The 55,063-nt window shown below is 43.6% G+C and carries 52 protein-coding genes, 1 tRNA gene, 1 pseudogene and 1 riboswitch; of the genes and pseudogenes, 13 read left to right on the top strand and 41 right to left on the bottom strand.

All coding sequences use genetic code 11. The annotated features are described in order from the left end of the window. The first annotated feature begins 523 nt into the window (after positions 1 to 523). From abc-f to ACYVLS_RS05085, 3 genes are all read left to right on the top strand, one after another. Positions 524 to 2,098, top strand: a complete 1,575-nt coding sequence (gene abc-f / locus ACYVLS_RS05095) for a ribosomal protection-like ABC-F family protein (protein WP_460321980.1) — start codon at positions 524 to 526, stop codon at positions 2,096 to 2,098. A gap of 311 nt (positions 2,099 to 2,409) precedes the next feature. Further along, positions 2,410 to 2,730: a type II toxin-antitoxin system Phd/YefM family antitoxin gene (locus ACYVLS_RS05090; RefSeq protein WP_460321978.1), complete on the top strand. Its 321-nt coding sequence runs from the start codon at positions 2,410 to 2,412 to the stop codon at positions 2,728 to 2,730. 3 nt (positions 2,731 to 2,733) lie between these two features. Next, positions 2,734 to 3,024 (top strand): type II toxin-antitoxin system RelE family toxin, encoded by a 291-nt coding sequence (locus ACYVLS_RS05085; RefSeq protein ID WP_460321975.1) that lies wholly within the window; start codon positions 2,734 to 2,736, stop codon positions 3,022 to 3,024. A 144-nt stretch (positions 3,025 to 3,168) separates the two neighbouring features. Here the strand turns inward: ACYVLS_RS05085 and ACYVLS_RS05080 are convergent, their stop codons facing one another. From ACYVLS_RS05080 to ACYVLS_RS05065, 4 genes are all read right to left on the bottom strand, one after another. Beyond that, on the bottom strand, positions 3,169 to 4,347 hold the full coding sequence (locus ACYVLS_RS05080; protein ID WP_460321972.1) for a M20 family metallopeptidase: 1,179 nt from the start codon (positions 4,345 to 4,347) through the stop codon (positions 3,169 to 3,171). Between the two features lie 93 nt (positions 4,348 to 4,440). Then, positions 4,441 to 7,506: an SbcC/MukB-like Walker B domain-containing protein gene (locus ACYVLS_RS05075; RefSeq protein WP_460321970.1), complete on the bottom strand. Its 3,066-nt coding sequence runs from the start codon at positions 7,504 to 7,506 to the stop codon at positions 4,441 to 4,443. After that, positions 7,507 to 8,640: an exonuclease SbcCD subunit D gene (locus ACYVLS_RS05070; RefSeq protein WP_460321968.1), complete on the bottom strand. Its 1,134-nt coding sequence runs from the start codon at positions 8,638 to 8,640 to the stop codon at positions 7,507 to 7,509. Positions 8,641 to 9,378: 738 nt separating this feature from the next. Next, a tRNA-Leu gene (locus ACYVLS_RS05065) sits at positions 9,379 to 9,462 on the bottom strand. A 155-nt stretch (positions 9,463 to 9,617) separates the two neighbouring features. On the opposite strand from ACYVLS_RS05065, the gene ACYVLS_RS05060 reads away from it, so the two are divergent. Continuing rightward, the gene (locus ACYVLS_RS05060) at positions 9,618 to 10,124 is read left to right on the top strand and encodes an SOUL family heme-binding protein (RefSeq protein ID WP_460321966.1); all 507 of its coding nucleotides are present in this window, start codon (positions 9,618 to 9,620) and stop codon (positions 10,122 to 10,124) included. Positions 10,125 to 10,165: 41 nt separating this feature from the next. After that, on the top strand, positions 10,166 to 10,522 hold the full coding sequence (locus tag ACYVLS_RS05055; RefSeq protein ID WP_460321964.1) for an HIT family protein: 357 nt from the start codon (positions 10,166 to 10,168) through the stop codon (positions 10,520 to 10,522). 429 nt (positions 10,523 to 10,951) lie between these two features. On the opposite strand, the gene ACYVLS_RS05050 is transcribed toward ACYVLS_RS05055, so the two are convergent. From ACYVLS_RS05050 to ACYVLS_RS04990, 13 genes are all read right to left on the bottom strand, one after another. Next, positions 10,952 to 11,233: a hypothetical protein gene (locus ACYVLS_RS05050; RefSeq protein WP_460321962.1), complete on the bottom strand. Its 282-nt coding sequence runs from the start codon at positions 11,231 to 11,233 to the stop codon at positions 10,952 to 10,954. 39 nt (positions 11,234 to 11,272) lie between these two features. Continuing rightward, positions 11,273 to 12,298 (bottom strand): Gfo/Idh/MocA family oxidoreductase, encoded by a 1,026-nt coding sequence (locus tag ACYVLS_RS05045; protein ID WP_460321960.1) that lies wholly within the window; start codon positions 12,296 to 12,298, stop codon positions 11,273 to 11,275. 76 nt (positions 12,299 to 12,374) lie between these two features. Then, complete coding sequence (locus ACYVLS_RS05040) at positions 12,375 to 14,249, bottom strand: heavy metal translocating P-type ATPase (protein WP_460321958.1); 1,875 nt, start codon at positions 14,247 to 14,249, stop codon at positions 12,375 to 12,377. A 117-nt stretch (positions 14,250 to 14,366) separates the two neighbouring features. Beyond that, a riboswitch (NiCo riboswitch) is annotated at positions 14,367 to 14,472 on the bottom strand. Positions 14,473 to 14,623: 151 nt separating this feature from the next. Next, positions 14,624 to 15,331, bottom strand: a complete 708-nt coding sequence (locus tag ACYVLS_RS05035) for an LrgB family protein (RefSeq protein WP_460321955.1) — start codon at positions 15,329 to 15,331, stop codon at positions 14,624 to 14,626. A gap of 1 nt (position 15,332) precedes the next feature. Continuing rightward, positions 15,333 to 15,719: a CidA/LrgA family protein gene (locus tag ACYVLS_RS05030; protein WP_460321952.1), complete on the bottom strand. Its 387-nt coding sequence runs from the start codon at positions 15,717 to 15,719 to the stop codon at positions 15,333 to 15,335. A gap of 207 nt (positions 15,720 to 15,926) precedes the next feature. Then, positions 15,927 to 16,706, bottom strand: a complete 780-nt coding sequence (locus tag ACYVLS_RS05025) for an acetoin reductase (RefSeq protein WP_460321950.1) — start codon at positions 16,704 to 16,706, stop codon at positions 15,927 to 15,929. 619 nt (positions 16,707 to 17,325) lie between these two features. Beyond that, on the bottom strand, positions 17,326 to 17,976 hold the full coding sequence (locus ACYVLS_RS05020) for a TlpA family protein disulfide reductase (RefSeq protein WP_460321947.1): 651 nt from the start codon (positions 17,974 to 17,976) through the stop codon (positions 17,326 to 17,328). Between the two features lie 20 nt (positions 17,977 to 17,996). After that, positions 17,997 to 18,710 (bottom strand): cytochrome c biogenesis CcdA family protein, encoded by a 714-nt coding sequence (locus tag ACYVLS_RS05015; protein ID WP_460321984.1) that lies wholly within the window; start codon positions 18,708 to 18,710, stop codon positions 17,997 to 17,999. Between the two features lie 8 nt (positions 18,711 to 18,718). Next, positions 18,719 to 19,357, bottom strand: a complete 639-nt coding sequence (locus ACYVLS_RS05010; protein WP_460321944.1) for a hypothetical protein — start codon at positions 19,355 to 19,357, stop codon at positions 18,719 to 18,721. A gap of 541 nt (positions 19,358 to 19,898) precedes the next feature. Beyond that, complete coding sequence (locus tag ACYVLS_RS05005; protein WP_460321942.1) at positions 19,899 to 21,791, bottom strand: heavy metal translocating P-type ATPase; 1,893 nt, start codon at positions 21,789 to 21,791, stop codon at positions 19,899 to 19,901. 349 nt (positions 21,792 to 22,140) lie between these two features. Continuing rightward, entirely contained in the window at positions 22,141 to 22,443 is a 303-nt protein-coding gene (locus tag ACYVLS_RS05000) for an iron-sulfur cluster repair di-iron protein, ric (RefSeq protein ID WP_460321940.1), read from the bottom strand. Positions 22,444 to 22,466: 23 nt separating this feature from the next. After that, complete coding sequence (locus tag ACYVLS_RS04995; RefSeq protein WP_460321938.1) at positions 22,467 to 22,700, bottom strand: heavy-metal-associated domain-containing protein; 234 nt, start codon at positions 22,698 to 22,700, stop codon at positions 22,467 to 22,469. A 155-nt stretch (positions 22,701 to 22,855) separates the two neighbouring features. Further along, positions 22,856 to 23,563 carry a Crp/Fnr family transcriptional regulator gene (locus ACYVLS_RS04990; RefSeq protein WP_460321936.1) on the bottom strand — a complete coding sequence of 236 codons (708 nt, stop codon included), beginning with the start codon at positions 23,561 to 23,563 and terminating at the stop codon, positions 22,856 to 22,858. Positions 23,564 to 23,699: 136 nt separating this feature from the next. Between ACYVLS_RS04990 and ACYVLS_RS04985 the strand changes: the two genes are divergently transcribed. After that, positions 23,700 to 24,452 (top strand): sulfite exporter TauE/SafE family protein, encoded by a 753-nt coding sequence (locus ACYVLS_RS04985; RefSeq protein ID WP_460321934.1) that lies wholly within the window; start codon positions 23,700 to 23,702, stop codon positions 24,450 to 24,452. A gap of 48 nt (positions 24,453 to 24,500) precedes the next feature. On the opposite strand, the gene ACYVLS_RS04980 is transcribed toward ACYVLS_RS04985, so the two are convergent. Then, positions 24,501 to 24,923: a cupin domain-containing protein gene (locus ACYVLS_RS04980; protein ID WP_460321932.1), complete on the bottom strand. Its 423-nt coding sequence runs from the start codon at positions 24,921 to 24,923 to the stop codon at positions 24,501 to 24,503. A gap of 385 nt (positions 24,924 to 25,308) precedes the next feature. Here ACYVLS_RS04980 and ACYVLS_RS04975 point away from each other — a divergent pair, with 385 nt between their 5' ends. Then, positions 25,309 to 25,950 (top strand): deoxynucleoside kinase, encoded by a 642-nt coding sequence (locus tag ACYVLS_RS04975; protein WP_460321930.1) that lies wholly within the window; start codon positions 25,309 to 25,311, stop codon positions 25,948 to 25,950. 137 nt (positions 25,951 to 26,087) lie between these two features. Continuing rightward, positions 26,088 to 26,603, top strand: coding sequence for a methylated-DNA--[protein]-cysteine S-methyltransferase (locus ACYVLS_RS04970; RefSeq protein WP_460321928.1), 516 nt, complete (start codon positions 26,088 to 26,090; stop codon positions 26,601 to 26,603). Between the two features lie 49 nt (positions 26,604 to 26,652). Here the strand turns inward: ACYVLS_RS04970 and ACYVLS_RS04965 are convergent, their stop codons facing one another. The 14 genes from ACYVLS_RS04965 to ACYVLS_RS04900 form a co-directional block, all read right to left on the bottom strand. Then, positions 26,653 to 27,387, bottom strand: coding sequence for an NAD-dependent epimerase/dehydratase family protein (locus tag ACYVLS_RS04965; protein WP_460321925.1), 735 nt, complete (start codon positions 27,385 to 27,387; stop codon positions 26,653 to 26,655). A gap of 15 nt (positions 27,388 to 27,402) precedes the next feature. Continuing rightward, positions 27,403 to 28,782 (bottom strand): Glu/Leu/Phe/Val family dehydrogenase, encoded by a 1,380-nt coding sequence (locus tag ACYVLS_RS04960; protein ID WP_460321923.1) that lies wholly within the window; start codon positions 28,780 to 28,782, stop codon positions 27,403 to 27,405. Between the two features lie 639 nt (positions 28,783 to 29,421). Beyond that, complete coding sequence (locus tag ACYVLS_RS04955; RefSeq protein WP_460321920.1) at positions 29,422 to 30,126, bottom strand: DUF1129 domain-containing protein; 705 nt, start codon at positions 30,124 to 30,126, stop codon at positions 29,422 to 29,424. Positions 30,127 to 30,147: 21 nt separating this feature from the next. After that, on the bottom strand, positions 30,148 to 31,248 hold the full coding sequence (gene ychF, locus ACYVLS_RS04950) for a redox-regulated ATPase YchF (RefSeq protein WP_460321917.1): 1,101 nt from the start codon (positions 31,246 to 31,248) through the stop codon (positions 30,148 to 30,150). 51 nt (positions 31,249 to 31,299) lie between these two features. Next, on the bottom strand, positions 31,300 to 31,485 hold the full coding sequence (locus ACYVLS_RS04945; protein ID WP_228587167.1) for a DUF951 domain-containing protein: 186 nt from the start codon (positions 31,483 to 31,485) through the stop codon (positions 31,300 to 31,302). A 33-nt stretch (positions 31,486 to 31,518) separates the two neighbouring features. Further along, positions 31,519 to 32,400 (bottom strand): ParB/RepB/Spo0J family partition protein, encoded by an 882-nt coding sequence (locus tag ACYVLS_RS04940; protein ID WP_460321909.1) that lies wholly within the window; start codon positions 32,398 to 32,400, stop codon positions 31,519 to 31,521. Next, the gene (locus ACYVLS_RS04935) at positions 32,393 to 33,154 is read right to left on the bottom strand and encodes a ParA family protein (RefSeq protein ID WP_460321907.1); all 762 of its coding nucleotides are present in this window, start codon (positions 33,152 to 33,154) and stop codon (positions 32,393 to 32,395) included. The genes ACYVLS_RS04940 and ACYVLS_RS04935 overlap by 8 nt, the downstream gene beginning before the upstream one ends. A gap of 29 nt (positions 33,155 to 33,183) precedes the next feature. Continuing rightward, complete coding sequence (gene rsmG, locus ACYVLS_RS04930) at positions 33,184 to 33,903, bottom strand: 16S rRNA (guanine(527)-N(7))-methyltransferase RsmG (RefSeq protein ID WP_460321905.1); 720 nt, start codon at positions 33,901 to 33,903, stop codon at positions 33,184 to 33,186. Positions 33,904 to 34,330: 427 nt separating this feature from the next. Beyond that, positions 34,331 to 35,356 carry an ABC transporter permease gene (locus ACYVLS_RS04925; protein WP_460321903.1) on the bottom strand — a complete coding sequence of 342 codons (1,026 nt, stop codon included), beginning with the start codon at positions 35,354 to 35,356 and terminating at the stop codon, positions 34,331 to 34,333. After that, positions 35,346 to 36,083, bottom strand: a complete 738-nt coding sequence (locus ACYVLS_RS04920) for an ABC transporter ATP-binding protein (RefSeq protein ID WP_460321901.1) — start codon at positions 36,081 to 36,083, stop codon at positions 35,346 to 35,348. Before ACYVLS_RS04920 ends, ACYVLS_RS04925 begins: the two co-directional genes overlap by 11 nt. A 198-nt stretch (positions 36,084 to 36,281) precedes the next feature. Further along, positions 36,282 to 37,472 (bottom strand): cation:proton antiporter, encoded by a 1,191-nt coding sequence (locus tag ACYVLS_RS04915; protein ID WP_460321899.1) that lies wholly within the window; start codon positions 37,470 to 37,472, stop codon positions 36,282 to 36,284. A gap of 61 nt (positions 37,473 to 37,533) precedes the next feature. After that, positions 37,534 to 37,902, bottom strand: a complete 369-nt coding sequence (locus tag ACYVLS_RS04910; RefSeq protein WP_460321897.1) for a hypothetical protein — start codon at positions 37,900 to 37,902, stop codon at positions 37,534 to 37,536. A 207-nt stretch (positions 37,903 to 38,109) separates the two neighbouring features. Continuing rightward, positions 38,110 to 39,273, bottom strand: a complete 1,164-nt coding sequence (locus ACYVLS_RS04905; RefSeq protein WP_460321895.1) for a cation:proton antiporter — start codon at positions 39,271 to 39,273, stop codon at positions 38,110 to 38,112. Between the two features lie 59 nt (positions 39,274 to 39,332). Next, positions 39,333 to 39,677, bottom strand: a complete 345-nt coding sequence (locus tag ACYVLS_RS04900; protein ID WP_460321892.1) for a hypothetical protein — start codon at positions 39,675 to 39,677, stop codon at positions 39,333 to 39,335. Between the two features lie 227 nt (positions 39,678 to 39,904). On the opposite strand from ACYVLS_RS04900, the gene ACYVLS_RS04895 reads away from it, so the two are divergent. Beyond that, positions 39,905 to 40,357, top strand: coding sequence for a GNAT family N-acetyltransferase (locus tag ACYVLS_RS04895; RefSeq protein WP_460321890.1), 453 nt, complete (start codon positions 39,905 to 39,907; stop codon positions 40,355 to 40,357). A 361-nt stretch (positions 40,358 to 40,718) separates the two neighbouring features. Here the strand turns inward: ACYVLS_RS04895 and ACYVLS_RS04890 are convergent, their stop codons facing one another. From ACYVLS_RS04890 to ACYVLS_RS04875, 4 genes and pseudogenes are all read right to left on the bottom strand, one after another. After that, the gene (locus tag ACYVLS_RS04890; protein WP_460321888.1) at positions 40,719 to 41,729 is read right to left on the bottom strand and encodes a sodium:calcium antiporter; all 1,011 of its coding nucleotides are present in this window, start codon (positions 41,727 to 41,729) and stop codon (positions 40,719 to 40,721) included. Between the two features lie 162 nt (positions 41,730 to 41,891). Beyond that, positions 41,892 to 42,619: pseudogene (locus ACYVLS_RS04885) on the bottom strand (MIP/aquaporin family protein). Between the two features lie 18 nt (positions 42,620 to 42,637). Beyond that, positions 42,638 to 44,299 carry an FAD-dependent oxidoreductase gene (locus ACYVLS_RS04880; RefSeq protein WP_460321885.1) on the bottom strand — a complete coding sequence of 554 codons (1,662 nt, stop codon included), beginning with the start codon at positions 44,297 to 44,299 and terminating at the stop codon, positions 42,638 to 42,640. Positions 44,300 to 44,433: 134 nt separating this feature from the next. Then, on the bottom strand, positions 44,434 to 45,030 hold the full coding sequence (locus ACYVLS_RS04875; RefSeq protein ID WP_460321882.1) for a cadmium resistance transporter: 597 nt from the start codon (positions 45,028 to 45,030) through the stop codon (positions 44,434 to 44,436). Between the two features lie 297 nt (positions 45,031 to 45,327). On the opposite strand from ACYVLS_RS04875, the gene ACYVLS_RS04870 reads away from it, so the two are divergent. The 3 genes from ACYVLS_RS04870 to ACYVLS_RS04860 all read left to right on the top strand — a co-directional run bounded on the left by ACYVLS_RS04870 (position 45,328) and on the right by ACYVLS_RS04860 (position 49,386). Beyond that, complete coding sequence (locus ACYVLS_RS04870) at positions 45,328 to 46,956, top strand: ABC-F family ATP-binding cassette domain-containing protein (RefSeq protein WP_460321880.1); 1,629 nt, start codon at positions 45,328 to 45,330, stop codon at positions 46,954 to 46,956. Between the two features lie 630 nt (positions 46,957 to 47,586). Further along, positions 47,587 to 48,660, top strand: coding sequence for a hypothetical protein (locus ACYVLS_RS04865; protein WP_460321878.1), 1,074 nt, complete (start codon positions 47,587 to 47,589; stop codon positions 48,658 to 48,660). 27 nt (positions 48,661 to 48,687) lie between these two features. Continuing rightward, the gene (locus ACYVLS_RS04860) at positions 48,688 to 49,386 is read left to right on the top strand and encodes a PspA/IM30 family protein (protein ID WP_460321875.1); all 699 of its coding nucleotides are present in this window, start codon (positions 48,688 to 48,690) and stop codon (positions 49,384 to 49,386) included. A gap of 620 nt (positions 49,387 to 50,006) precedes the next feature. Here the strand turns inward: ACYVLS_RS04860 and cysK are convergent. The 4 genes from cysK to ACYVLS_RS04840 form a co-directional block, all read right to left on the bottom strand. Next, positions 50,007 to 50,936 (bottom strand): cysteine synthase A, encoded by a 930-nt coding sequence (gene cysK, locus ACYVLS_RS04855; RefSeq protein ID WP_460321873.1) that lies wholly within the window; start codon positions 50,934 to 50,936, stop codon positions 50,007 to 50,009. Positions 50,937 to 51,081: 145 nt separating this feature from the next. Further along, positions 51,082 to 51,492, bottom strand: a complete 411-nt coding sequence (locus ACYVLS_RS04850; protein WP_460321982.1) for an Hsp20/alpha crystallin family protein — start codon at positions 51,490 to 51,492, stop codon at positions 51,082 to 51,084. 125 nt (positions 51,493 to 51,617) lie between these two features. Next, on the bottom strand, positions 51,618 to 52,364 hold the full coding sequence (locus ACYVLS_RS04845; protein ID WP_460321870.1) for a sugar phosphate isomerase/epimerase family protein: 747 nt from the start codon (positions 52,362 to 52,364) through the stop codon (positions 51,618 to 51,620). A 94-nt stretch (positions 52,365 to 52,458) separates the two neighbouring features. After that, a complete protein-coding gene (locus tag ACYVLS_RS04840; RefSeq protein ID WP_460321868.1) occupies positions 52,459 to 53,367 on the bottom strand; it encodes a ribose-phosphate diphosphokinase in 909 nt (302 codons plus the stop codon). A gap of 176 nt (positions 53,368 to 53,543) precedes the next feature. On the opposite strand from ACYVLS_RS04840, the gene ACYVLS_RS04835 reads away from it, so the two are divergent. Beyond that, positions 53,544 to 53,948 (top strand): VOC family protein, encoded by a 405-nt coding sequence (locus ACYVLS_RS04835; protein WP_460321866.1) that lies wholly within the window; start codon positions 53,544 to 53,546, stop codon positions 53,946 to 53,948. A 133-nt stretch (positions 53,949 to 54,081) separates the two neighbouring features. Here the strand turns inward: ACYVLS_RS04835 and ACYVLS_RS04830 are convergent, their stop codons facing one another. Continuing rightward, a complete protein-coding gene (locus ACYVLS_RS04830; protein ID WP_460321864.1) occupies positions 54,082 to 54,678 on the bottom strand; it encodes an SOS response-associated peptidase in 597 nt (198 codons plus the stop codon). Positions 54,679 to 55,063: the final 385 nt, after the last annotated feature.

The raw sequence follows: 55,063 nt of genomic DNA, 5'->3' as shown, positions 1-55,063 counted from the left end.
TTCTTCCATGGTAAGATGGGTGTAGGCCATTTGTGGTCACTCTCCTAATTTTCGTGGTTGTTAATTTTGGAATGAGTGTACCACAAATGGTTTTTTTAATCGTCTAGCTTAATTTTACAATTCAAGTTTTAAAAACTCCTACCTAATATCTGATAGGTATAATAGGAATAGATAGCAGCCAATTAACCTCATTAACTTTCTTGACAATAGTTTTTCATTAAGTTATTCTACCCTTAACCAAACAGGACAGGAGTGTTATTTGAGCCGATGCGTAACTAATCTCATTTTTTAAGTCGAAAAGAAGTAGAATAAGACTAAAAGGACGGTCTTATTTATCATGCCTTTTCAGACTCAAATGGGATTAATCGACGATTGGGTTAAATAATAGAGACTCCTGTATATTTTTGTCTTTAATTTAATCTATTTATCTTCCTCCCTTTTTGTCTGAAAACAATGGGGAGGTTTTTTTGATGGAAAAATGAGCATTCAATCCAGAAATTAAATTGGAAAAGGAATGATTGCTATGCCATTGGTATTACTAAAAAAATTAAAAAAGAGTTACGGAGACCGGCTTCTCTTTGATATCGAGAAGCTGCAGATTGAAGACAGCGACCGGATTGGACTGGTCGGCACCAACGGGAGCGGAAAAACGACGCTGTTTCGCCTGATTAAAGGACTGGAAGAGCCGGATGAAGGTATTATTGAGCGCCAGACGACAGTTGAACTGCTTCCTCAGCTGAAAGACGCCATCGGTACGAAAAGTGGCGGTGAAGTGACGGCTGACTACATTGTGCAGGCACTAAATAAACGGCCCAAACTACTTCTGGCAGACGAACCGACAACGCACTTGGATATCAGTCACATCGATTGGGTAGAAAAGTCATTTAAACAATTTAACGGTGCTTTTTTACTTGTTTCTCACGACCGGACCTTTCTCGATCAGGTCTGCACGACGATCTGGGAGCTGGACGGTGAGACCGTTACTGTCTATCCGGGCAACTACACGGCTTATAAACGTGAAAAAGAAAAGGAACGCCAGCACCAGCAGACAGAATATGAAAAATACACCAACAAACTCAATCAGTTGACTCAGGCCAAAGAAAGAAAAGCGCGTCAGGCAGTCAATGCCACTAAGCGCAAGGCAAAAGTAGGCGATTCGGAGTACAACTTGAAAGGGTCCGCTCCTTACTTTCAGAAAAAATCGAAGAAACTTCAGCAAGTACAAAAAGCCATGGACAGCCGCATTGAGAAGCTTGAAAAAGTCGACAAGCCTAAGGAGCAGGAAGGCATTACTATTGAACTGCCCGACATGGAAAAATTGACGCAGAGGTTTGTGATTCGAGCAAAAGACAGCTCCGGCGGCTTTCCTGAGAAAGCATTATGGTCAAAGAGTACGTTTTCTCTTAAAGGTGGAGAAAAAGTAGCTTTAATGGGACCAAACGGCAGCGGCAAGACGACGCTGATCCATAAGCTTTTAAATGGTGACGACGCCATCCAGCTGTCCCCTGCCCTGAAAATTGGTTATTTTTCTCAGGACTTGAGTACATTGGAAGCATCCGAGTCGATTCTGGACAACGTCAAGCTGGATGCCGTTCAGTCCGAAACACTCATCCGCATTATTCTCGCTCAACTCCACTTCAGAGGAGATGATGTCTACAAGCCGGTCTCTGTCTTGAGTGGAGGCGAACGGGTAAAGGTCGCCCTGGCCAAGTTAATAGCCGGTGACTACAATACATTGATTCTGGATGAACCCACCAATTTTCTTGATATTCAAGCCGTTGAAGCTCTTGAAGACTTACTCGCAGGCTATCCGGGAAGCATCCTCTTTGTCTCTCATGACCGGTCATTTGTAAACCGGACCGCCACAAAACTTTGGGTGATTGAGGACCAGAAAATACAGGAGTTTGACGGCAATTTGGATAAATGGGAAAAAGCCAGACAAAAGCAACCCTCTGTAAGTTCCACCGAAGAAGAGCTCATGCGGCTAGAGAACAGAATCGCAGAAGTTTTGGGTTCGCTGTCCCTTGAATTTTCTGAAGAAAAAGATAGGGAGTTCAAGGAGCTGCTTCAAAAGAAAAAAGAACTTAAAGAAAACTAAACGATTTAAAAAACCAGGATAAGCAGGTCAGTCTACAGTGTGTTGGCTGCAGAGCCTGGTTTTTATATCGTTTTAGATTTTTAAAGTAAAGGCTGTCAGTACAGTCATAGGGAAAAATCAATAATTTGATTTTCATTATCCTACCACTTTCTTCAAAGAAGTAATTACCAATTTTTTATGTATTTACTTAAAATAGCATATCAGAAAAGTGCAATTATTTTTTTATATGCTATTTTAAAAAAGGGAGTAAAAAGACTTTAAAAAGACTTTAAGAAGTTTTATAATGGACTTAAGTAAAGGAGTGAGATTAAATGTCCATGAGAATATTAGATATTCCAACATCTTCTATTTCAGAAGTAAAAAGGTCTCCTATGGAAATCTTTCAAAAAGCTGATAAAGAAGCTGCTGGTGTTTATGTCTTTAATAGAGAAAAAGTAGCTGGAGTTATGCTAACTCAAGAACAATATGAAACGTTAAACAAAGAAGTCGACAGTTTACATGATCAAATTATTGATCTAATCGCTGAGAAAAGATTATTGAATGAAAAAATAGCCACTTATTCTGATAGTGAAGTCCGTGGATCAATAGCAAACGAAGTCCCTACTATCGATGAAGAAGATGGGTGGGAGTAAACTTTGCACCAGATTGAATGGACAGAATATTCAAAAAAGGATTATGATAATCTTGATGGTAGCCAAAAAGTTTTTGTAGACAAAGCTCTTAATCGTATTAAATTGCATGGAATGGATGCTGGACAGCCTCTACATGGCGCTTTATCTCAATGTAATAAACTGAAAAATAGAAAAATGGGACTTCGTATTATTTTTAGAGAGGTTCAAGGTAAGCTTGAAGTAATCCAGATTGTTGTTATTGGAAAAAGGGATAAAAATGCCGTCTATAAAATTGCTGAAAATCGTCTAAACTAATTAATATAAGAGCTTTAACACTATAAGTAAAAGTGTTGAAGCTCTTATTTTCTGTACTGAATTAAGTTGAATTTAATTTATTTCAATTTTTTTCAATAGCTTCTGAATCAAACTATACATTTTTCTTATTAGACATAACATTTATCACTTAACAATTTTAGAAAATTCTTTCTTCACTCGATTTAGTTTTTCAGGATTCTTGATTAAGTCCAGTGCGGTATGGGTCAAAGCGGCAATGGTGTTTTCCATCGCCTGATAGGCATCATCTGTCAGCGTGCACTCTCTGAATTCAGTTGTATGGGCGGATACGGCTTTGCCGCTGGTGATTTCAAAGTACGGATTGATTGCCGCAACGACCTGGCTGACGTTCCCCATATCCATCGATCCCATCGAGTCGCGCTCTTCGGTAATCATTTCAATCCCCAGTGCCTTCATGTTTTCGTTATAAAGCGAAGACAGGGTTTCATTTGTGATCAGATTTTTGTAGGCTGCTTCATAGTGTCCCCACTCCATACGGCAGTCGGCTGCCAGTGCTCCAGCTTCTGCACAACGAATGACTTTTTCACGCAGTTCATTCAAGTAAGGCATGTCCATGGCTCTCACGTAAAACTCAGCACGCGTGTAGTCCGGGATAACATTGGCTGCCTCGCCGCCTTCTTTAATCACCCCATGTACGCGGGCACTCGGACGAAGCTGTTGTCTCAGGGAACTGACATTATTGAAAAAGTTGATACAGGCATCCAAGGCATTTTTCCCCTCGAAAGGTGAAGCCGCTGCATGCGCAGTCTGACCGTAAAAACGGAACTCGATGGCTTCCATTGCCATGGAGGTGCCGCTGGCATAATAGCCGTCGGACGGATGCGTACAGAAAGCAACATCAACGTCGTCAAAGGTTCCGGCATCTGCCATCGTTACCTTGTCGCCATTTGTTTCCTCGGCCGGTGTGCCTAAAACAACGACCGTGCCGCCCACTTCATCTACTAACTTAGACAAGGCAATCCCTGCACCAGTATCCGTGGCTCCAAGCAGATTGTGACCACAGCCATGACCGATTCCAGGCAAAGCATCGTATTCAGACAAATAGGCAAAAGTTGGTCCTTCTTTTTCTCCTTTGTATACTGCTCTGAATGCTGTCTCAATGCCTAGATAAGGATACTCAACCTCGAAGCCATGCTTTTCGAGCAGTTCCACATGTGCTTTTGACGATAAAAACTCTTCATGACCCAGCTCTGGGTTCGCGTAAATGTATTCACTCAGCCCCTGGAGTTCGGGTCTGAGACCTTTGATAATCTCTTTTACTTTCTCTTTATACTGTTCCGCCATAGATTTTCCTTCTTTCATCTATCATTCTATTTTTAAAGGTACCAAGGTTCACTTGATGTCAACTAAATCGTAGGGATAATACTATTCAATTACTTAAACTGTCTGCACGCTGACTTGGCTGCCTTCAGCGGTTTTTTCAACGACAATATGTGATGGAATACGTGTTTTCAGCTCGTCGACGTGTGAAATGATGCCGACCAGTCGGCCGCGTTCCTGCAGATCCAGTAAAGTCTGAATCGCTTTGTCCAATGAGTCCGAGTCCAAGGTGCCAAAACCTTCATCGATAAAGAGAGTATCCACGCTGACACCGCCGCTTTGGCTTTGAATCACGTCACTCAATCCCAAAGCCAGTGCCAGCGAAGCTTTAAATGATTCGCCGCCGGACAGTGTATTTACGCCACGCTCTTTACCAGTTTCAAGGTCAAACACTTCCATATCGAGACCTTTTGCTTTATTTCCTTTTGCCTCGTCCAGTTTACGCTGTAATTCGTAACGGTTATTGGTCATATCTCCGAACCGCTCATTGGCGGCTTCAAGTATTTCGTCGAAATAAATTCCCAGTACATAACGCTCAAAGGAGACCCGGTCGGTCATGCTGTTGGTTCCACTCGCCATCACAGCCAGTTCATTGTAAATCTGATAATCCTTTTCAAGCGCCTCGCTTTTGCCTTGATGGGTCTGAATTGAAGACAAAGCAGATGTGTTTCGGCTTCTGGACTCAATCAGCCTGTCTCGATTATTTTCCAGCTCAGGAAGGTTCTGTTCGATTTCATCGACTTTCTCTTTATACTCCTCAATCGGCAGAATCGTCTCTTCTTTGTCCAAATAGTCCCTTACTTCTTTCAGCTGAACAGTCAGGCTGTGTCGGGCTTTTTCATAATCTGAAATGGCTGTTTGCATCTTCTGCGCAGTATCAGCTTCCAAAACAAGTGAGTCAAATGTCTCGCCGATATCACTGTCTTCTTTGAGTGTTTCAAAGGCTCTTTCCGCTTCTTCTCTTTTCGTTTTAAGCGTTTTAAGCTGGTCTTCGGTGAACTCAATGCCGTTTTTGTTTGCAGACAATTTATTAGTTAGTTCCTGGAGCCGTTTCTGGTCAGCCACAGCTTTAGTCTCAACCGTTTTAATCCTGCTTTCTTTTCCTGAAATCGCTGATTGAATAGCTTCTTTAGATTCAGACGACAGATTTTTCTTTAAGCTGTCCCGTTCTTCTTCAAGTTCTTTTATGCGCTTCGTGTTGTGCGCATTGGATGAATTCAGCTCCACTATAGCATTGGAAATGTCGCGCTCTTTTGCTTGAATGGTTTCCAGTTTTTCAGATAAGGCATTTTCTTCTTTCACCTTGTTCTGATTGCTTTGTAACTGTTCTTCAATCCTTTTCAGTTCTTCCGTCAGCTGTTTGACTTCTGAAGTGGTGGCCTCAAGGGCTTCATCTACATCAGAATGATTGATATCGATCTGCTTGCAGCGCTTGCCTACTTCTTCAGATAATTGCTGCAGGCGTGCGGCTGTCCCGTTGTAGGCTGCCTCCGCTTCTGTTTTCACTTTTTCCAGCTTGTCGACTGCTACTTTTGAGACTGCTTCACTGGAACTCTCGGCAAGGTGAGGATGATCTTTACTTCCGCAAACCGGACAGGGTTCGCTGTCTTTCAAGTCACCTGCCAGGACAACGGCCAGATCTTTAAAGTAGCCTTCTCGTGCGTCTCGCCAGTCTTTTTCTGCTTTCTTCAGAGCTTTAGCCTGATCTGAAAAAATGGCTTTGACTTTGGCGCCTTGCTTTCTTAACTCACTGAGTTCGCTCAGCTTTTCTTTTCGCTGCTGAAGCTGGCTGAGTTTATCTTTCTGTTCGCTTCTTTCTTCGAACTGCTTGGAAATAGTGTCCTTGACTAGCTGTAATGCCTTGTGCTGTTCCTTCAAGTCATTCACAGTTTTTGAATAAGCCTCACTGTCTTTTATGAGCTGCTCTTTTTTCTCCACATTTTTCGCATAAGCTTTGGTTAAACTATCGATAGCCTCTTCTTTTTTCTCGACTTCAACCAATCGGTCCAGTTCGTTTTTCAATTGCTGGATAGCTTCACAGATAGTGCTTAGTTCAGCGAGTTCTTTTTGACTTTTCTCATAGTCTTCTCGAGCCGCTGTTTCTGTTTTAACCAGTTCAGCTTGGTCATCTTTAAGCTTTTGAAGTTTCTCTTTAGCTGTCTGACTGTCTTTTGCCACTGTCTCAGCTGCTTTTTTAGCATCCATCAGCTTCTTGGCTTCTTCATTGTCAGCTAGCTGTTTTTTATAGGTTTCAACTGTTTTTTCTTTTTCATCCAGCTCGATTTTTTCTTTGTCCAGCCGCTCTTTCTTCTCCAACTGTTCAATCAGTCGGCTGTAAGCTGTTTTCTGTTCTTGAAGATTTGTGATCGTTTTTCTGACAGCCTCGAGTTTTTCCTTATCCTGCTCAACCAGTTTTTCGATTTCAGCACTGGCCACGTTGACGTCAAACTGTTCAATGGCTTTTTGGAGGGTGTCATTCTCCTTATAATCTACTGATTCAAAAGCGAGTTTCACTGCCTGTTCATACTGCTCCCGCTCTTTTCTCATTGCCTTGGCTTTTTCGTTCAGCTTTTCCTGAAAAGCCTGGAACTGACTGGTCTGGAAAATATTGCGGAAAATTTCTTCTTTCTTGCCACTGTCAGAATCCAGCATCCGCTTAAAGTCACCTTGCGGTAGCATCACAATTTGTCTGAACTGCTCATGATTCATCCCCAAAAGGTCTTCAATTTCTTTATTGGCTTCATTAATCTTTGTCGTTACCTGGTCCCCATTATGAAACTCCACGCTGGCTTTCACATTGATGGGCTTTTTGCCTTTTCCCGGTCCCATTTGAGTGGGGTGGCGCTGCACTGAATAGCGTTTTTGACCCAGTTCAAATTCAAAATAGACAAAACACAAGTCGTGATCCGTCGCATGGTCAGATTTATAGGAATCCTTGTCGCGTCCATCTTTGGAAGGCCTGTCAAACAAGGCATAGGCAATGGCATCAAAAATGGTCGTTTTGCCCGCTCCTGTTGGCCCACTGACGAGAAAAAGGGAGGATTGGTTGAAGGCGGTAAAGTCAATTTCCACTTCGCCTTTATACGGTCCGAAGGCATTCATTTTTAACAGTAATGGTCGCATCTACTCTTCCCCTCTTTCGACAGTTTCCCAGATGGCATTGACGACTGCTTTGCGGTCCTCATCCAATGGCTGGTCTTTGAAGTGTTCATAAAAATCATCAAACAGGTCCAGTACATTTTTTTGTTCTGCCAGTTCGTGAGTACGCGTCGTCTCTCTGGACTGCCGCTCTTTTCTCGTCGTGTACTCCAGCCCCATGGCAAATGGATAGCGCCGTCTCAACTGGTGCATGGCGTCCGTGACGTAATGATCATCGGTCAGCTCAAAGAAAATATAATCTTCTGACTCGCCTTGCATCAGTTCGTCAAAGCTTCCTTTTAAGACTTTCAAATCCCGCTTCGGTTCCGTCGGCAGGCCTTCTATTTCGATGGTGTCTTTAGTGACGTCAACTAAAAGGTGCTGCTTTTTATGTTTGGCTTCAGACTTAGAGTATTTTAAAGGTGAGCCGCTGTAGCGAACCCGGTCGGTTTTTACCTTTTGCGCCTTATGCAAATGGCCCAAAGCCACATAGTCAAAGGATTCAAATAGTTCAACATTCACGTATTCGGCTGTTCCGATACTCAGTGGCCGTTCGGAATCAGAGTCTTCAACCGACTCCTTGCCGCCGTTCACCACATAACCATGTGCAATGAGTATGTTTAGTTCATCAAAATTCATTTCTTCTTTGATTGATTCAATCTGTTTCTGAGTCGCGTCTTCCAGATTTTTTATGTCGTCATCTTCCAGTAACTTGCGGATGGTGACGTGATCCGCAAAAGGCAGTAGGTAGAAATTAGCCTCTTTGATGGTGACTTTTCTGACGGTTTTTTTAAGCGTGCCTTCGATATACAGGTCGCTTGAAGCCAGCAGTTCCGCCCCGTATTCCAATCGCTCGTTGCTGTCGTGGTTACCGGCAATCGCTAAAACCGGAATGCCTGCTTCCCGAACGAGTCGTGTAAAGATTGTTGTGGCCAAAACGACGGCTTCTTTTGGCGGAATAGCTCGGTCGTATAAATCCCCCGCCATAATCACAACGTCAATAGCCATTTCTTTCACGTCATCCACCAGTTTGTGGAGTACTTCTTCCTGATCTTCAAGCATGGAAAATTCATTGACGATTTTGCCGATATGCCAGTCAGCTGTATGTAAAATTTTCATGGAACCCCTCCGATTCTTTTTCCTTGACACACACTCTAGTTCTCTTATTTTATCAGAAAAGCGCGGGAGACTAAATAGAGGGCGGTGATACAAAAATCACTTAAAAACAAAGCTGTCTGCTTTCGGCTGATCCGAAAGCATTCCTTTTAAACGCTTCGCTTACGTGAATGGAGAGACTGATGAGTTATTAAGTGGTTACATGTCTTGGGCTCGGCAGACTCATGCACCCAGGTGACTCGAGTTGACCGAAGAGGGCAGTCGTTCGGTAGACTCGGTGGCTTTGTTGCTTCGACTTAACCGAAATCGTGCAATCTTCGGTAGACTCAAATAGTTTGATGCTTTGGGTTTACCTAAATACGCCTATTTCGGCACAGTCGAAATAGCTTCCGCCTTGAGTTTACCGAAGTCTGCTTGTTTTCGACCATTTTTAGCTCTTTAAATTTTTGAGTTTACCGAACTGGTAGTAACTTTGGCAGACTCAGCTACTAGTTCCAGCTGAGTTTACCTAATAATGAGTAACTTCGGCATACTCACTAGATTTTCTTCCCCGACTTTACCAAACATCCCCACACATCGGCACACTCAACCATAAGAGTTGTCTCACCTTACCGAACTCTGTAATTATTACCTGTCTTCATGAAAAAAAACGCATACCCACTCAACAATATTGAGCAAGTACGCGTCTTTGATGCAGCACTGCCGGCTAATTTTAACCGGTCAGTTCCACGACTATTTTAATGGCCAGGAAGGGAGTTGAACCCTCACGAGCGTTGCGCTCACCAGATTCTGAGTCTGGCGTGTCTACCATTCCACCACCTAGCCGGAACACTCATAAGTATAGCACATTGCTTGAAATCTGAATAGCTTATTTTATTATTTTCAGTTCTTTTTATCGTCCTCTAGTGTGCTCTGTTAAGCTAAAAGTGGCAATCATGATACAATATAAGTGACAGAATAATTCTGAACGGAGTGATACAATGGGCAAATATGAATCACCGGATTATACAGTCATTATAGGCGAACGATCTTTTGAGCTGAGAAAATACAAAAACTTTTCAGTCGTTGAATTTGAAAGCAGCCCCGAAACCGAAAGAAACACAGCATTCCGCACACTTTTTCGCTACATTGCCAGTGACAACGAAGCAAACGAGAAGATACCGATGACAATTCCTGTTATAGTGGAAAAAGATACTCAAGCGAGAAAAATGGCTTTTGTTGTTCCGCAAAAATACAAAAATGATATTCCTCGTCCGAAAGACTCAAGCTTAACTATACAGAAATTTCAGGAAGGCTTATTTGCGACTATCACCTATTCCGGTAAAAATACGCCATCAAAAGAAAAGAAGGCAATGAGCTTACTGAAAGACTGGGTCGACAAAAAGGGTTACCGTGAACAGTCCAACTATATGGTCGCCGTTTACAACGGGCCTTTCTCTCTTCCTTTTATGAGACGAAACGAAGTATGGGTACGAGTCGTTAAATAACCAGTAAGACCAATAATCTAAATAAAAAAGGAGACTGACAAATGACTGACTGTTACTACTGCAATATGCCTACTGAAGATTACGTTATTGAAAATGACTTTGCGGCTGGCTACTATGATGCCAAGCCCTCCTCAAAAGGACATTTCCTCGTGTTTACAAAACGACATTTCCCAGACTTCTTTGGGATGACTCCAGAAGAACAGCAAGGCGTGAATGACCTTCTAATGACGGCTAAGAAATTGGTTGATAAAGAATATAAACCGGATGCTTATAATCTGGGTGCCAACTGCGGTTCGGCTGCCGGCCAGTCTGTCAAACACGCTCACTTCCATCTCATTCCGCGTTATGAAGGTGATGTAGAAAATCCTAAAGGCGGCGTGAGAAATCTCATGACCTAGAAATACTAATCGAATAGTTTATAAACTGCTAGGAGGTCTAAACTTGGAAGTTGACAAAGTAAACAAACTGTAGACAACATTGATTATACCCAAGCTGCTGATTTTCAGCTTTTTGATAATCAACATATACGTTTTTGCGACTACACAATCCCCTCTCGCAATGTGGTTATCAAGTCTATCCTTTATTGGATTTTCTACTCTACTGTTTGCCCTATTGTTTGTGAAACCGAAAAAACCTTCGGATTAACTGCTTAAGTCGAACTTAAAGGTAAGATTCATCTCTTTATAGTTTTAAACATCACCTCAATCAAATAAAAAAGCGCTCTGCCTGTATACTTATTTCTCACAGGCAGAGCGCTTTTTGAATGCCAATCATTTATGGAAGGTACCCCAGTCGACAGTTTAAAACTGTCAAATGATTTATAACTATCACTGTTCTTTTTTCACCCACACATAAATAAATGGCGAAAAGATGAAGCTGTACTTTAAAGCTCCTTTATACGGAAAGGATAGAACCGTTTCAAGCTGGGCAATTATGCTGTGAATCGTTGCGTAGCTCCAGATGCACATGGAAAGATAGATAAACAGAAGTGTGCCGCCTGTGGTTTCAAAAAAGGTCCCTTGAACCATCCAGTAAATTAAAATGTGAATGGCATAGAAAAAGATGCCCCAGAAAAACCCCGCTCGGCTGAATGTCATCTGTTCTTTCAAGTTTTGCTTATCCGGTTCGATACATTTTCTCTCCTCATATTAATCATGCTTCATCTGCTTGATGCCTTCTTCAAGAATCTCCAGCTGGTTAATGGTTTCTTCATCCTTAACCAGTTTTTCTTTTCCGTTAACTAAAGAGTCAACGAGTGCTTCGTAGAAATAACTGTAACTGCCTTTTTCAGAAACCACTTTTTCTTCATGGTACTGACCGTCCTCATCCATGTAAGTCAGTGTGCCGTAATGCTCCGGCTGATCCACTCCAAAATCGCTATTTCCCGGCATGTAAAACAGTTTCAAATGCTCTTCCTGTCGGTCTTTTGTTTCTTTGACAAAAGTACCTTTCGTTCCATACACTACAAAACTTGGTCGACTTTTGAGTCTGAAATAGCTGGATTTCACGGACACTTTTAAATTGTTGTCATAGAAAAAGTCCAGATCAAAGTAGTCGTTCATCCGGTTTTCGCCTAAAAGCTGACGGACATCATAAGTCAGGTCTTTCGGACTCCCAAAATAAGACAGCACCTGGTCAACGGTATGGCAGGCGTGTGTGTACATGAAGCTGTTCAGTTTCTCAAACGACTCTGCGCTCTTAGGAACTTCGGGTCGGAAATAATCAAAGTGCATCTCCACTTCAATAATGTCTCCCAGCTTCCCGCTCTCGATGACTTTTTGAACCGTCAGAAAATCCGAATCAAAGCGGCGGTTCTGGTAGCACTGAATGAAGAGGTTCTTGTCTTTGGCAAGGGCAAACAGTTCTTTCGCTTCCTCTGACGTTTCGGCAAAAGGTTTTTCAACCAGAACATGCTTGCCGTTTTCCAGCGCTTCTTTTGCCAGCGGGTAATGGAATTGCGGCGGGGTTGAAATGACGACCAATTCAATATCATCATCTTCCCATATGTCACTTTTTTCCTTAACGTATTCGGCTCCCGGTACCTTTTCCCAGGATTCATTGTGTCCGGATCGGGCTTGAATTGTTTTTATTTTAATGCCTTCGACCTGACTGGAAAACGGAATGTGGTAGCGATTCGTACTTTTCCCGTCTCCTATATAAGCTATTGTCAGCATGCTTTACCCTCCATTAAAATACTTATTTATCTGTTTATATTGTAGCTTTTATTGTACTTAATAGTAACCCTCCTGATCAGGCTTTAACGGTTTCAGTCGGTTTAACTTCCTCATTCCGAGGTGGTTTTGAACCGATGAGACGCAGGCCATTTAAAATAACCAGTATCGTCGAGCCTTCATGAAACAAAACGGCCAAAGGCAAGCCTAAAACACCAAAAAGGTTCAGAATGATAAGCGAGACAATTACTGTGATTGAAAAGACAACATTTTGAAAAATAATCTTGTTCAGGCGTTTGCTCAGTTTGTAACTGTAGAACAGTTTAGACAAATCATTTTGAACGACAACCACATCGGATGACTCCATCGCAACGGACGAGCCACTACCCATGGCAATCCCGATATCCGCATTGGCCAGGGCCGGCGCGTCATTAATGCCGTCACCAATCATGCCCACAACTTCTCCTTTTTCCTGACTGTCTTTTACAAAAGTGATTTTATCTTCCGGCAGCATCGCCGCAAAATACTGATCGACCCCGACGGCCTGCGCCACTTTTTTAGCGACCTCTTCATTGTCCCCTGTCAGAAGCGTTACTTTGATGCCTTCTTTTTGAAACTCATCCACTACTTCAGCTGCCTGCATGCGCACCTGATCACTCAGGGAAAAGTAGCCGACTACTCTGTCTTCTTCTGCTACAAGAATAGTGGTGTTTCCTTTTTCAAAATACTGTGTAAACTGATCGTACTTCTGATACTTTTTAAAGGCTTTGGGCTTGCCTACGCGAATGTTTCCTTTTTGAATACCCGATCCGGCAATTTCATCGACTGATTCATTCTGATTGACCGAACTTAAATCCACTGTTTTAAAAGCGTTGACTATCGCCTGAGCAATCGGATGACTCGACTGCTGTTCCATATAAATGACTTCCTTAAGAACAGCTTCCGGCAGGCTGTAATCATCCACTCTAAACTCACCGTATGTGAGTGTCCCGGTTTTGTCTGTGTAGAGTGTTTCCATTGTACTGAGTGCTTCCATGGCTGCGCCGCCTTTAAAAAGAATCCCATTTTTTGCACCATTACTGATGGCACTTAACGTAGCGGGTGTTGCTGAAGCTACGAGCGCGCAGGGGCTGGCAACCGTCAAGAAGACCATGCCACGGTAAAAAGCTTCCTGAAATGGCAGTGAAAGAACCGCGTACATGAATACGATGAATATTGGCACCAGTAAAAGGACTGAAATGACATACTTGCTTTCAATCCGGTCAATGAATTTTGAAATGCGTGACGGCCTGCCCTGGGCTTCTTCCACCATTCTAATAATGTTTGAAAAGACCGTCTCATCACTGGCTTTAGTAACTTCCAGGTAAAAAACGTTGCCTTCATTGAGCGTCCCGGCAAAGGCTTCCTCACTGGCTTTTTTCTCGACCGGAATGGACTCCCCAGTAAGTGTCGCTTCATTGATGATAGATGTGCGGTCAATCACTCCGTCAATCGGAATCTGTTCACCTTTGGATACAACAACGGTATCTCCAATCTGCAGTTTTTCAGTGGCAACAGTAACGACCTCACCATTTTCTTTCAAAACCTGTGCAGTATCCGGCACTTGCGCCATCAGTTCAGATATCGCACTGGTGGATTTACTTGTCGCGTAATCTTCGAGAACTTCTGCTGTGGCAAAAATCAGCAGCAAGGCCGCCCCTTCTGATTCAAAATTGATGATGACTGCTCCCACTGCAGCCAGAATCATCAGTAAGTCGACGTTGGGTGATTTATTTTTGACTGTTTCCACCACTGCCTTTTTTGATGCATAAAAGCCCAGGAAAAATATGGCCACGTAGTATAGCCACCTGCTGATTTCCTGTCCCAAAATAGCGGCTAGAAAGCCGGCTACCGTAAACAGAATACCGAAAACCAGAAACTGTCCTCGTCTGCTTTTTATTAAGTAGTTTTTCATATCGATACCTTCTTTCATTTGTTAGGATACTGTCTGTTTAAATTATTATATGAGAAAGTTCTATCTCCTCCTGTTACCTTTATTATACTAAAAAGGGCATACCCGTAGAACAGAATTAACTGTCCCACAGATATGCCCTTAACTGACATAGTCTGCTGCCGCAATAAGCAGCCCGGCTGCATGAACCTTTACGTGCGTTCACCGCCTGTTCAGATCACAATGATTAAACACTCTCTTAATCAAAGCTTTCGTATTTAATTATCGACAGCCTGTACTCTTTTCCAGACCAATTATCTTGTGAACTTATTATCATATTACCATTTTATATAGAATTCTTCAACACTTGAACGCTTTTTTTATAGTAAATGCCTACATTATAACAGCAGACTGACCAGCGGCATGACAAGAGGTGCCAGGATAACAACCGCTATACCGGTAAGAATAATGGACAAGCCTGACATCGCCGCTTGAACATCACCCAGCTCAATGGCTTTGGCGGTTCCCATCGCATGCGAGCCTGATCCTAAAGCCACTCCCTGAGCGACCGGGTCAGTGATTTTAAATAATGCAAAAATTGGCGGGCCGACGACCGTTCCCAGCACACCTGTGAATACGACGATGGCCACCGTCAGTGAAACGATGCCGCCGAGCGATTCCGAGACCCCTAGAGCAATCGCTGTTGTGATGGATTTCGGGAAAAGCGTTGCGACGAGTTCCTGATTAAACTGAAACAGAACGCTGACTGATACAAGAATCACCGTATGGAACAAGACGCCAAGCGCGATGCCAGCCAGAATAGCTGTGTAGTATTTTTTTAAGTAGACAAAGTTTTTCTCTAGTTTAATGGCCAGAGCGACCGTCGCCGGGGTAATCCAGAAATTAATGAACCGTCCGCCTTCATTGTAGTTGTTGTAGGATAAATCTGTCACTATCAATAAAATAATGATACTGGTAATGGAAAAGACCAGCGGGTTGAACATCGGATTTGACGGCCATCTTCTGTGAAAAAGTGTCCCTACCAGAAAGAAGAAGAACGTCAGAAACAAGCCAAAATACGGGTTGGCTGAAAAATTTTCGAGCATACTAAATCGTCTCCTTCGAAGTTGCGATCTGCTGATCTTTTTTATCCGTTCGCCTTTTAAGCCATTGAACGATTAGTGCCACAAAAGCAATCATCAAGGTGGTTGTTATGAGTATCGTCACCAAGAGCTGCCACCAGATATCTCCTAGAATATCGAAATTCGTCATCAGTCCAACACCAGCGGGTACGAAGAAAATGGCCATATTATCTGTCAGCCAGGTACCGACTTCTTCGACCTGAACCATCTTGACCCATTTAAAATGCAGAGCGACAAACAACAGTACCATGCCAATCACACTTCCCGGAATGGCCACAGGGCTAATCATCGATAAAAATTCGCCTATAAATGAAAATAAAAGAATCCAAAATAACTGCTTTAACTGTTTCACGAGGTGCGCCTCCTTCTTGCTATTCGGCTTTATTTTATAGGAAAAACAGTTATTTTTAAAGAGAGTTTGTGCACTGGATAACATGAATGCGTTTTACTTTTTGACTAAAGTTTGCCAAGTGTCTACAACCTCTTTTGAATAATTCATAAATATGTAAAAAAACAGCAGGAAGAATATATCTTCCTGCTGCAGTAAATCTTATTTGTTTTATCTGTATACCATTCCGCCGTCTGAGATGATAGATTGTCCAGTGATATAGTCGGAATCTTTTGATGCAAGGAAAGCGACCAGGTTTGCCACATCTTCCGGTTCTTGGGTTCGGCCTAGTGCGATTTCCTGAGAATACTGTTCAAAGGCTTCTCCCTTTTCAGTTCCCATGTGCTCCATCATTTTTTCATCCAGTCTGTCCCACATGGACGTGCCGGCAATTCCCGGGCAGTAGGCATTGACGGTAATTTTGTCCGGAGCCAGCTCTTTTGCGGCTGCCTGAGTCAGACCTTTCACCGCAAATTTTGAAGCGGTATAGGGCGAAAGCATTTCGAACCCTTCCTGTCCAGCAATACTGCAGGCGTTAATAATTTTTCCGCCATTGCCTTGTTTTTTCATCTGATTGGCAGCTGCTTGAATGCCGTAGATAACGCCTTTTACGTTGACATCGAGTACAGAATCGACACTATCCGGCTTGACCTCTGTAATGGGAGCCACTTCTCCTTCGATTCCAGCGTTATTGATAAAGACATCTACTTGCCCGAATTTATCGACGGCATGCTTGACGAGAGCTTCTTGATCGTCTAGTTTGGAAACATTGCCTTCAAAAGTTTCGATTGATACATCGTTTCCTGAGAATTCTTCTTTTGCCTTTTCCAACGCATCCTTATCCATATCACTTATCACGATTGAAAAGCCGTCTGCTGCGAGTCGTTGTGCTATTCCTTTACCTAATCCTTGAGCTCCACCTGTAATGACTGCTACTTTGTTAGTTGACATTAAATAGTTCCCTCCTATATAGTCGGTCTGCATCTACTTAATACATAAAGAATAACTCCAAGACCACCTCCGATAATATCTTTATATTCAATCTATCATTATCCTGTGTTTTTCTCTAACAAAACGGACTATGCAAAAAAATTCTCCTATCAGCATCAACTTTTTTGTCTTTTCAAGCGTTCAAGGTCTTATTCGGTTAACTCAGCGTTGGCTGAGTTTCCACTTTGCTCAAGTTCCTTTTATTTCGGTCAGCTCAACTGGTGCTTCGGTTCCACTTTACCGAACTGACCACCTCTTCGGTAAGCTCCAAGAGACCTCATTCCCCACCTTACCGAAGTTCTCTTATCTTCGGTAATCTCATACTGGTATAGCTCATGAGTTTACCGTATATTGATTTTTTCGGTTAACTCAGCTCAGGGTGAGTTTCCACTTTGCTCAAGTGACCCCTACTTCGGTATTCTCACCAGGTTAGCCAGTCCCACTTTGCTGAACCAACCCTCTCTTCGGCTTACTCAAGAACTCTGTATCCACCAGTCTACCGAACACACCTCGTTTCCTTATAAAGACGACAAAAAACCTTCTTTCCGTGAAGAAAGAAGGTTGAATACTCTTCGTTTTGTTAATCAATCAGTGAGAAACGTGCTTCCAGAATGTCTTTAGTCACCGGTCCTACGACACGTTCGTAGACTGTGCCATCACTGCCAATGAAATAAGAAGTCGGGAGTGATTCGACTAGAAACAGATCAACCACTTCGTCCACGCCGTAGACGTTTGGGAAAGTCAGTCCCAGCTCATCCACAAAATTACCGGCATTTTCCGAGTTGCTTTCGGAAGACATGACGTTCACACCTAAAACGACTACATCGTCATTTTCTTCATGAAACTCCTGCAGATGCGGCATTTCCACTCGGCAAGGCGGACACCAGCTGGCCCAGAAATTCAGGAAAACTTTCTGACCTCTAAAGTCCGACAGGTTGACCGTGTTGCCATCCATATCTTCCAGCTGGAAATCGTAGGCAGTATTTCCGGCACGCAAGCCGTATTCGACACCGGCTTCTGATGTTGTATTGATTACATCACTCTCCAGCTCGTCAAGCCGTGCTTCCAGTTCTTCATCCGTCAGATCAACCGATTCGTCTTCAAACTCTTCCTGAACCTGGATGCCTGCCTGTTCACGAACTTGCTGTTCGCGGTTTAATCCCGAGACAAAATCATAGACGACAAAAGCCAGCACTAAGGCTATCAGTGCCCACATTCCTTTTTTTACCATAATTAAAACTCCTCATGTAGTTATCCTAATAATTCAAACGGTGTTCCCTGCAGCCATTGAGCCAGTGTTTCCGATAAGGATTCAAGAGCACCTGTAAACAGCAGAATGCCCATGACAATCATCAATATGCCCCCAACCTTCATCAATTTACGGCTGTGCTTCATAATGGCATCCATTTTCCCGATGAAAAATGAGACCAGCAGAAACGGCAGCGCAAAACCGATAATGTAAAGCGTCAAGTAAATGGCCGGTGGTGAGCCGGTAGATATGCCTATCAGTAAGATTGATGAGAAAATTGGACCGATACACGGGGTCCATCCAGCTGCGAAGCCCAGCCCAATGAAAAAACTGGACAGTAAACTGGTTGATTTTTTCTCGTTCATCTTTCGGGTATCTTTCAAAAGAGCCGGAATATGCAGCCACTCAGCTGTAGCCAGTCCCATTACGACAATGAGCAGTCCCGCTATTCTTTGCAGAAATACGCTAGTTGAACCGGTCATCAATGAGGTGAAAAATTCACCTAGATAAGTAATACTCAAACCTAAACTGACATATACGGTCGACACCCCAATCAGGAAAAAGATGGAATGAATCATCACACTCTTTTTAAATGCTTTCGAATTATTTTCTTTGACCTCTTTTACACTTTTACCGGTAATATACGATAAGTACAGGGGCAAAAGCGGCAGTGTGCACGGTGAGAGAAATGACAAAGCTCCAGCAGCCAGTGCCATCAAGGCAGTTATTTCGGTTGTGATAAGCTCGTCCTCCTCTGATAAAATAGTCCTCCGCTAAGTATGATGAATAAAGCGATCAACGGTAAGGCATTGAATGTAAAGTTAAAGTAGATAATGGCCCGGCTTCCCATCAGTAGCGCATGCAGCAGTCCAAATGCCAGAAAAGTCAGCAACGGGTTCACTTTTGTATGAATGCGCGTGAAACTGATTAATATCAGCGTGACAGCGAACAAGCCGATAAACCTTAGTGAATACGGTGACGAATACAGGAAATAGACATAAAGATGATTGACCAGCCCGATGATTAGAAACAGTACACTCACGCTCTTTGTCTGATCAGGTTTCTCCCAGAGTTGTTTGCCATATTTAATTACGCCGTACATACCAACTGAAGCAGTAGCCAGCCAGACGATATTGGATGAAAACAGTAATACCCTATAAGGTACTTGGATTATTTCACTTAAATTCAGAACAGCATTAAAAGCGAAAAGCAGGATGACAAAGTAGAACACCATATCCATAAAAATAGACAGTAATGCTTTCTTTTCCTTCATTCCGCCATCAGCCAGTCCTAGCCACACAAGACTACCGACTATCAGAACCACGATGGAACTGAACATTGGATTTGCAATTATAGTATTCAAGCTAACGACTCCCTATGACTTTCAATAGTTAAATATACCCCTGGGGGTTATCTCTATATCATCTTACATATTTTCGTGGCTGACGTCAACCGTTCACATTCGAATAAACAGTTGTAAAAGTATGAAGCCTTTGTGACCGGCTAGGCTTTTTAGAAGGCTCTATTATTTAGGGAAAGAATTTGATGACCTTTGACAGTATCCTTATTTTTCTGTTAGGTTGCTTTTATAAACCTAATTACTTAGTCAGATTATGATTATTAAGAAGGAGCGTAAAATTTATGATGCTCAAATTTTGGAGACTGTTTCTCATCATAATGATTCCAGCAATTACCATTTCCTTTTTTGGCGAGCACGTAGGGGGGTTATGCGGTCATAGCTGCGCTGCTACTTGTGACTGGTGTGGAGTCCTATCTTTACACCACAAAAAAGAGTAAGCATACCGGTAGGGAGAAGCTGTAACTGCCTTGGAAAAAAATAGATTTGATAAAAAAAGGTTCGAGCAGCTAAAGAGTGCTCGAACCTTTTTTTATTTAACTGCTAATCACGCTGGTTTCACTTTTAAGGTTTTTGAGGGGCTTCCCTTTTTTCGTGAACGGTATTTCAATAGTCGCATTCCGTTAAAGATGACAACGAGAATACTGGCTTCATGAACCAGCATACCGATAGACATGTTCATCCAGTCACTGAAAAATACACCGGCTAGCAGAAACAGCACGACTCCTACTGCTATCACAATGTTCTGAACCATATTGGCTGCGGTTGCTTTTGTCAATCCTAGAGCGTGCGGCAGATAGCTGAAGTCTGAATTCATCAGAACAACATCGGAGGTTTCGATGGCGACGTCTGTTCCGCTGCCCATAGCTATCCCTATATCAGCTAATGCGAGGGAGGGGCTATCATTGACTCCATCACCGACAAAGGCAACAATCTGACCTTCATCTTGCAGCTTTTTGATATAAGCCGATTTGTCCTCCGGTAGCATATGACCGTGTGCTTCCGTCAATTGTAGATCCCCGGCAACCTTATCCACCGTTCCCTGGTTATCACCCGACAGAACGACTAAGCGTTTAACGCCCAAGCGCTTCAGCTCATCAAGATTCTCTTTCACTCCGGTTCGAACCTGGTCGCGAATGCCCATCAGAATGGCCACTTTTTTATCAATAGCCGTTAAAATAAGTGAGTTTCCGTTATGTTCAAACCGACGCACATCTTCTAACACGTTCTCATCCAGTTTAACGCCTTCTTTTGCCATCAGGCTGACATTTCCAATCGCTATCTGGTGACCCTCGACCATTGCCGTTATACCGCCACCTTTAACTACTTCTGTTTCTTCCACAAAATAACTATCCTCGCCTTTCAAATAGTCCGCTACGGCTTTAGCCAAAGGATGATCCGATTCCTTTTCGACACTTAACAGATAACTGAATGCCTTGTTTCTCTCATCCGCATACACTTCTACTTCTGCTACAGTTGGATTTCCAGCAGTTAATGTACCTGTTTTATCAAACACAATCGTATCGACCCGACTAAAGTCATGTATGACTTCACTTCCTTTTAACAGCACGCCATTTCTGGCGCCATTCCCAATTCCCGCTACGTTTGAAACCGGCACACCAATAACAAGCGCTCCCGGACAACCGAGGACCAGAATAGTAATGGCCAGTTCCACGTTCTGACTCACGAGCCAGACAATAAGGGATAATACGAGGACGGCAGGGGTATAATATTTTGAAAAGCGGTCAATAAAACGCTCCGCTTCTGATTTGGAATCCTGCGCTTCTTCAACTAATTCAATTATTTTTCCAAAAGTCGTGTCTTCTCCCACCCGGTCTGCCCGCATCTGAAGGGTGCCATTCTCGAGAATCGTGCCGGCAAAGACCGTCGTCCCCACCTCTTTGTTAACAGGCACGGACTCGCCGGTTATGCTGGCCTCATTAATGTGCCCACCACCGGTTAAAACCGTCCCATCCACAGGAATCTTCGCACCTGTTTTCACCAGCAGGATGTCACCTTCTTCGACTTCATCAATGTCCCTTTGTTCAAACTCTCCTGCATCCGTCTGTACCAAAGCACTTTCAGGAGCCATTTCAGTCAGTTCTTTAATGGCCGAACGGGTCTGATTCAATGTCCGCTGCTCCAAAAAATGGCCGAACAGAAACAGAAACGTGACAATCGCCGACTCTTCAAAGTTCTGAATCAGAAAGGCCCCAATGACAGCTATGGTTACCAGTACATCAATGCTGATTACTTTAACTTTCATAGCCTGGTAGGCCTGTATGGAAATCGGTAGGATGCCGATTACCGAAGCAATGATGAGGCTGCCTTCAAACATCGTCAGGTTGCCTAACGCGAACCGACTGAAGAAGCCTACAATAATCAGTAGCCCACTAATGAACGTAATGGTTTTTTTACTACTTAAAATTAAGTTCTGCATAATTTCTCCTCCTATAATCTCAATTGTTATCTACATTTAGTCTATAAGGTTTGAAGGAGGAAAGAATTGACTGAAGTCAATTCATCATCTTAATATCTCTAGATTACACTAACTCATTCGCCTCTTTATTTTTGGGTTGGGCTTATCTAGAGTTTTTAGGCCAACTGAGTCATCTCTGCTTTCATGAGTTGAGATAATCACCGACAAAAGCTATTTAGTAAGGATAATTCTGGCGCGCCAGAATTTGCCTCTTTTACACACTGACTATCTGTCCCTGCAAAAACTAAAAGGAACGGTGGGTAAAATTAAGAGCATGAAAAGACTGGGCTTTTCATGCTCAAATAGCTGTTCAGTTTTTCTGCTGCTGATGCGCCTCATCCATTTCCTGAAGCATCACATATACGGCTTCGTAAGTTTCACAGGCATCTGCTGGTATAGAGTAGTTCTTTGTTACTTCACGAAGCTCTTTGAATATCCGACCATACTCTGCATTTAACGCTACAGATTCTTTCCGCATTTCATTCAGTTCCTGAAACAGCTCATGAACGGCAAAGACTTCCGGATGCCTTTTGCCATGCGCACGGGTCACAGGGAGCGTATAGAGTTCCAGTTTTGGCGTGTAACTTTCTGCCAAGTCATTAAATAGTGTCACTGTAGTCTCTCCTTCATTTTCATTCATGCCGGTTTTACTGTTGATTTGATCACAGGGTAGCCGAGATCTTCGATTACTTTTTCAATTATTTCTATCGATGTCTGACTGGAATCGAAGACTGCTTTCGCCTTGCTTGAATTAAAGAGAACCTTTATCGTGTCATTCTGGACACCTTCTATGCCTTTTAATGCCTGTTCAATTTTCTGCATACAACTCGGGCACGATAATGTTTCCAATGTCAAAACTGCTTTATTCATGTTATTCCTCTCCTTTACGATTCTTCTTATCTCTATCCCTACTGTAGCTCATTTAAAGTAGATAAAAATTGACGCCCATCAAGACTGCCTGAAAGTCTACAAAAAACGCCCCAACCCAAGGAGTGGGCGGAGGCAAGACAATTGGACTCTCATTATTAATCTAAAAAAAGCAGGCCGTCTTCATCAAGCAGTTGAATACGCGAGCCACTCAGACGTTTAATCAGCTGTTTTTCTTCGAGATCCAGCAGTTTTCGGCTGACCGTTTCTGGAGTTGTGCCAATATAGGATGCCAAATCCTTTTTAGCTAAGGGCAGCTTCACAATGTGATGGTCATCAGCCTGGATGGATAAATCAGCCAGATACAAGGCCAGGCGCTGTTCTGTTGATTCGGTTGTAAAGCGTGTCACCTGCTGCTCGCTCTGATCCAGACGACTTGATAATTCCTGAAGTATCTTCAATGAAATAGTCGGGTATTTGACCAGAAGGGACTGCAGATCCTCCCGTTTAATTTGACAGATTGATGTCGGCTGCATCGCTTCAGCAAAGTGTTCGTGCTCTGTTTCGTTAAACAAGGCCAGTTCGCCGGTAAAGTCTCCAGGTTTCAACACTCGGACGAGCTGTTCCTTGCCAGTTTCCGAGAGCCTGTAAATGCGCAGACTGCCTCTGTTAACGATTGTCAGAACATTTGACGGCTCACCGGCCTGATAGACTAATTCACCTTTATCGTATGCTTTCGACTCGACAGTTTCCATGACTTCATTCATTTGTTCCGTATCCAGATGATTAAAAATTGGAACAAGTGAGACGCAGGCTTTATCTGAGTGATTGCAGGACTGATTTTGTCTAGGCTCTTTATATTCCACAAGCTCATCTCCTCTATTTACAAAGTCATTTGCTCAACCTCTACTCGGTAAATAATTATGTTATGCTTATTCTACCACCATCATAGCATATTAAAATTGATGGCAGTCAATTTCAGTTTTTCAGGAGGATTCTTACATGGATAGTTCCATCATTATACTGGTTGTCGGGGCTGTCTTTCTCGGTTCTTTGATGCGGTCAACTTTTGGCTTCGGCGATTCGGTAGTCAGCATGCCGCTTTTAGCCTTGCTCTCCATTCCTTTTTCCGATGCCGTTGCACTGGTCGGTCTGGTCGGCTTTACAGTGGCTCTTCTGTCGGTTTTTTCCAGCTGGAAGCATTTGGACAAGTCCATTTTAAAATGGCTGTCTCTTTCAACACTTATTGGTATTCCTTTCGGGCTCTTTCTTGTACAGTTCGTTGCTTCCTACTGGGTTAACCTTACTTTAGGATCACTCTTACTGGTGTATGCGATCTATGCCCTGTTCAGTTCTCCACAAAGCCTGGCCCGCATGTACGTCCGCTTTCAGAAAAAGTCTCCGACCCTTCCTTTCGGCTTTTTATCCGGCATGCTGGGAAGTGCCTACAACATGAATGGCATCCCCATTGTGCTTTACGGTACCATGCGAAACTGGGCGCCGAATGCCTTTAAAGATAACCTACAGGCTCATTTTTTCATTTCAAGCTCGATGATAATCTTCAGTCACTTCCTCAGTGGCTTCTGGTCTCGGGAACTGGGCATCTACTACCTTTTTGCCTTGCCGGTTATTGTACTCGCTATTTTGATTGGCAATTTCCTGTATTCAAAAATCGATACCGAACGCTTTAGAAAATATGTCCTCTGGCTTATTTTCCTGCTCGGGCTCTCTACATTGTTCAATACCCTGGTTTAACGCATTAAAAAAGTTCCCGGATTAATGTCCTGGGAACTTTTTCTTTATTTAATGTTCGTTCGGGTCATTTTCCGCATCTTCATGAGTCGGATGAACGGTGCCTTCCACATGGTCTGGTCCGGCATAAATGGTATAAAGTTTAAGCGGCTTGTCACCAGTATTTTCGATGTTATGCCACATATCAGCCGGTACAAAAACAGCATCATCATCTGCAACTTTTTCTTCAACGTTCAAGTTATCCTTAGAAGGCCCCATCTTGCAGACGCCCTGACCTTCTTCAATACGGATAAACTGATCTATGCCTTCATGAACTTCCAGACCAATGTCGTCTCCTGGCTCTATTGCCATCACGGTGACCTGAAGCTTTTCACCCGTCCAGATGGTCGTCCGGTAATTACTGTTATCCACTGTCGCCTTCTCGATATTGATAATATACGGTTTCTTGCCGTGATCTTTGTAATCTATTTCCATTGCCTTTCCTCCTCATTTATTTAAACTCATTATAATCCAAGAATAGCATGTCGCAAGTGTAAATCAACTATTAACACTCTTCTTATAAAAAAACCTTTTAAATCAGTCGTTAAGCTAAAAAGAAGAATACCAACCAGATTAGAATAACTACAATAAACAGATTGTTCAATACCTTTCCGATTATAGTCATTATAAATAATACGCATTTTAAACAAATTGATCTGCATCAATTATTGTCTGTTAGTATGTATTTCTCTAAAATAAGGCAGATAGTCACATAATTTCAGACTGATTGGCCGCTCTCTAAAGTCGTTATTTTTACCAAGTGGTTTCTATGGTATGATAGAAAAGACGAAAAATAATGAATGAGTTGGAAGGAGACCCAATGTCTGTGATAGTTTTAGCAGGGATGATTGGAGCTGGTAAAAGTACGTATACCACTCTAATCTCAGAAGAATTAAGAAGTGAAGCCTTTTATGAGCAAGTTAAAGACAATGCCATTTTGGAGAAGTTTTACGACAATCCAAAACGCTGGGCGTTTTCATTACAAATTTTCTTTTTAAACACGCGTTTTAGAAGCATCAAACAAGCGTTAGTTCACCGCCACAATGTCCTTGACCGTTCAATTTATGAAGATGCCTTATTCACACGCATCAACTACGAACAGGGAAACATGAGCGAAGCAGAAATGTCTTTATACACTGATCTGCTGGATAACATGATGGAAGAAATCGAAGGTATGCCGAAAAAGGGTCCTGACCTATTGATTTACTTAAGAGGCTCACTTGAAACCCATCTGGAGCGTATCCAGAAACGTGGGCGTCCATTTGAACAGGTAGAAGACAACCCTGAATTGATGGCTTACTATGAAAAACTTCATGGCCGCTACGATGACTGGTTTGCTTCTTACGACAAGAGCCCGACCTTAGTCATTGATATCGATGAAATCAACTTGGAACGTCCGGGAGACCAAGCCTTAGTCATGCATAAAGTTAAGCAGGCTTTAAAGCAGACGCAGGAAGTTTAAAATACAGCAGTTAATGACCGCAGACTGTCCATGCAAGTGTTCTCTCTAAGAGTCAGAGACAACAATTCTCGTGGATGTAGACTGCGGTTTTTCTATACATGATCGGATGAACGCTTTGCTCAGAAAGGAAATGAATGATGGAAACAATTGTTGCATACTCACTCAGCACTTATCAGAACTGGTCTTTTTATATTGCCGCCACTGAGGAGGGCTTGTGTTTTGTCGGCTCCATGCCTCCTTCAAAAGAGGAATGCCTGAGTTGGATTGCCGCCACTATTCCGCACTCCAGGGCTGTCTATGACGAAGAGGCATTGAAGCCCTATGCTGCTGCCTTTCAGTCATATTTAGCCGGTGAAGTAACTAATCTTAAGCTGCCGGTAGTTCAGTATGGCACGCCTTTTCAGAAAAACGTGTGGAACAACCTGGCGACCATCCCTTATGGACAGACGGTCACTTATGGTGAACTGGCTGAGCGCAGCGGATTATCTCCAAAAGCTGCCCGATCGGTGGGGTCTGCGGTAGGAAAAAATCCCCTGCTAATCATCCAGCCCTGTCACAGAGTCGTTCCCAAAACAGGAAAGCCCAGAGCCTTTCGCGGTGGACTGGACATGAAAAAAGCCCTGCTGAAACTGGAGAACACTCATTCCAACTGACAGCACGGCTTTTTCTTTTTTTATTTTCACTTCAACTTTGGAAAGCCTCTCATAAATCAAAACCATTATCTTCCGGCTGATAGCCCATCTTTTTCTTCGTATCGGATAAATCGAGAAACTTGAAAGTGTTGTTTGAAATGCCGTGTACTATTTCAAAAGGTCGGTCCAGTTCTGTTTCAACACAGCATTTAATCAGCTGGTTCATATCACGGACACTGAGGTAGGAACTGCGCTGATAGCTGTCCGGCTGCTCTCCTCTTTCCGTCATCATTTCAATCGAACGGTGTCCGCCAATTCGGATGGCTATGACTTCCAGACCTTTCTGATAGGCAAAGTAGTTGCCCATCGCTTCCCCAAAAGCCTTGCTTACCCCGTAAATATCCAGTGGTCTTAATGGGCTGTCCGTTTTAACTTGTTCATCTTTGGGGTAGGCTTTGACGGTGTGAATACTGCTGGCGAAAATCAGACGCTTGCACCTCTGATCCGAGGCAGCCTGCATCATGTGATAGGTCCCGTCCATATTGACCGATTTCACTTCCTCGTAGTCCGCAGTGGGTGAAGGGTTGCCAGCCAGGTGAATGACCGTATCCATTCCCTCACAAACCTCCAGACACTCTTCGAAATGAGTGATATCGCATGCTCTTAGTTGGCACCCCTTATCTTTCCATTCCTTCAATGCCGACACGTCTTTTTCTGCTAGCGTCAGGTCATAATCATGGATTAATTCTTCTATTAAACGTGATCCGATTCGACCGGCTGTACCGGTTAATAAAAGTTTTTTCATATGAACGTCTCCTGTTTACATAATTTTTCCAGAACGTTTCATCAAATCAATCACTCGCAGGAAGGCCAGTTTGTAGCATAAGAAACGCATCGTCACGTCACTTTCAGAAGAGAAGTACGCATTATAGACGCGGTAGCTGACATTCTGCATGCGGTCACTCATATCATTTAAAATAACTTCTTTTGATTTTGCATCATTGGTAAAGCCCTGAACCCACTCAAGGTAAGACACCGTTACGCCACCGGCATTCGCGAGGACATCTGGAATAATGATTTTCCCTTCAGATTCAAGGTAACTATCGGCTTCCTGATTGATTGGGCCGTTTGCTCCTTCAACTAAGACTGTCGCTTTAATGTCTTTCTGGTTGTCAGCAGTAATCTGGTCTTCAATAGCACCCAAAATCAGGACGTCACAGTCGAGTGTCAGAACGGCATTCGGATCAAGGACTTCCCCTTCCAGACCCATTTCCTTTAATTCTTCTTCATTCGGCAGACGATCATTGTCTTCTTTAAATGGCGCCAGTTTTTCAACATCCAGTCCACTTTCATTATAAACCGTTGAGCGGCTATCCGATACAGCTATCACCGTATGTTTCTTCTCGCTGTTCGCGGCTTCGATGGCTGCTGCCCGGCTGAGATTACCAAATCCTTGAACAGCAACTTTCACATCTTCTTTTTCACCAATTTCTTTTAACGCGTCGATTTTGTCAGCGTGTTTATCCTTGACTGACAGACTGCCATTCATGACCGCTTCCACCAGATAGTAGTAGCTCAAGAATGTACCAATACCCGTGGACTCTGAACGCCCTTTCGTTCCGCCGTTGGCAATGCTTTTACCAGTAAAGGTATTGATAAATGGCTGATTTGGATGAAGCTGCTTGAATTCTTCTGTCATCCAGTCCATCATCTGCTCGCCAGTCCCCACATCCGGTGCCGGAATATCTTTGTACGGCCCAATCTGATTCTGCAGCATGCGTACAAAGGCTTTGCTGACTTCTTTGAGTTCTCTTTTGGAATGCTTGCGGACATCAATATGTACGCCGCCTTTTCCGCCACCATAAGGTAAATCATGTAAGGCATTTTTCAGCGTCATCAGCATCGCCAGCGTTTTAACCTCATCCTGATTGACGCCTGTACTGAATCGGATGCCGCCCTTATAGTAACCGCAGGCATTGTTGTGCTGCACACGGAATGCCGGATAAGTACCGATGGACCCGTCATCTTTAATGATGCGCAAGTCACTTGAAATGACTTTATCGATGCCTTTCAACTGGTCGCCACCCATCTGAACAAGCTGGTCACGCTTGTCTCCCCATTTTTTTAAAGCTTCTTTATCTTCATCGACAACGTGGTCAACGACTTCCTGAATCAACTGTGTCGTGGTATTTTCTGTCATAAAAAATTCCTCCATATCTATTTATGAGAACACTCTCATTACTCCTTTATCATTGTATCATAATAAAGAAACAGATTGCGACTGCTAGATAAATTTTTTCTTTCTGAAGACACTAAGCGATGTGTTTTTATCTCATGCTTGTATTTTTCGGCAGAAAAATATCCTTCTTATCTTTTAGCCAGCTAGTTTAAAAGCAAATTATGTGTCTCTTCGACCTGTTTTCTGCTCTCAGGCAGTTGAGTTTGCCTAAGATGGAGCTTCTTCGGTTAACTCAAACGGAACATTATGCCCGGTTTACCAAAGACGTGTGTCCTTGGGTAAAGTCAAAGGGTCTACCTCGTGGAGTCTGCCATACTTGTCTGTACTTCGGTTAACTCAAATATTTTGAGGTTTGGGTTAACCCAAATGAGGTAAGGTTTGGCATGCCCAAACCTTTTCCTTCTTGAGTGTACCAAACAACAGGCTTCTTCGGTTAACTCAGGACGATTAGCTAAACGACCATCCCCAACCGACCCCTACTTAAGCAGACTCACCGAAATCCTTCGCTGAGTCTGCCGAACAGGATTCATTTTTTCAAATAATACGAAAAACCTCTCCCGTTTATGTCCAAAGACATAAACGGGAGAGGTCCTAATTTCTTTAAATCAGTGTCCCTTGAATATTCAGTTTCTTCTTCAAGTACCATTTCGCGGCAAAGGCCAGTATACCGATGACCAGTGTGATTGAGCCCGGAATGAGTGGGTTCAGTGCCTGCGGAATGAGTGCCGTACCGAAGGCCATCAAAAGAATCCATACCAGCATCGTCAGTGTCGTAGCGACAATATACTTGATAAAGCCGCCTTTCACACCCGGCTGCGGTGCGTATTTCGTGATAATCATAACAGCCAGTCCACCCAGCAGGAAGTTCAGAATCATGGTAATTAATCCTAGTCCCGCTTGCTGGTCACCGAATACATAAGAAATACCAGTGATGACCGCAAATATACCTCCAAGAAGCAGTGCGCCGTCCATATAGATTTTCCACGTTTCCGAGCGCTTAACCGGTTTGACCTGTTCGCCCTGATTATTATCGATCAGAAAACGGGCCTGGTCGGTTACGGTGCCGTAGAGTTTACGTGCAGTGATGTGGTTGGGCTGTTCCGCCACGATGTTTTTCAGCATGTCATTGAAAACAAGAATCTTATTGTCTTCAGGCATGTTGGAATCTTCGAGCTTACGGTTCAACTTCACCATATAGTCTTTGTTTTTATTCGTTAGTTGTTCAAATAACGCATCATTTTCTTTTTTCTTGTCTGCTACCGTTACTTGTGGTTCCTGTTCAACGGTATCCTTCTTTTTCGCCATACGTTAAGGTTCCTCTCTTTCTTACACATTGAAACGGAAAAGAATGACGTCGCCGTCTTTAACTAGATACTCTTTTCCTTCTGCTCTTAATTTACCGGCTTCACGCGCCGCTTTTTCGCTGCCCAGCTCATCGTAGTCTTCAAATGAGATGGTTTCTGCCCGGATAAAGCCACGTTCGAAATCGGTGTGAATGACACCGGCTGTCTGAGGAGCCTTCATTCCTTTTTTGAATGTCCACGCCCGCACTTCTTTTGGTCCAGCTGTAAAGAAAGTAGCCAGTCCTAAGAGATCGTAAGATGTACGAATCAGCTTGTTCAATCCTGGTTCAGTTACACCCAAATCATCCAGGAATTCCGCTTTTTCTTCATCATCCAGTTCGGCAATTTCTTCTTCAATGGCAGCTGAAATAGCGACCACTTCCGCGCCTTCTTCTGCCGCAATCTCGCGGACAGTCTGAAGGTACTGGTTGCTTTCCGGATCAGCAATCTCTTCTTCCGCTACATTTGCTACATATAAAACTGGCTTGCTCGTCAATAAAAACAGCGAGCGCAGAATCGGCAGCTCTTCATCAGAGAAGTCCAGCACGCGGACCGGCTTGCCTTCTTCGAGAACAGGCTTGATTTTTTCAAGTACAGCCAGCATCGCTACGGCATCCGCATCTTTTGATTTCGCCTGTTTTCTGACTTTATCAATACGCTTGTCTACTGCTTCCAAGTCGGCCAGTGCCAATTCCAGATTGATGGTTTCAATATCTTCCGCAGGGTTGACCTCACCGGAAACGTGAGTGATGTTGTCGTCTTCAAAGCAGCGGACCACGTGACAGATGGCATCCACTTCACGGATATTGGCCAGGAATTTATTCCCCAGACCTTCTCCTTTGCTGGCACCTTTCACGATTCCGGCAATATCGGTAAATTCAAAGGTTGTCGGTACGACTTTCTCCGGGCTGACTAGTTCTGCCAGGCGGTCCAGACGCTCATCCGGTACCTCAACGATTCCGACGTTTGGGTCGATGGTCGCAAAGGGGTAGTTGGCTGCTTCTGCTCCTGCTTTAGTAATAGCGTTAAATAATGTGGATTTCCCCACATTTGGTAGTCCTACAATTCCTGCTGTTAAAGGCATTTATTCATTCTCCTGACTCTTTCTCATTATCTTGTCTCAGTACACAATCATTTAATTCTTGATGACTTTTTTCATCTTGCGGTCGAACTCGCGACGAGGCATCATTACCAAATGGTCACACCCCGTACAGCGAATGCGGATGTCCGCTCCCATACGAATGATTTCCCAGCGGTTGACTCCACACGGATGAGGCTTTTTCATTTCAACAACATCATGCAGATCATAGGTTTTATCCATTTGACTTCCTCCCGACTTTTCTCAGTTTTATTATTAGTTCAGGTCAATATTCAATTCTTCTAAAATGCGGTTCAAGTCGTCCGGGGAGACATATTCAATTTCTATCTTGCCTTTTTCCCCTTTTTCACGAATAACGACACTAGTGCCGAATTTATCGGTCAGCAGCTCTTCTGATTTTCTGATCACCACTGATTTTTCCGGTGCATTTTTCTTGTCCGCATCTTTTTTAGGCTGCTGATTGGCTTCAGCAACAAGGTGCTCCAGCTGTCTGACCGTCAGTTTTTCCTTCACAGCGCGGCGAGCCAGCTTCTTGATTTTCGCTTTATCTTTAAGGCCCAAAAGTGTACGTGCCTGTCCGTTAGACAGTTTGCCTTCCTGAACGAGCGTTTTCACTTCTTCAGGTAAAGACAATAGGCGTAAGTGGTTAGCAATATACGAACGACTTTTTCCCAAACGCTCGGCTACCATTTCCTGTGTCATTGAAAGCTTGTCCATCATCATATTATAGGCTTCGGCTTCCTCAAGAGACGTCAGATCTTCACGCTGCAGATTTTCTAAAATAGCGACCTGCATCATGACTTCTTCGTTCAGTTCTCTGACAATCGCTGGAATGGCTTCCTTGCCTGCCAGTTTGGACGCTCTGAAACGGCGTTCGCCGGCAATGATTTCGTATCCTTTGACCGTTGACTTGCGCAGAATAATCGGCTGCAATACACCGGACATCTGAATGGATGCTGCGAGTTCGTTCAGTGCTTCCTCGTCAAAGTGACGGCGCGGCTGATACGGGTTGGGACGGATTTCATTTAAATCAATCAGTTCAACCTGTTCGTTGTTATTCTTTACCTCTTCTTCAAAATCAGGAACATCAAACAGCGCATCGATTCCACGGCCTAATCCCTTTTTCTTGTTAGCCATTGTTCAACACTTCCTTCGCTAGTTCCTGGTAGACTTCCGCACCTTTTGATTTTAAATCGTAGTCAATGATTGACATTCCGTAACTCGGCGCTTCGGACAGGCGGATATTTCTCGGAATAATGGTCTGATAGACTTTTTCTCTGAAGTACTTTTTCACTTCATTGACCACTTCAAATCCTAAGTTCGTACGGGCATCCAGCATAGTTAACAGCACCCCTTCAACTTTGAGCTCTTTGTTGAAATGCTTCTGTACCAGACGGACCGTATTCAATAGCTGACTCAAGCCTTCCAGTGCATAGTACTCACACTGAACCGGAATCAGAACAGAATCACTGGCTGTGAAAGCATTAATCGTCAAATGTCCCAGTGACGGCGGGCAGTCAATCAGAATATAGTCATAGTTATCTTCAACAGTTTCCACTGCACTCTTCAGGCGAGTTTCTCGTGCCATCAGACTGGTCAGTTCCACTTCTGCACCGGCCAGCTGAATGGTAGCCGGAACAATGCTTAAGTTATCGCGGCTGGACTGCATAATAACATCTTCCAGCGGCTCTTCATTTATTAGAACATCGTAAATGTCCTTGTCAACTTCTCCTTTACGCACACCCAGGCCACTCGTGGCATTTCCCTGTGCATCCATATCAATCAGCAGAACTTTCTTGCCGACGAATGCCAGAGACGCACCCAGATTGACTGTGGTCGTCGTTTTTCCGACGCCACCTTTCTGGTTTGCAACGGCAATAATCTGTGCCATACTACTCCTCCAAACTTTCTTCTGTGTCTCTAAGCCAGTGGACTCTTGTTCGGCGTCCCTGGTTTTCTCGGGTATTTGTTCGGTGTTTCTTTTTTCTTATCGATTAAAATGATGTGGCGTTCACCGGCATCTTCTGGAAGTTCAAAGGAAATATCGTCTCTCACTTTTCCTCCAAGTGTGCCGATGGCTTTTTTCGCTTCGTTCAGCTCTTCCGGTGCATGAGCGGCTTTCATGGCAATGAAGGTGCCGTTCAGTTTTAAAAGCGGTAAGCACAACTCCGCCAGCACACTCATGCGTGCAACCGCACGGGCTGTGACAAAGTCAAATGATCCTCTGAACTGCTTGTTCTGGCCAAAAGTTTCTGCCCGGTCGTGGTACAAATGAACACCACTCAAGCCCAGTTCGCTTACAACGGTTTCAAGAAAGCCGATACGTTTTTTCAGTGAATCGACAATTGTAATCTGCAGATCCGGGTAGATAATTTTCAGGGGGATACTAGGAAACCCAGCACCTGAGCCTACGTCGCATAGACTGTGGACCCCTTTGCTAAAATCTACATAAAGTCCTGCTGTTAATGAATCATAAAAGTGTTTCAAGTACACTTCTTCTCTTTTAGTAATTGCGGTTAAATTTATTTTTTCGTTCCATTCCTGAAGCAGTTTCAAATAGCGCTCAAATTGACGCATTTTATCTTCAGTGACGGGGATGTCCCTTTTTTCAAGTTCAGACTGAAATTCTTCTGGCGTCATACGTTAAAAACCCTTTCTATAATAAGTCGTGAAACAGTATTTGTTTCACAAAATACCTCTCTTCACTTTATACCAAATGGCTTGTAAATACAATGGTAGCCAGGGATTTTTTTAATAAAAAGTTCAGCTGTCAATAGAATTTTAGGTTAATCGTCGTTCATATTAGATTTAAGTGATGAAGGATGATTATGGGCTATTTAATCATCTCTCAAAGCGGTAAAAAATAATGAAAGATGATTAAATCTGAATAATCATCCTTCGCAAAAAAAATGTGAGCTGAAGTATGATTATCTACCGTTTAATCGTTCTTCGCAAACTGTTTGACGCACGAGTCATGATTATCTCCTGCCTAAATCCATTTTTAATTTGAAAAGGCACCTGTCCATTTGCGACAGGTGCCTTCCTCATTTAATTTGCCTTACCTGACTTATACTTTCCGATGCTGCCTTAAGACCACTATATTCATGACCACAAAGACTACAGAAAAGCCCAGCAGAACCAGTAACTGGATGTAGATGTGCTCGAAACCGAGCCCTCTGACCATAACGTTTCTTAACGCATCGGCTGCATAGTATAAAGGAGTCAGCGGTCCAATCCAGCTTACCCAGTCGGAAATGGTTTCTAAATTAAACAGACCGGAAAAGAAGAGCTGCGGAACAATGACAATGGGAATAAACTGAATCATCTGCAGTTCATTATGTGCAAAAGAAGAAAGCAGTATCCCTAGCGTCAAAGCGGAAAAGGACAGGAATAGGGTAATCAGCAGGACGTAGATATAGTTCCCTTCCATCATCATGCCCAGCACAAAAATGGAATACGTAGAAATGATGGTTGCCTGAACAATAGTAAACAGGCCAAAACCAATAACATAGCCCATAACAATTTCCCATTTCCTCAAAGGACTTGACAGCAATCGCTCCAGCGTTCCCCGGGTGCGTTCCCGAAGAAAAGACACCCCGGAAATCAGAAAGACAAAGAAGAATATGAAGAATCCCAACAGGACGGGACCAAAGTAGTCAAAGTGGCGCATATCCTCATGTCCATGGATAAAAGTTGCATCCAGCTGACTGGCTCGTTCACCAGTCAAGGGTTCAAACGCTTCCTGCATCCAGTTCAGAACAGCGGAATTAATAACCGGATCGCTCCCTTCGAGCGTGACACTCGGCTGATTATTTTCAACAGTAAGGTAAGCGTCAAGGGACTGCTCTTCAACAGCCTGATAAGCTGCCTCTTCATCCGCATAGTCAGTCACTTCAGCCTCTGAGAAATCAATCTGTTCGACAAGCTCTTCCGGAAAATCAACCAGACCAATTCTCGGCGAATAATCGTCACCCCCGAAAACGAGATAAAGTAAGGAAAGAACCAGTATCGGAGCCATTATCAGCAAAGCCATGGTTCGCTTGTCTCGTTTGAACTGCTTTAAAATCCGTATCACCAGTGCTTTAATCCGCATACTGTTCGCCTCCAAACTTCAGGAAAGCCGATTCCAGATTGGTCACATGGGCTTTTTCTTTTAGCTCATCAGGCGTACCGACAGCTGTCAGCTTTCCGTTTCTAATCATCCCCAGACGGTCGCATTTTTCTGCTTCATCCATGACGTGTGTCGTCACGACAATGGTCACGCCCGACTCTTTCAAGGCATTAAAGCTTTCCCAGATACTTTTTCTTAACACCGGATCCATGCCAACGGTCGGTTCATCCAGAATCAGGATTCGCGGTTCGTGTAGCATCGCTATGGCCAGACTGAGTCGTCGTTTCATCCCGCCTGAATAATGTGCGACTATCTTATCCATGGCCGCTTCCAGATCAACGACTTTCATGACGGCTTGAATCCGTTCCCGGCGCTCCTGTTTAGTCAAATTATAAAGAGAAACAAAAAATTCCAGATTTTCTCGTGCAGACAATTCTGTGTATAAGGCATCAGACTGCGCCATATACCCAACTTGTTCAATTAAATTAAGGGACGGCTGTTTTTCATCAAAGAGATACACTTCTCCAGACGTCGCTTCTTCCAGGCCGACCAGCTGCTTGACCAGCGTCGTTTTCCCTGCTCCCGAAGGTCCTAAAAGCCCGAATATTTCGCCTCTTACAATGTTCAAATCTATACCTTCCAGAACCGTCTGCTTTCCGTAACGCTTATACACGTCCTTGACTGAAATCACGGTATTCTGTTTACCCACATTCACCACATCCTTTTTCAAAAAAATACTTATTTACAGCTGTATCTATCCCTTTTCGACTTAAACGATTCTTAATATAAGTATACCAGTTTTCTGTCGATTCTCCTTTTATCACTCACTGCATATTACAAAAGGATATAAAAAATGACTGAGTCTCCATTTACGGCACCTCAGTCATCCTTACTCTAATCAATTTATTTAATTATTGGATGGTTTCACTTGCCCCATCTGCCCGCTTTCACCGACATTATCCAGTGATTTACCGAGGAGAAGAGGACCGATAATTTCAAATACGACGACGCCTGTCAGTACAACACCTGTGATGGCCCCGGACACTTGCGGCAGCGAACGTTCTGCAATACTGGCCAGACCAATAGCGACACCCGCATGAGGCAGAAGCCCGAGCCCCATATTGTATCGGATTTTTTTATTCAAACCGGTAAAGGAAGAAAAGATAAAAATGCCGAAATACTTTCCAAGAAAGCGTGCGACAATATATGCCAGTCCAATCAATCCGACTTGACCGAGAATCGCAACATCCAGATGCGCACCGGCAAGGGTCAGGAATAAAATGAATATGGGCAGCTCAATACGGTCAAGCAATGTAGCAATTAGAATTTTTCTTGATGTCAGGTTAGAGATGGCCACACCGGCAGTCAGGTTGGTCAAAATGGGAGAAAGTCCCAGAACAGCGGCAATCCCGGAGTTAAATAGCAAAGCGGACAGCAAGAGAACAATTAATTTGTCATTGGTTGCATTCTTCCGGATAAAGTAAGAAACGAACAAGCCACTCACTATTCCAATGACAAAGGCTAATAGAATATCAAAGATAACCATTCCGACAAGTAGCAGCCCAGAAGTCGCTTCGTTTCCAAATGACTGGACGAAAGCTACCATGATCCCGAACGTCAGTATCGTCAGCAGATTGTCAAAGGCCACCAGCCCCAGCAAGTTCTGAGTCATATCTCCTTGTGACCTCTTTTCCTTCACCACGGATACAACTCCAGAAGGCGCAACAGACATCGCTAAAGGTCCAAGTATCAACGCATACTCAATCGGCATGCCAACCAGCCATGTCATAAGGGTGACCAGCACGCCGGTAAACAGCGTATTCCCGAGAGACATGATGACTAAGCTTTTACCGAAGGCTTTAAATACCCGGTAATGCAGTTCCGTTCCGACTGATAAAGCCAGCATCCCCAGAGCCAGCTCATTGACAAAACTCAAACTATAATAGACTTCGCTTGAAATCAGATTAAACACACTGGGACCCAAGATCAGTCCACATAAGATGTACCCAGTTACTGATGGAATTTTGAAACGCTTAGCCAGACTTCCAGCCCCCAAGCCGGCAAGCAGTAAAACAGCAATATACAATGAGTACGTCATTTTTTAAAACCCTTCTTCTGTAATTATTTTCTGTTCTCTGTTTCTAAATCGACTGGCGGCATCAGGTATCATCTGCACTGTTGTCAATCCCTTTTGCAAAGTTCACCGGCACACTGAAAAAGATGGCGTTATCCGGTTGCGTCAAGTCACCACAGATGCTTTCAGCTATGGAGAGCACCTCATTACGCTCCGCTTCATCCTTCACAACAGTGAAAATCGTCTTACTGTTGGCTTCCCGCTCTTCTCCCAATTCCGCAAACATGGAAAACATGGGAAACTGATTGGCAATCAAATGCCCCATTCCACTACTATCCAGAACGGTTGCCCCTTTTATTTTATATTTCATGAACAAGGATAAGATTTCATCCAGCAAATCAGTTTTGTTCAACACTATCACAACAAGTTCCATTTTAATTCCTTCTCTCATCATTTACCCCTCTTCGAAGGGCGTTAGTTTGTTTTATTACTTTTTTGAAAAGCCGTACTATCAGTATAAAGCTTTATCTGCTTACTTCAAACCGATAAATAAGTTTTTGTAACTTTTTTACGCTTGGGTATCACTCAGCAAAAAAAGCATGCGCTACGTCACCCCTAATGGGATAATCGTGTCGCATGCTTTTGCTAAATTGATCAGTTTTTATTCATTCGTTTCTCCAACTGCTTTCAAGGCAAAGCCTGTAATCATTGGTCCAAAAATCTCGAAGAATATAGCGCCTGCCAGAATGACACCCGTGATGGCACCGGAAACTTGAGGCAAACTGCGTTCTGCTATGGTTGCTAAACCGATGGCAATACCGGCTTGCGGAAACAGTCCAAAGCCAATGTACTTACGGGCTTTTTTATTAAGGGGTGTAAACTGTGAGAAGAACAGTGAACCGAAATACTTCCCGGCTGAACGTGCTGCGATGTAACCTAAGCCTGCTAGACCGACCCGTCCGACAACTGAGAGATCAATATGTGCACCGGCCAGTGTCAGGAAAATGATGAAAATCGGCAGTTCAATCCGGTTTAGAATTGAAGCAACCAATACTTTTCTTGACGTCAGGTTGGTAATGGCTATACCCGCTACAATATTCGTTAAAACCGGAGACAAGCCAAACAATGAGGCAATTCCTGTATTGAATAAAATAGCTGCCAGCATAAGCGGCACCATTTTTTCGTTCGACGTTTCTTTTCTTATGAAAAAAGAAACAAACAGGCCGCTAACTAAGCCGACAAACATACCGAGACCAACATCCGACAGAACCGCACCGATTAAAGACAGACCGGATACGCCTTCGTTACCCAATGACTGAACAAAGGAGACCATCATACCGAATGATAAAATAGCTATCAGATTGTCAAAAGCCACGAGCCCGAGGATATTCTGAGTCATTTCGCCTTCAGCCTTCGTATCTTTAACGACTTCCACCACGCCGGCAGGTGAAACGGTCAGCCCAAGCGTTCCTAAAATCAAAGCATACTCTATCGGCATACCCAGCAGCCAGGTCAGTAAAGTAACAAAAGTAATGGTCAGCACCGCATTTCCGACCGAAATAGTAATCAGGCTTTTACCGAATGCTTTAAACATCCGGTAATGCAGTTCTGTTCCAACTGAGATAGCCAGCATCCCCAAAGCCAGTTCATTTACAAATTCAAGGTGATGATACACTTCGCTGGTGATAAAGTTGAGCACGCTCGGCCCCATGATTAAACCGATAAGAATATAACCGGACACGGTGGGCAGCCCCACTTTGCTTGCCAGCTTACCTCCCCCCATGCCTGCGATAATGATGATTGCAATATAGAGTGAATATGTCATTTTTTAATAAAACCTTCTTCTATTATATTTTTCTTTAGTGTATTTACATAATGTGTCAATTAATTTTTCGGGCTGTGATCGATGCCTTTGGCAAAATTCACCGGCACACTGAAAAAGATGGCGTTATCCGGCTTAGTCAAGTCTCCACAGACACTTTCTGCTATTGAGAGGACCTCTTTTCGTTCCGCTTCATCTCTGACAACGGTGAAAATTGTCTTACTGTTTGCTTCCCGCTCTTCTCCCAGTTCTGCAAACATGGAAAACATCGGAAACTGATTAGCTATCAGATGCCCCATCCCGCTGCTGTCAAGGACCGTTGCGCCTTTAATTTTGTATTTCATAAACAGCGAAAGGATTTCATCAAGCACATCCGTCTTATTCAACACCATAACCACTAACTCCATTTTTCTCTTCCTTCTTTCTAAAATAATCGTCTTCCTTGTGAAGCCATATAAAATTATGCTCCTAAAACCTTTTAAAATCAAGGATTTTCAGAAAATTAATTTATTATCAAAATTCATTTGACCTTCTATTTTAAAGGTGTATACTATGTGTGTGGATCCCATCAGGCGCTTTGATTCCAAAGTGATTGAGGGATTAAATTGATTAAAAAGGAGATTGACACAACTTTATGTGGCAGTATAAACACTTCGAAGAATTAAGTGCTAAAGATTATCATCAGATTTTAAACGAACGCGTCAAGATTTTTGTTGTCGAACAGGGTTGTGCCTATCAGGAAGTAGACGATATTGATCTACACGCTATACATTTAATCAAACGTCAAAAAGGCGTCATTAAAGCTTATGCCCGCATCTACAAGCAGGACAGAAAAATACGCATTGGACGTGTGCTGGTTCCATCCGAATACCGCAGCGAAGGTCACGGCAAAGAACTTCTGAAAGTTACGCTGGACTTTATAAAATGTAAATACCCGAGAGCTGAAGTGGAAATTCAGGCAGAAGCTTATCTAAAAGAATTCTACGAATCATACGGCTTCCGTACTATTTCTGATTTATATTACGATGAAGAAATCGGTCACTACGATATGGAACTCGTCAAAGAAGATTCATTCGTATACGCTTAATAGAAGATATTAGAAAAGACAGGGCGTGCCCTGTCTTTTTTCATTTATATAAATAGAGGTCAGAAAAGCGATGAGTCGCTTTTCTCCATTAGAATTTCTTGGTTTAGGCGGTGATTTGAAGACTTAATCGTCGTTCAGTGTGGTTTTTCCCTGCGAGTCATGATTAAAATGATTTTAATCGTTCCTCCGGTGAGATATTTTGTCTGAACAACGATTATCTCCAGATAATCAGTGTTCAACTGTTTTATTTGAGCTGAACGATGATTAACTCCCTGTTAATCATCGTTCAGACAGCCATAAAGCTCTGAATCGTAAAAAGGCAGCCCACTTTGTATTGATGGGTTGCCTTTTTACTGTCTTATTATATAAAGTTTGTCACCAGATAAAGGCCGTAGATTCCAAGGAGCAGCAAGCCCTGCAAACGATTGATGGCTTCCACCCGCTTGGTCAGAATCGGTATACTGAGAAGGATAAAAATCGCAATCAGTACCGGAAACTGGATGAGGTAATAGCTCGGCGGAACGGCAATCTCCCTTGGCAGCAAGGTAATGGTAGCACCCATCACCAGAAGGAGATTCATCATGTTGGCTCCGAGTACATTGCCGATAGCCAGCTCTCCATGCCCATACCGGACTGCAACGAGTGTCGTCGTTACTTCTGGCACACTCGTACCGAACGCCACAATTGTTGACGAGATTACAGTATCGGGGATTCCAAGTCTGGCTGCTCCCGTTTCAGCAGTCGCTACTAACAAAGTCGCTCCCAAAGTTACACCTAGAGAACTGAACAATAAGATAAGCAGTGAAACCGGCAGGCTGCTTTTAACCTCGGCTTTCTCGCCTGCCTCTGCATCGTCTTCAGGTATGTCGTCCATCAGATGATCCGGTTTCTTTTTAACAGTGTACCCGATATATAAAGGCAAAAGAATTAACAGCCCCGCGCCACTCCATCTCGGAAATAAGCCGCCTCCTGTACCCATACCTGCAAACACACTGGTTCCAATAAAGAGGAGGGTGAGCCCACTCATAAACAAAAAAGTTTGCTGCATGCCTTTTTTCACCGGAATAATGCCACCCAAAGCACCCGCCCCTAGCACGAGTGAAGCATTGGTAATCATTGACCCAACTGCATTACCCAATCCAAACTGGCCATTTCCGCCCAAAGCCGCGGCAACCGACGAAGCCACTTCTGGCAAAGTCGTGCCTACCGACAGAACAGTCGCCCCGATAACCACCTTTGATAAACCTAAATGAAGAGACAGCTCGACTGCCTTTTCAATCAGTTTATCAGCCGACTTTGACAGAATCGCTAAGGACACTACAAATAAAAGCACAACAATTACTGTCGGAAAATCGTTTACCCTTGCTGTCATTTATTTCTTCCCACTCTCTAAAAACTTCTCACAGCTATTATAGCAAATTCCAGCAGGTTAAGCCGCTTTTTCTTCATAAAAAAACCAGCTCACAGTTATGAATACACCGAAGCTGGTCTTTTTTACCTTATCCAGTTTTCTGTTAAATCTAACTTTATTGCTTCAGCGAATACTGGTGATGAGGACAAATAGAACTCCGCCTAGAACAGACCCAATAAATGGTCCTACACAGGAATCCAGGCATATGGCCAGTTCGAACTTGCTTTGTTGGCTACCGGAAGGACCGCATGAGCCATCCTCGGACCTAAATCTCTAGCCGGATTAATGGCATAACCAGTGGTTCCGCCCAGCGACAAGCCTATCGTTAAAATCAACAAACCGACAATGACTGGATTCAGCCCTTCGGTAAATTCACCTTGTGTGAACGCCAGTAGAGCATACACTAAAAATGCTGTGGCAAAGGCTTCACTTACCAGGTTCCATTTATTTCTTTTAATAGCAGGTGCGGTTGAAAAAACACTTAAGATGGCATTGGCATCTTCCGTTTCTTCAAAATGCGGGTAATAATGAATCCAGACAAGCGCTGCCCCCAAAAAACCTCCGGCTATCTGAACCAGGATATAAGGGAGAACGAGTGCCCAGCTGAATTGTCCTGCAACGGCCATGCCTAACGTGACAGCCGGATTGATATGCGCCGGTGACAGCCAGCCAATAGAATAAATAGCCATGGTCACTGCAAGCCCCCAGCCAATCGTGATATGCAACCAGCCTGTATTAAATGCTTTCGTTTTTTTCAGTACATTTCCGGCGACCACTCCGTTTCCGATATAAATCAGAATCAGTGTGCCGAAAAATTCTCCTGTTAATTGCTGCAGTACAGTCGTTTCCATTGTTTCTCCTTTGTGTGCCTATTTTTCCAGTGATTCCAGATAATAATGATAATTCGTGTTGCCTCCGGACAGGACATACACTTCTTTAAAGCCAATATTCAGTAGAACATTCTGAGCTGTATTACTGGTGACCCCTTTATTGCAGTAGACAACGGTCGGAAGCGAACGCTCCAGTTCAGCAACCCCTTTGCGCAAGTCGGGCATGGAAATATTGACGGCCTGATCCACGTGTCCTTTTTCATATTGCTTCGGTGAGCGGACATCTATGACCTGCAGTGCTTCCCCAGCTTTTTGTTTCGCCAGCACTTCCTCAGGCGTCAAGACAGGCAATCGTTTTCTGGCATTATCCAGTACCATTCCAGTATACAATACCGGATCCTTTGTCGTGCTAAATGGCGGTGCATAGGCCAGGTCGAGCTCGAACAGCTCTTCTGCAGTGGCACCAAATGTAATGGCTGTTGCAAAAACATCTATCCGCTTGTCCACTCCTTGTGGTCCAACAATCTGTGCACCGAGAAAACGCCCTGACTCCCGGTCAGCGACCGCTTTGATGACCATATTTTTTCCGCCGACATATTCGGCGTGATCTGGTTTGATATTATGAATCACAATGGGGTCAAATCCTGCTTCCGCCGCTTCTTTCATAGACAAACCGGTATAGCCGACAGTCATGTCAAAGAGTCTGAAAATACCTGTTCCAATCGTACCCTTGAAGGAAAGAGCACCGCCAGTCATATGATCGCCGGCAATTCTTCCCATCTTATTGGCTGTTGAACCGAGTGGATGGTAAATCGGTTTACCATCCACTCGGTGGAAACTTTCCGCCACATCGCCGACGGCAAAGACATTCTCTACCGATGTTCTCATGTATTCATCCACTTTGATTGCTCCGGTTTCTCCCAGCTCAATATCAGTCTGACCGGCAAGAACCGTGTTTGGACGGACACCGACTGCTAAAATAACGAGGTCTGTTTCCAGCTCTTCTCCCTGCTCCGTATGCAGGACTGTCGCTTTTCTTTCCCCGTCAATGGATACCACTTTGTCATTCACGTAAACAGGGACATTTTGTTTAGCCAACTCTTTTTTCAAATGAACTGACATGTCCTTATCAATTTTTGGAAAGACCTGATCGGCCAGTTCTACAATGGAGACCTCTAAGTCTCTGTGTTTCATCTGTTCCGTCATTTCAAGGCCAATAAAGCCTGAACCGACTATCGTTACCTTTTTTACATCATTTTCAGTGAGGTACTGGTCAATCCCTCGGGTATCATCCATTGATTTCACGTGGAAAATATTGTCATATGTCTTCAAGTTAAATGGCGGTGGACTCATTGAATACGAACCGGTAGCTAGAACAAGCTTGTCAAAACTGTCTCTGAACCCTCTTCCTTCAGTCTTGTCGTACACCTCGATTTCTTTTATATGCGGATGAATGGCTTTAACATGATGGTTGGTGTGAATATCAAATTCGAAGCGCTTCTTGAACCATTTCGGGTCTCTTGGAGTCAATTTATCGATGGAATCCACTTCGCCGCCTAAAAAATACGGCATGCCACAAACCGAATAAGAGATATCCTGCGCTGCTTCGTATACCACTATCTCTGCTGTTTCATCGTTACGTCTTGCCTTTGCCGCAACAGATGTCCCTGCTGCAACTGAACCGATTACGACTATTTTCATTCGTCAGCCTCCTAAATGCTCCTTACCGACATAGTCCTGTGCGTTTCCTTTTCAGTGTAGCAAGTGATGGCTCAAAATACTATTGAGTTTTGTTCTATTTTGTGTAATTTTTTTGTAAATGCAAAAGTGGTGATTTACCAACCAATTCTGTTTTCAAAGAGAATAAACAGCCCCAAAAGTATAAAGACAAACGAAACCAGCCAGCGTTCATACTTTTCAATGAACTGGTTAATTTGTTTTACTTCTGAAATTTTGTAGGCTGCAGCTAGCATGATGCCGGTCAGAGCGTAGTAAATTAGGAGTGTCACCGTTATTCCAACCCAGTCGAGTGAAGCAAATAGTGGTATGTACACACCTAAGTTATCTCCACCGAATGCCAGCATCAGGAAAAATACGCTGATAAACTGACTGCGGTGTCTGCTGAAGGAATGAGAAATTTTTTCCTGCGCTTCCTGTTCATCGTCTACCGGCTTAAACAACACACGTATCCCGAGTCCAATTGGAATCAGACCAAGAAGGCCAATCCAATCCGGTTCAAATAAACTTAACCCAAAGCGTGCAGCCAGACTGATTAGAACAATCAGTGTAAAGCCCACAAATACTGCAGAGATAATACTCAAGTCATCCCGTTTGCGGTGCTGTGTCTGATTGAACAGTAAAATCAGTACGATAATATGATCGATGCTGGTGCCTATATAGGACAACAGCGCACTCAGTATAACGCCACCCATTTGCTTCCCTCCTCTCGGTTTTATATACACTAAAGTGTATCAGTTAGCCGCTTTCTAAGCTACAGTAATGACCGTCAATGTGAAAATGTTAAGATCACAGTCTTAATATAAATAAGAATGTCCTTTAAAAGAAGAGTTTACTGGCGTAAAACCGGCCAATTTTGACTGATTTTTGACTTTTTATAAGAAATTAAATATAAATCCTTAAAATTACAGCTTTCCAACCGGTTAATGCGTATAATAGGCATATTGGACTAAATGTCTGAGGATATATTTAGAGAAATGAGGTACATTTTTATGATTACAGTAACTGACGTAAGCTTGCGTTTTTCAGATAAAAAGTTATTTGAAGACGTTAATTTAAAATTCACAAATGACAATTGCTATGGCGTTATCGGTGCAAACGGCGCGGGTAAATCGACCTTCTTAAAAATTCTATCCGGTGAAGTATCTCCTACTTCAGGAGATGTTTCCATGCCAAACGACCAGCGTATGGCTGTCTTGAAGCAGAACCACTTTGACTATGAAGACCAGACAGTGATCGATACCGTTATTATGGGACACGAGCGTCTGTACGCCATTATTCAGGAAAAAAATGAAGTCTACATGAAAGCTGATTTTTCAGATGAAGACGGCATGCGCATTGCGGAACTTGAAGGCGAATTTGCAGAGCTGGACGGCTGGGAAGCTGAGCCCGAAGCCACTACATTGCTGCAAGGTTTGGGTATTCCTGAAAATCTGCACAGTCAGAAAATGAGTGAACTGACTGCCGGACAAAAAGTGAAGGTCCTTTTAGCTCAAGCTTTATTCGGTAAGCCGGATGTTCTTCTACTTGATGAGCCGACCAACGGACTCGACACGCAATCCATTACCTGGCTTGAAGAGTTTCTGATCAACTTTGAGAACACTGTTATCGTCGTTTCCCATGACCGTCACTTCCTGAACAAGGTCTGTACGCACATGGTCGATGTTGACTTCGGTAAAATTAAACTCTTTGTCGGAAATTATGATTTCTGGCTGGAGTCCAGCCAACTGGCTTCAAAACTGGCTGCTGACCAGAACAGTAAAAAAGAAGAAAAAATCAAGGAACTGGAAGCCTTTATCGCACGATTCAGCGCCAACGCGTCTAAATCCAAGCAGGCAACTTCCCGTAAGAAAATGCTCGATAAGATTACTCTGGATGACATTCAGCCCTCCAGCCGCCGCTATCCCTTTGTCGGCTTCAGTCCGGAACGTGAAATCGGAAATGATCTCTTAAGAGTCGAAAACATTTCCAAGACAATCGACGGTAAAAAAGTATTGAGTAATATTTCCTTTAACCTGGGCCGTGATGACAAAGTTGCTTTTGTCAGCCGCAATGACGTCGCCATTAGTACCCTGTTCAAAATTATTATGGGTGAAATGGAACCTGATTCCGGTAGCTTCCAGTGGGGCATTACTACCTCACAGGCTTACCTGCCGAAAGACACATCAAGCGAGTTTGATGGCAGCTCTATGACAATTCTTGACTGGCTGCGTCAGTACGCTTCCAAAGAAGAGAACGACAATACTTTCCTGAGAAGTTTCCTGGGTCGTATGCTGTTCTCCGGTGAAGAGGTACTGAAAGAAGTCAACGTCTTGTCCGGTGGCGAAAAAGTCCGCTGCATGCTGTCCAAACTCATGCTGAGCAAAGCCAACGTACTTGTGCTGGACGATCCGACCAACCACTTAGATTTGGAATCCATTACGTCACTGAACAATGGGCTAATCGATTTCAAAGGCTCTGTTTTGTTTGGCTCGCATGACCACCAGTTCATTCAGACTGTGGCTAACCGCATCATCGAACTGACGCCAAATGGGGTTGTCGACCGTGCCGAAACCACCTATGATGAATTTCTTGAAAACAAAGACGTACAGAAACAGATTGCTGGCCTGTACGAAGCCTAATTATCGTTTTTACTGCCACAATTACTATACTGCAGCTGACTTTAAGAGATTAAATTCTCTTGAGTCAGCTGTTTTTATATAGATTCTGTTTGATAAATAAAGCAGTTGAAGTTTTTTTAACTACTTATTGAACTACTTAGGTAAATTGAGCGTGGAAAGCTGAGTGAGTTTGCCTAAAAGGTGCCTGGTTCGGCATACTCAGCCCTACCTGTAAACTGGGTATGCCAAAATCCTCTTCTCTTAGGTAAACTCAACGGCTATTGCAATCAAGTTTGCTCAAGTTAGCCTAACTTCGGTCTACTCAACAGCACAACGTGGGCGAGTTTACCCCCGCCTGCCTGATTTCGGCATTCTCAACTAAAGAGATCTTTTCAGTTTACCTAAGGTGAGTCAACTTCGGTATTCTCAACAAAGAGTCTTTTCTGAGTTAACCTAAGTTGAAGCAACTTCGGCATTCTCATACTGGACAGCCAGCCGAGCTTACCTAAACATCCCTTTTTTACCTGCCAGCTACTCAATTCATCCTTCCACCCCTTTTATAATCCGTTATATCAATGTTAAAAATTGACAACGGTTACTGGTTGTGCTAGATTTTGTTTAATATAGAGCATGATAAAGGAGTGAGTACATATGGGAAGAGGCGGAGGCCGCGGTGGCGGTGGAGGCTTCAGCGGCGGCTCTCGTGGCGGCGGTTTCGGTGGTGGCCGTGGCGGCGGTGGACGTAGTGGCGGCTTTGGAAGCGGCCGTGGCGGCGGAAGTTTCGGCGGTGGCGGAAACTTTGGCGGCGGTTTTAACAACAACAGACGGCCCGGAAATTACCGACCGAGAATGGGTCCTATTTTCCTAGGCGGCTTTGGTGGTTTCGGCAGACGACGACGTTACCCAGGTGGGGGCGGTGGTGGTTGCGGAACGATGGGCTGCGGCAGCATTTTGATGATACTGTTCTTTTTATTCATTATGTTCAGCCTGCTCAACTCTATCGGAAACTTCGGAACGGGTGGCGGCGGAACAGGAGACATCACATCTTCTACCGTTGAACGAGAGCCCCTACCAGCAGGAGCTGTCAACGAAACGGATTATTACACAGATAACCTTGACTGGATTGGCAACCATACCCAAATGGTCGACGGCTTGCGCCATTTTTACAATGAAACCGGCGTTCAGCCACATGTTTACATTACTGGAGAAATTGAAGGCTCTACAAATCCTTCAATGGACGAACTGGAAGCTTATGCAAACAGCTTGTATGATGAGCTGTTTACGGATGAAGCGCATCTCCTCCTTGTCTTTTTCGAACCCCGTCCAAATGAATACATGACTTATTATGTTGTCGGTTCTCAGGCGAGAAGTGTCATTGATACTGAAGCCGGAGACATCCTGCTGGATTATCTGGACCGGAATTATTATGATGGTGCCTTAACGGATGAACAGTACTTCAGTCAATCTTTCAGCAGTGCAGCTGATCGCATTATGGAAGTAACCACGTCTCCGTGGATACCGGTGCTGACCATATTCGGTATTGCAGCGGTCCTGTACCTGTTGTTCAAATGGTGGCAGTCAAAACAGAAAGCCAAGGAAAAAGAAGCAAAACAAACAGAAGAGATGCTGAACCGCCCGATTGAAACTTTCGGCAGTTCAGAAGCAGAAGAATTGTCCAAGAAATATAAGGACAAAGACAAAGATGATGGTTGGGACGATTACTAAACACACACTATTTAGGAGGAAGAACACATGGCAATTTTAGACCGTTTTTCAGATATAATCAGTGCAAACGTTAATGCTTTAATCGACCGTATGGAAGATCCGGAAAAAATGATTGATCAGTACCTGCGTAAAATGATGGATGATTTGGCTGAAGTGAAGAAAAACACGGCAAGCGTCATGGCTGAAGAGACCAGAGCCAAACGTCTTGTTGATGAGAATGAAGCTGAAGTAGCCAAGTACAACAACTTTGCCAAAAAAGCTCTGGAATCTGGAAATGACGGCGATGCTCGCGTCTTCCTCTCTAAAAAACAAGAGCTAGAAGATGTTGGAACCGGTCTGGCCAATGCTTATGCTAAGGCACACGAAAACGCCTCAAAAATGCGTCAGATGCACGACAAGCTGGCATCAGATATTGAAAAACTGAGACAGCGTCGCTCTATGATTAAAGCGCAATTGTCCGTGGCCGACACTCAAGACAAGCTGAATAAAGTGAATGATTCAATCGGCAAGTCTAAAGGAGCAATGGGATCCTTTGAGCGTATGGAAGAAAAAGCATCACGCAGACTCGATGAAGCGGATGCGATGGCCGAGTTGAACAAAGAACAGAAAGATGATGCCCAAAAACTCGAGGAAAAATACGCTGAACAGACTGGTTCTGCCGCAGTAGAAGATGAACTCGAACGCATGAAAAAGGAAATGGGCCTGTCTTCTTCTGACGAAGAGTAAAAATGATGCTCATCTAAACAGACTATTGTTAAGGACGATTGCCACTATTATTGTGGGCAATTGTCCTTTTTTATAAAGAAAAATCATCTGTCCGGCACTCTAAAGTGGTCCACACGCGTCCGATGCCGCGTGTGTTCCTTCTTAAAGAGCTTTTATTGTTGACTGGATAGGGTAAAAATTTGCCTTTACCCGAAGTCGGCATCATTCTCAATTTTATACGGATATTAGACACCACTGCTTAGACTGAAATGAATGAGTTGTATCTAATAACGAACATTAGATACAAGTGAGGACTTTATTTTAGATGAGTAATACTTAGAAAGGCCCTCTGGATACAGCTCACCAGAGAAAAGTTAGGTCAGTTGTATTCAGACATACCTCCAAGATACTACTGATACTATTTTAGATGAGTGAGTTGTATTTAGAAAGCTGTTCTGACGACAACTCTGTTCCAACAGTTTAAGGAGTTGTATCCAATATGCCATAATCTATACAACTCACTGCAATTTATTTGACGACTCCTGCCTAACAGCAAAAAAACAGAGTAGACTAATCTACTCTGCTTAAGTGTCACTCGTTAAGTCACTGTATTTGTGTACGTTCTATTTAATGAATGGATTTTACTCTTCGTCAATTGAAAATACAGGGGTTGAGAGGTAGCGCTCGCCAGTGTCGCAGCCGATTGTGACGACTCGTTTGCCCTTACCTAATTTTTCTGCCACTCGGATGGCAGCTGTAATGTTAGCACCAGCTGATACCCCTACAAGGAGTCCTTCCTCACGAGCTACGCGGCGGGTTGTTTCGATAGCCTCTTCACTTGTGACAGTCAGCACTTCGTCATACACATCGGTATCCAGAATATCAGGAATAAAGCCGGCTCCGATGCCCTGAATTTTGTGCTTGCCTTTCTCCTTGCCGCTCAAGACAGCTGATTCTTCCGGTTCCACGGCAATAATTTGAACCGAGGGATTGTGAAGTTTCAGTACTTTTCCAACACCTGTCACTGTTCCGCCTGTTCCTACTCCGGCTACGAATGCATCCGGTGTTTCTCCGTCAAAGGCTTCAATGATTTCAGGTCCGGTTGTTTTAATATGGGCAGACGGGTTCGCCGGATTTTTAAACTGAGAAGGCATGAAGAAGTTATCCTGTTCAGCCAGTTCCATCGCACGCTCTAATGCTCCGGGCATACCGTTTTCTCCAGGAGTCAGTTCAAGCTCTGCGCCATAGGCTTTCATGAGTGCTCGTCTTTCCTTACTTAATGTATCAGGCATGATGAAAACAGCCTTATAACCTTTTGCTGCAGCTACCATCGCCAGCCCCACTCCGGTATTTCCGCTAGTAGCTTCAACGATAGTGTCGCCTTCTTTCAACTCACCGGCTTTTTCAGCTTCTTCAATCATATTGAGAGCGATTCGGTCTTTCACGCTGCCGCCTATATTCATGGATTCCAGTTTGACGTAAACATCACCAGCGCCTTCAGGTACGATTTTATTCAGCTTGAGTAACGGTGTTTCTCCAACCAATTCGGTTACAGATTGTACTATTTTCACTTAATAACTTCCTTCCTCGCTAAAACTATCGCGATTAATATGCCTTCAATTATACCCCTTACTATAGCATATTTACAATCACCGCCAAAATAAAAACCCGGCAGCTTTCTTAACTGAAAGATCTGCCGGGTCATTCTTTTATGACTTACTCAATATCAATTTTCTTTGATGTTTTTGGTGTCGGATTCTGCTTGGGTAGAGTCACTTCTAAAATTCCATTGTTAAAACGGGCCTTAATATTGTCTTCATCGATGTCCTGCAAAATAAACTGTCTGCTGAATGAACGTGTTGAGCGTTCGCGCCGGATGTAGTTGCGTTCTTCATCGCTTTCGTCTGTGGCTGTTTCTTGTTTAGCTGAAATAGACAAGACGTTATCTTTGAAGTCCAGCTCAATATTATCTCTAGACATGCCTGGAAGTTCTGCTTCCACTACATAAGCTTCGTCCTGTTCAATAATATCGGTCTTGAAACTGCCAAAGTCACCAAAGTTCTGTCCTAAAGCATCATCAAATAAGCGTCTGCTAAAATCCCAGAAGTCGCGTTTAGAAGGAATCATGTCGTTCACTTGTTCTCCCTCCTTTCTACTCTTTTCTTTAGCGTCCCCTCACTTCTTTCTACACTCTTATTCTAATCTTCTTTCTTAAAAAAACAAAATAAAACGTTCACAATGTTGGAGTTTATTTATTCAGTTATCCAGTTCTTCAGTGTTTCTGCATCTTTTAAAAACTGGTCGGGATTGTCATCTTTAACGAACTCTAAGATATAATGATGAGCATTGTCAGAACCCGCTTGAATGTGTGACAAATACTGAAGCCATTCTTTTTCACCCTTCTCCAAAGAAAAACGGTTGTGATAATCTTCCCAACAGAAGACATGAACGTTGCTGATCCACTTGCTCAGGTAATCGAGACTGTTCACACGCTCTGATACAGAAAGCGTCTCAGCCGGCTGCCAGTACAGATAGACATTGGGTGCGTTGACTGACTCCATCAGCCAGCAGGCACTTTCAGGCGTATCCGTCAGCGATCCACTGTGGTATTCGAAACTGATAGTCATGCCTTGCTTGTCCGCCAATTCTGCAATGCGGCGCGTGTCACTCAGTACTTTTTGAAACCACACGTCATCAGAATCTTTTGACGCTTTTTCTCCTGCCCATATCCGAATCATCTGAGTACCGAGTAACTGGGCAGTAGCGATAACTTCCTCAAAGTTCCCGAAGCTGCCCGACTGATAGTAAGACCCGTAAGAGGAGGTTTTTAACCCTGCTTTTTCGGTCAGGTGGGCTGCTCGCTTAGCCATTTCAAAATCGCCGACTTTTATATGTTCCTTGCTTCCCCACTCAATACAGTCCAGTCCGGCCTTTTTTGCGAGCTGAATGACTTCTTCAATCGTTTTATCTTTAAATGTTACCGAACAAACACCAATCATCTATAAGCCCCCTTATAATATTACTTTCTGCATTCGAAAAGTTCCCAGCTGACAACCGCTCAAAGCGACTCGTCCACTGAGAACTTTAATTAATTTATTCGGTTAGTTTCTCAATATGCTGCTTTTCAAACAGCGGTTTAATGGATTCGAAATTTTGAATGCGATTGACCGCATCACCTAACAAAGGCGCCACGCTGATAACGTCAATGAACGGACACTCTTTCTTACTTCCAATATCAATTGTATTCGTTACAATGGCTTTTTCAATGCCCGACTGTTCGATTCGTTGAACGGCACTTCCTGACAGAACAGGATGGGTTACGCAGACATAGACGTCTTTAGCCCCTTCGCGTTTCAGCATCTCGCAGGCTCTTGTAACAGTCTTGGCTGTATCCATGATGTCGTCAAATAAAATACAGGTACACCCTTCAACCTCACCAACAACATTCAGTTCTTCATCCGTTTCTTCGTCAGCCGAACGTTTATCTATTATAGCTAAAGGCGAATCTAGAAGTTCAGCCATTTCCCGTGCACGCGACACCCCTGCGTGGTCCGGTGCGACAACAACTGTGCCTTCACCTTTAAGGCCATGGGCGATAAGGTAATTAGCCAGTAAGGCAATCGCTGAGAGATGATCCACCGGAATATCGAAGAAGCCTTGAATCTGAGGTGCATGCAAATCGAGCGTGACCATCCGGTCGACTCCCGCTATTGTCAGCATATTCGCCACAACTTTAGCTGTGATGGCTTCTCGCGGCCCCGGTTTGCGGTCTTGTCTGGCATAGCCGTAATACGGCATGACCACATTGATTGACCGCGCGCTCGCTCGCCGTAGTGCATCGGTCATGATAAGCACTTCCATCAGATAATCATTACTCGGATCGTTTGTCGACTGAATCAGGTATACATCATCGCCACGGACACTTTCTTCAATATTGATACGAATCTCACCGTCTTCAAACTTTGTAATTTCCGCTACTCCCAGTTCCGCACCAATANTCAATGAATGAACCCTCTTGTTACCTTAATTTAAGCATACTCTATCTAAAATGCAAGCATAAGCAAGTGAAAAAATGTCTTCTTTTTCAGTAGAGGCTTTACGGTTAAGCCTCTTTTTTTCTCATGAAAGAATGACGTATGCTAAACTGGTTAAAATGAGACTAAAGGAGCTGCATGCACATGACTTTTTCATTTAATGGCATCGACCATATCCAATTGACTGCCCCACTGGGAACTGAAACAGAAGTCAGACATTTCTTTTCGGACGTTTTAGGCTGTGATGAAGTTGAAAAGCCCGAAACACTCAGTCACTTTAACAGCCTGTGGTTTGACATGGGCACACATATTGTTCATATCGGTCTTGACGAAAACCATCACGCTGAAAAAAGAGGCCACCCCGCTTTTGACGTTCAGAATATCCAAGGGTTGATGGACCGGCTGGATGAACACGAAATCGCCTACGAAGAAGACTTCAACATGCCCGGAGCGCGCCGTTTTTACACCTACAGTTTTTTTGGACACCGTATGGAATTTCTGGAATGGCACGACAAGCCGGATATCCTGAAGACTGAAAGCGAGAGATAAATACAGGCTACTTATCAAAAAATTACACGGTTTCCTAGTATTCATTCTCTAGTGATACTCACTTCAGAAAAATAGCCGGCTTCCCGCATATCAGTCGGGAGTCGGCTATTCCTATAGAGAACCTTATCTAATTTTAGTTGATAATGAGTTCTTTTTCCGTCGGCCTCAGCAGTTTTTGAACGACTGCAACGTCTGCTTCTAAATCAAGGTACTCTTTTTCATCTTCGGGATTAAGGATAACCGGCATGCGGTCATGAATCGGCTTCATCTGGTCGTTTGCATCAGTTGTAAGGATGGCATAGGTCAGGTAACTGTGTCCATAATCATCCGTGTAGCGTTCGCACACCCCGGCCATTGAAAATACCGGCAGGTTTTCAACGCGGATCAGTTTCTTGTCTTTTTTCTTCTGCCCTTCAACCTTCTGCCATTCAAAGAAGTAACTGGCCGGTACAATGCACCGTTTTTTCCTAAACGGTTCCTTGAAAGTCTTTTTTTCAAGCACACTTTCAGAACGGGCATTGATCAGCGGTCGTTTGGCAAAGTGCGGGGTAAAGCCCCATTTCACAGGGTAAAGCTTTTTATTTGGCAGCAAGATAATATTGTCCGTCGTCGGGAATATCTCGTCTTTTTCCTCGAATCTATAGTCTCCTAAAGTATAATCCGCCTCATCCAAATCATACCGTTTAATCAAGTCTTTTTCAGAAACCGTTAAGCCGTATCGTCCACACATTATTTATTTCTCCTTTTACAGTTGTACTCCCTTTCTCTCATTTCTTAGTTTAACAAAAATAGCCAATGGAAAGTTAGCGGTTGCCTTTGTCACATCAAAACTATTTTCATAAAAGCGGAAGCTAAAGTAGTCAACGAACCCTACTGACAGCTGCTCATTATCTCGTGCTGCATTGTTTCACCCCCTGCAAGGCTATGCGTTTCTTTTAAAAATGGAGAGTGCTATACTCTAGGAAACATGACCGTTACGATCTCATAAAGCATTATGGTGGTAAGTCAAGAGAATAGATTATAAATAGACAACCTAATTTCATAAAAAAGGGTTCACTGAACTAAACCGTCACGTATTCGAAAATACGTTCGGTTTATGTCTTCGGATAGTCGTC

Source organism: Alkalibacterium psychrotolerans, from assembly GCF_054784355.1.
Note: the sequence above shows the minus strand (reverse complement) of the source record. Positions and strands in the feature narration are given on the sequence as shown.

What these genes read in the sequence shown, in the direction of transcription:
- abc-f (WP_460321980.1), top strand. Translation starts at nt 524, where the DNA reads ATGCCATTGGTATTACTAAAAAAATTAAAAAAGAGTTACGGAGACCGG.
- ACYVLS_RS05090 (WP_460321978.1), top strand. Translation starts at nt 2,410, where the DNA reads ATGTCCATGAGAATATTAGATATTCCAACATCTTCTATTTCAGAAGTA.
- ACYVLS_RS05080 (WP_460321972.1), bottom strand. Translation starts at nt 4,347, where the DNA reads ATGGCGGAACAGTATAAAGAGAAAGTAAAAGAGATTATCAAAGGTCTC.
- ACYVLS_RS05075 (WP_460321970.1), bottom strand. Translation starts at nt 7,506, where the DNA reads ATGCGACCATTACTGTTAAAAATGAATGCCTTCGGACCGTATAAAGGC.
- ACYVLS_RS05070 (WP_460321968.1), bottom strand. Translation starts at nt 8,640, where the DNA reads ATGAAAATTTTACATACAGCTGACTGGCATATCGGCAAAATCGTCAAT.
- ACYVLS_RS05060 (WP_460321966.1), top strand. Translation starts at nt 9,618, where the DNA reads ATGGGCAAATATGAATCACCGGATTATACAGTCATTATAGGCGAACGA.
- ACYVLS_RS05055 (WP_460321964.1), top strand. Translation starts at nt 10,166, where the DNA reads ATGACTGACTGTTACTACTGCAATATGCCTACTGAAGATTACGTTATT.
- ACYVLS_RS05045 (WP_460321960.1), bottom strand. Translation starts at nt 12,298, where the DNA reads ATGCTGACAATAGCTTATATAGGAGACGGGAAAAGTACGAATCGCTAC.
- ACYVLS_RS05040 (WP_460321958.1), bottom strand. Translation starts at nt 14,249, where the DNA reads ATGAAAAACTACTTAATAAAAAGCAGACGAGGACAGTTTCTGGTTTTC.
- ACYVLS_RS05035 (WP_460321955.1), bottom strand. Translation starts at nt 15,331, where the DNA reads ATGCTCGAAAATTTTTCAGCCAACCCGTATTTTGGCTTGTTTCTGACG.
- ACYVLS_RS05025 (WP_460321950.1), bottom strand. Translation starts at nt 16,706, where the DNA reads ATGTCAACTAACAAAGTAGCAGTCATTACAGGTGGAGCTCAAGGATTA.
- ACYVLS_RS05020 (WP_460321947.1), bottom strand. Translation starts at nt 17,976, where the DNA reads ATGGTAAAAAAAGGAATGTGGGCACTGATAGCCTTAGTGCTGGCTTTT.
- ACYVLS_RS05015 (WP_460321984.1), bottom strand. Translation starts at nt 18,710, where the DNA reads ATGGCACTGGCTGCTGGAGCTTTGTCATTTCTCTCACCGTGCACACTG.
- ACYVLS_RS05005 (WP_460321942.1), bottom strand. Translation starts at nt 21,791, where the DNA reads ATGCAGAACTTAATTTTAAGTAGTAAAAAAACCATTACGTTCATTAGT.
- ACYVLS_RS04995 (WP_460321938.1), bottom strand. Translation starts at nt 22,700, where the DNA reads ATGAATAAAGCAGTTTTGACATTGGAAACATTATCGTGCCCGAGTTGT.
- ACYVLS_RS04985 (WP_460321934.1), top strand. Translation starts at nt 23,700, where the DNA reads ATGGATAGTTCCATCATTATACTGGTTGTCGGGGCTGTCTTTCTCGGT.
- ACYVLS_RS04980 (WP_460321932.1), bottom strand. Translation starts at nt 24,923, where the DNA reads ATGGAAATAGATTACAAAGATCACGGCAAGAAACCGTATATTATCAAT.
- ACYVLS_RS04975 (WP_460321930.1), top strand. Translation starts at nt 25,309, where the DNA reads ATGTCTGTGATAGTTTTAGCAGGGATGATTGGAGCTGGTAAAAGTACG.
- ACYVLS_RS04970 (WP_460321928.1), top strand. Translation starts at nt 26,088, where the DNA reads ATGGAAACAATTGTTGCATACTCACTCAGCACTTATCAGAACTGGTCT.
- ACYVLS_RS04965 (WP_460321925.1), bottom strand. Translation starts at nt 27,387, where the DNA reads ATGAAAAAACTTTTATTAACCGGTACAGCCGGTCGAATCGGATCACGT.
- ACYVLS_RS04960 (WP_460321923.1), bottom strand. Translation starts at nt 28,782, where the DNA reads ATGACAGAAAATACCACGACACAGTTGATTCAGGAAGTCGTTGACCAC.
- ACYVLS_RS04955 (WP_460321920.1), bottom strand. Translation starts at nt 30,126, where the DNA reads ATGGCGAAAAAGAAGGATACCGTTGAACAGGAACCACAAGTAACGGTA.
- ychF (WP_460321917.1), bottom strand. Translation starts at nt 31,248, where the DNA reads ATGCCTTTAACAGCAGGAATTGTAGGACTACCAAATGTGGGGAAATCC.
- ACYVLS_RS04945 (WP_228587167.1), bottom strand. Translation starts at nt 31,485, where the DNA reads ATGGATAAAACCTATGATCTGCATGATGTTGTTGAAATGAAAAAGCCT.
- ACYVLS_RS04940 (WP_460321909.1), bottom strand. Translation starts at nt 32,400, where the DNA reads ATGGCTAACAAGAAAAAGGGATTAGGCCGTGGAATCGATGCGCTGTTT.
- ACYVLS_RS04935 (WP_460321907.1), bottom strand. Translation starts at nt 33,154, where the DNA reads ATGGCACAGATTATTGCCGTTGCAAACCAGAAAGGTGGCGTCGGAAAA.
- rsmG (WP_460321905.1), bottom strand. Translation starts at nt 33,903, where the DNA reads ATGACGCCAGAAGAATTTCAGTCTGAACTTGAAAAAAGGGACATCCCC.
- ACYVLS_RS04925 (WP_460321903.1), bottom strand. Translation starts at nt 35,356, where the DNA reads ATGCGGATTAAAGCACTGGTGATACGGATTTTAAAGCAGTTCAAACGA.
- ACYVLS_RS04915 (WP_460321899.1), bottom strand. Translation starts at nt 37,472, where the DNA reads ATGACGTACTCATTGTATATTGCTGTTTTACTGCTTGCCGGCTTGGGG.
- ACYVLS_RS04910 (WP_460321897.1), bottom strand. Translation starts at nt 37,902, where the DNA reads ATGATGAGAGAAGGAATTAAAATGGAACTTGTTGTGATAGTGTTGAAC.
- ACYVLS_RS04905 (WP_460321895.1), bottom strand. Translation starts at nt 39,273, where the DNA reads ATGACATATTCACTCTATATTGCAATCATCATTATCGCAGGCATGGGG.
- ACYVLS_RS04900 (WP_460321892.1), bottom strand. Translation starts at nt 39,677, where the DNA reads ATGGAGTTAGTGGTTATGGTGTTGAATAAGACGGATGTGCTTGATGAA.
- ACYVLS_RS04895 (WP_460321890.1), top strand. Translation starts at nt 39,905, where the DNA reads ATGTGGCAGTATAAACACTTCGAAGAATTAAGTGCTAAAGATTATCAT.
- ACYVLS_RS04890 (WP_460321888.1), bottom strand. Translation starts at nt 41,729, where the DNA reads ATGACAGCAAGGGTAAACGATTTTCCGACAGTAATTGTTGTGCTTTTA.
- ACYVLS_RS04880 (WP_460321885.1), bottom strand. Translation starts at nt 44,299, where the DNA reads ATGAAAATAGTCGTAATCGGTTCAGTTGCAGCAGGGACATCTGTTGCG.
- ACYVLS_RS04875 (WP_460321882.1), bottom strand. Translation starts at nt 45,030, where the DNA reads ATGGGTGGCGTTATACTGAGTGCGCTGTTGTCCTATATAGGCACCAGC.
- ACYVLS_RS04870 (WP_460321880.1), top strand. Translation starts at nt 45,328, where the DNA reads ATGATTACAGTAACTGACGTAAGCTTGCGTTTTTCAGATAAAAAGTTA.
- ACYVLS_RS04865 (WP_460321878.1), top strand. Translation starts at nt 47,587, where the DNA reads ATGGGAAGAGGCGGAGGCCGCGGTGGCGGTGGAGGCTTCAGCGGCGGC.
- ACYVLS_RS04860 (WP_460321875.1), top strand. Translation starts at nt 48,688, where the DNA reads ATGGCAATTTTAGACCGTTTTTCAGATATAATCAGTGCAAACGTTAAT.
- ACYVLS_RS04850 (WP_460321982.1), bottom strand. Translation starts at nt 51,492, where the DNA reads ATGATTCCTTCTAAACGCGACTTCTGGGATTTTAGCAGACGCTTATTT.
- ACYVLS_RS04845 (WP_460321870.1), bottom strand. Translation starts at nt 52,364, where the DNA reads ATGATTGGTGTTTGTTCGGTAACATTTAAAGATAAAACGATTGAAGAA.
- ACYVLS_RS04835 (WP_460321866.1), top strand. Translation starts at nt 53,544, where the DNA reads ATGACTTTTTCATTTAATGGCATCGACCATATCCAATTGACTGCCCCA.
- ACYVLS_RS04830 (WP_460321864.1), bottom strand. Translation starts at nt 54,678, where the DNA reads ATGTGTGGACGATACGGCTTAACGGTTTCTGAAAAAGACTTGATTAAA.